The sequence below is a fragment of the Chitinophaga sp. ARDCPP14 genome, assembly GCF_051362515.1.
In the GTDB taxonomy this organism is placed as follows: Bacteria; Bacteroidota; Bacteroidia; order Chitinophagales; family Chitinophagaceae; genus Chitinophaga.
In genome coordinates, this window is sequence record NZ_JBKIXB010000019.1 from 1 (window position 1) to 56322 (window position 56322).

The 56322-nt window shown below is 45.9% G+C and carries 43 protein-coding genes and 3 tRNA genes; 25 read left to right on the forward strand and 21 right to left on the reverse strand.

What is annotated here, in order from left to right:
• Nucleotides 1-200: 200 nt before the first annotated feature.
• The 5 genes from ACLHR0_RS30865 to ACLHR0_RS30885 all read right to left on the reverse strand — a co-directional run bounded on the left by ACLHR0_RS30865 (nucleotide 201) and on the right by ACLHR0_RS30885 (nucleotide 5006).
• The gene (locus ACLHR0_RS30865; RefSeq protein ID WP_370911140.1) at nucleotides 201-1166 is read right to left on the reverse strand and encodes a transketolase family protein; all 966 of its coding nucleotides are present in this window, start codon (nucleotides 1164-1166) and stop codon (nucleotides 201-203) included.
• A gap of 52 nt (nucleotides 1167-1218) precedes the next feature.
• Nucleotides 1219-2247 carry a UDP-glucose 4-epimerase GalE gene (galE, locus tag ACLHR0_RS30870; RefSeq protein ID WP_370911139.1) on the reverse strand — a complete coding sequence of 343 codons (1029 nt, stop codon included), beginning with the start codon at nucleotides 2245-2247 and terminating at the stop codon, nucleotides 1219-1221.
• 30 nt (nucleotides 2248-2277) lie between these two features.
• Nucleotides 2278-3150: a glucose-1-phosphate thymidylyltransferase RfbA gene (gene rfbA / locus ACLHR0_RS30875; protein ID WP_436491618.1), complete on the reverse strand. Its 873-nt coding sequence runs from the start codon at nucleotides 3148-3150 to the stop codon at nucleotides 2278-2280.
• Nucleotides 3151-3308: 158 nt separating this feature from the next.
• On the reverse strand, nucleotides 3309-4313 hold the full coding sequence (locus ACLHR0_RS30880; RefSeq protein ID WP_370911137.1) for an inorganic phosphate transporter: 1005 nt from the start codon (nucleotides 4311-4313) through the stop codon (nucleotides 3309-3311).
• Between the two features lie 42 nt (nucleotides 4314-4355).
• Complete coding sequence (locus tag ACLHR0_RS30885) at nucleotides 4356-5006, reverse strand: DUF47 domain-containing protein (RefSeq protein WP_079469694.1); 651 nt, start codon at nucleotides 5004-5006, stop codon at nucleotides 4356-4358.
• A 182-nt stretch (nucleotides 5007-5188) separates the two neighbouring features.
• On the opposite strand from ACLHR0_RS30885, the gene ACLHR0_RS30890 reads away from it, so the two are divergent.
• The 4 genes from ACLHR0_RS30890 (at nucleotide 5189) to ACLHR0_RS30905 (ending at nucleotide 11077) form a co-directional block, all read left to right on the forward strand.
• A complete protein-coding gene (locus tag ACLHR0_RS30890) occupies nucleotides 5189-6019 on the forward strand; it encodes a UDP-2,3-diacylglucosamine diphosphatase (RefSeq protein ID WP_429044131.1) in 831 nt (276 codons plus the stop codon).
• A 177-nt stretch (nucleotides 6020-6196) separates the two neighbouring features.
• On the forward strand, nucleotides 6197-6598 hold the full coding sequence (locus ACLHR0_RS30895) for a hypothetical protein (protein WP_370911135.1): 402 nt from the start codon (nucleotides 6197-6199) through the stop codon (nucleotides 6596-6598).
• Between the two features lie 198 nt (nucleotides 6599-6796).
• Nucleotides 6797-9589, forward strand: a complete 2793-nt coding sequence (locus ACLHR0_RS30900; protein WP_436491619.1) for a TonB-dependent receptor domain-containing protein — start codon at nucleotides 6797-6799, stop codon at nucleotides 9587-9589.
• 66 nt (nucleotides 9590-9655) lie between these two features.
• Nucleotides 9656-11077, forward strand: a complete 1422-nt coding sequence (locus tag ACLHR0_RS30905; protein ID WP_429044137.1) for a hypothetical protein — start codon at nucleotides 9656-9658, stop codon at nucleotides 11075-11077.
• A gap of 65 nt (nucleotides 11078-11142) precedes the next feature.
• Here ACLHR0_RS30905 and ACLHR0_RS30910 read toward each other — a convergent pair whose 3' ends face one another.
• Both ACLHR0_RS30910 and ACLHR0_RS30915 read right to left on the reverse strand, forming a co-directional pair.
• A complete protein-coding gene (locus ACLHR0_RS30910) occupies nucleotides 11143-11415 on the reverse strand; it encodes a YHS domain-containing protein (protein ID WP_429061919.1) in 273 nt (90 codons plus the stop codon).
• 116 nt (nucleotides 11416-11531) lie between these two features.
• Nucleotides 11532-13592 (reverse strand): M13 family metallopeptidase, encoded by a 2061-nt coding sequence (locus tag ACLHR0_RS30915; protein ID WP_436491620.1) that lies wholly within the window; start codon nucleotides 13590-13592, stop codon nucleotides 11532-11534.
• 158 nt (nucleotides 13593-13750) lie between these two features.
• Here ACLHR0_RS30915 and ACLHR0_RS30920 point away from each other — a divergent pair, with 158 nt between their 5' ends.
• The 3 genes from ACLHR0_RS30920 to ACLHR0_RS30930 are packed head-to-tail and all read left to right on the forward strand — an operon-like array spanning nucleotide 13751 to nucleotide 15972.
• Nucleotides 13751-14257, forward strand: a complete 507-nt coding sequence (locus ACLHR0_RS30920; RefSeq protein ID WP_429044143.1) for a hypothetical protein — start codon at nucleotides 13751-13753, stop codon at nucleotides 14255-14257.
• 11 nt (nucleotides 14258-14268) lie between these two features.
• On the forward strand, nucleotides 14269-14700 hold the full coding sequence (locus tag ACLHR0_RS30925; RefSeq protein ID WP_429044146.1) for a group III truncated hemoglobin: 432 nt from the start codon (nucleotides 14269-14271) through the stop codon (nucleotides 14698-14700).
• Nucleotides 14701-14715: 15 nt separating this feature from the next.
• Entirely contained in the window at nucleotides 14716-15972 is a 1257-nt protein-coding gene (locus tag ACLHR0_RS30930) for a replication-associated recombination protein A (protein WP_370911128.1), read from the forward strand.
• 322 nt (nucleotides 15973-16294) lie between these two features.
• Here the strand turns inward: ACLHR0_RS30930 and ACLHR0_RS30935 are convergent, their stop codons facing one another.
• Nucleotides 16295-17422: a FecR family protein gene (locus ACLHR0_RS30935; protein WP_436491621.1), complete on the reverse strand. Its 1128-nt coding sequence runs from the start codon at nucleotides 17420-17422 to the stop codon at nucleotides 16295-16297.
• A gap of 11 nt (nucleotides 17423-17433) precedes the next feature.
• Nucleotides 17434-17949, reverse strand: coding sequence for an RNA polymerase sigma factor (locus ACLHR0_RS30940; RefSeq protein WP_436491622.1), 516 nt, complete (start codon nucleotides 17947-17949; stop codon nucleotides 17434-17436).
• 150 nt (nucleotides 17950-18099) lie between these two features.
• On the opposite strand from ACLHR0_RS30940, the gene ACLHR0_RS30945 reads away from it, so the two are divergent.
• From ACLHR0_RS30945 to ACLHR0_RS30970, 6 genes are read left to right on the forward strand one after another with little or no spacing between them, the layout of a single operon-like run.
• Entirely contained in the window at nucleotides 18100-21573 is a 3474-nt protein-coding gene (locus ACLHR0_RS30945; RefSeq protein ID WP_436491623.1) for a TonB-dependent receptor, read from the forward strand.
• A 5-nt stretch (nucleotides 21574-21578) separates the two neighbouring features.
• Nucleotides 21579-23282: a RagB/SusD family nutrient uptake outer membrane protein gene (locus tag ACLHR0_RS30950; RefSeq protein WP_436491624.1), complete on the forward strand. Its 1704-nt coding sequence runs from the start codon at nucleotides 21579-21581 to the stop codon at nucleotides 23280-23282.
• 1 nt (nucleotide 23283) lies between these two features.
• Nucleotides 23284-24894 carry an FAD-dependent oxidoreductase gene (locus ACLHR0_RS30955; protein WP_436491625.1) on the forward strand — a complete coding sequence of 537 codons (1611 nt, stop codon included), beginning with the start codon at nucleotides 23284-23286 and terminating at the stop codon, nucleotides 24892-24894.
• Between the two features lie 2 nt (nucleotides 24895-24896).
• The gene (locus tag ACLHR0_RS30960; RefSeq protein ID WP_436491626.1) at nucleotides 24897-26591 is read left to right on the forward strand and encodes a hypothetical protein; all 1695 of its coding nucleotides are present in this window, start codon (nucleotides 24897-24899) and stop codon (nucleotides 26589-26591) included.
• Between the two features lie 13 nt (nucleotides 26592-26604).
• Nucleotides 26605-27828, forward strand: a complete 1224-nt coding sequence (locus tag ACLHR0_RS30965; protein WP_436491627.1) for an MFS transporter — start codon at nucleotides 26605-26607, stop codon at nucleotides 27826-27828.
• Between the two features lie 26 nt (nucleotides 27829-27854).
• Nucleotides 27855-29861, forward strand: coding sequence for an FAD-dependent oxidoreductase (locus ACLHR0_RS30970; protein WP_436491628.1), 2007 nt, complete (start codon nucleotides 27855-27857; stop codon nucleotides 29859-29861).
• Nucleotides 29862-29871: 10 nt separating this feature from the next.
• Here the strand turns inward: ACLHR0_RS30970 and pbpC are convergent, their stop codons facing one another.
• Nucleotides 29872-32268, reverse strand: a complete 2397-nt coding sequence (gene pbpC / locus ACLHR0_RS30975; protein ID WP_436491629.1) for a penicillin-binding protein 1C — start codon at nucleotides 32266-32268, stop codon at nucleotides 29872-29874.
• A gap of 97 nt (nucleotides 32269-32365) precedes the next feature.
• Entirely contained in the window at nucleotides 32366-33418 is a 1053-nt protein-coding gene (locus ACLHR0_RS30980; RefSeq protein ID WP_436491630.1) for a ligand-binding sensor domain-containing protein, read from the reverse strand.
• Nucleotides 33419-33609: 191 nt separating this feature from the next.
• Here ACLHR0_RS30980 and ACLHR0_RS30985 point away from each other — a divergent pair, with 191 nt between their 5' ends.
• Nucleotides 33610-34521, forward strand: a complete 912-nt coding sequence (locus tag ACLHR0_RS30985) for a winged helix-turn-helix domain-containing protein (protein WP_436491631.1) — start codon at nucleotides 33610-33612, stop codon at nucleotides 34519-34521.
• Between the two features lie 84 nt (nucleotides 34522-34605).
• Here ACLHR0_RS30985 and ACLHR0_RS30990 read toward each other — a convergent pair.
• Both ACLHR0_RS30990 and ACLHR0_RS30995 read right to left on the reverse strand, forming a co-directional pair.
• Nucleotides 34606-34679, reverse strand: a tRNA-Pro gene (locus ACLHR0_RS30990).
• Between the two features lie 87 nt (nucleotides 34680-34766).
• Nucleotides 34767-35645, reverse strand: coding sequence for an MBL fold metallo-hydrolase (locus ACLHR0_RS30995; RefSeq protein ID WP_436491632.1), 879 nt, complete (start codon nucleotides 35643-35645; stop codon nucleotides 34767-34769).
• Between the two features lie 153 nt (nucleotides 35646-35798).
• Between ACLHR0_RS30995 and ACLHR0_RS31000 the strand changes: the two genes are divergently transcribed.
• Nucleotides 35799-36308, forward strand: a complete 510-nt coding sequence (locus tag ACLHR0_RS31000) for a GNAT family N-acetyltransferase (RefSeq protein WP_436491633.1) — start codon at nucleotides 35799-35801, stop codon at nucleotides 36306-36308.
• A 67-nt stretch (nucleotides 36309-36375) separates the two neighbouring features.
• Here ACLHR0_RS31000 and ACLHR0_RS31005 read toward each other — a convergent pair.
• Nucleotides 36376-36449, reverse strand: a tRNA-Pro gene (locus ACLHR0_RS31005).
• A 241-nt stretch (nucleotides 36450-36690) separates the two neighbouring features.
• Nucleotides 36691-39087, reverse strand: a complete 2397-nt coding sequence (locus tag ACLHR0_RS31010) for an ABC transporter permease (protein WP_436491634.1) — start codon at nucleotides 39085-39087, stop codon at nucleotides 36691-36693.
• A 274-nt stretch (nucleotides 39088-39361) separates the two neighbouring features.
• Between ACLHR0_RS31010 and ACLHR0_RS31015 the strand changes: the two genes are divergently transcribed.
• From ACLHR0_RS31015 to chrA, 3 genes are all read left to right on the forward strand, one after another.
• Nucleotides 39362-39493: a hypothetical protein gene (locus ACLHR0_RS31015; RefSeq protein ID WP_436491635.1), complete on the forward strand. Its 132-nt coding sequence runs from the start codon at nucleotides 39362-39364 to the stop codon at nucleotides 39491-39493.
• Between the two features lie 298 nt (nucleotides 39494-39791).
• Complete coding sequence (locus ACLHR0_RS31020) at nucleotides 39792-40619, forward strand: RNA polymerase sigma factor (RefSeq protein WP_436491636.1); 828 nt, start codon at nucleotides 39792-39794, stop codon at nucleotides 40617-40619.
• 221 nt (nucleotides 40620-40840) lie between these two features.
• Nucleotides 40841-42169, forward strand: coding sequence for a chromate efflux transporter (chrA, locus tag ACLHR0_RS31025; RefSeq protein ID WP_436491637.1), 1329 nt, complete (start codon nucleotides 40841-40843; stop codon nucleotides 42167-42169).
• A 22-nt stretch (nucleotides 42170-42191) separates the two neighbouring features.
• Here the strand turns inward: chrA and ACLHR0_RS31030 are convergent, their stop codons facing one another.
• Complete coding sequence (locus tag ACLHR0_RS31030; RefSeq protein WP_436491638.1) at nucleotides 42192-43286, reverse strand: serine hydrolase domain-containing protein; 1095 nt, start codon at nucleotides 43284-43286, stop codon at nucleotides 42192-42194.
• Nucleotides 43287-43598: 312 nt separating this feature from the next.
• Between ACLHR0_RS31030 and ACLHR0_RS31035 the strand changes: the two genes are divergently transcribed.
• The gene (locus tag ACLHR0_RS31035; RefSeq protein ID WP_436491639.1) at nucleotides 43599-44069 is read left to right on the forward strand and encodes a hypothetical protein; all 471 of its coding nucleotides are present in this window, start codon (nucleotides 43599-43601) and stop codon (nucleotides 44067-44069) included.
• Nucleotides 44070-44256: 187 nt separating this feature from the next.
• Here the strand turns inward: ACLHR0_RS31035 and ACLHR0_RS31040 are convergent, their stop codons facing one another.
• Nucleotides 44257-45393 carry an alkene reductase gene (locus tag ACLHR0_RS31040; RefSeq protein WP_436491640.1) on the reverse strand — a complete coding sequence of 379 codons (1137 nt, stop codon included), beginning with the start codon at nucleotides 45391-45393 and terminating at the stop codon, nucleotides 44257-44259.
• Between the two features lie 104 nt (nucleotides 45394-45497).
• Here ACLHR0_RS31040 and ACLHR0_RS31045 point away from each other — a divergent pair, with 104 nt between their 5' ends.
• Complete coding sequence (locus ACLHR0_RS31045) at nucleotides 45498-45920, forward strand: winged helix-turn-helix transcriptional regulator (RefSeq protein ID WP_429044200.1); 423 nt, start codon at nucleotides 45498-45500, stop codon at nucleotides 45918-45920.
• Nucleotides 45921-46009: 89 nt separating this feature from the next.
• Here ACLHR0_RS31045 and ACLHR0_RS31050 read toward each other — a convergent pair.
• Together ACLHR0_RS31050 and dnaA are read right to left on the reverse strand one after the other, a co-directional pair.
• Nucleotides 46010-46098: transfer RNA gene (locus ACLHR0_RS31050), tRNA-Ser, on the reverse strand.
• A gap of 193 nt (nucleotides 46099-46291) precedes the next feature.
• Nucleotides 46292-47725 carry a chromosomal replication initiator protein DnaA gene (gene dnaA, locus ACLHR0_RS31055; protein WP_079469646.1) on the reverse strand — a complete coding sequence of 478 codons (1434 nt, stop codon included), beginning with the start codon at nucleotides 47723-47725 and terminating at the stop codon, nucleotides 46292-46294.
• Nucleotides 47726-48277: 552 nt separating this feature from the next.
• Here dnaA and ACLHR0_RS31060 point away from each other — a divergent pair.
• The 4 genes from ACLHR0_RS31060 to ACLHR0_RS31075 all read left to right on the forward strand — a co-directional run bounded on the left by ACLHR0_RS31060 (nucleotide 48278) and on the right by ACLHR0_RS31075 (nucleotide 52666).
• Nucleotides 48278-48664: a DUF3127 domain-containing protein gene (locus ACLHR0_RS31060; RefSeq protein WP_436491641.1), complete on the forward strand. Its 387-nt coding sequence runs from the start codon at nucleotides 48278-48280 to the stop codon at nucleotides 48662-48664.
• A 141-nt stretch (nucleotides 48665-48805) separates the two neighbouring features.
• Nucleotides 48806-50365, forward strand: coding sequence for an NAD(P)/FAD-dependent oxidoreductase (locus tag ACLHR0_RS31065; protein ID WP_436491642.1), 1560 nt, complete (start codon nucleotides 48806-48808; stop codon nucleotides 50363-50365).
• Between the two features lie 46 nt (nucleotides 50366-50411).
• Nucleotides 50412-51356, forward strand: coding sequence for an ABC transporter ATP-binding protein (locus tag ACLHR0_RS31070; RefSeq protein ID WP_429044206.1), 945 nt, complete (start codon nucleotides 50412-50414; stop codon nucleotides 51354-51356).
• Nucleotides 51357-51370: 14 nt separating this feature from the next.
• Nucleotides 51371-52666: an ABC transporter permease gene (locus ACLHR0_RS31075; RefSeq protein WP_370911099.1), complete on the forward strand. Its 1296-nt coding sequence runs from the start codon at nucleotides 51371-51373 to the stop codon at nucleotides 52664-52666.
• Nucleotides 52667-52710: 44 nt separating this feature from the next.
• Here the strand turns inward: ACLHR0_RS31075 and ACLHR0_RS31080 are convergent, their stop codons facing one another.
• The gene (locus ACLHR0_RS31080; RefSeq protein ID WP_436491643.1) at nucleotides 52711-53658 is read right to left on the reverse strand and encodes an NAD(P)H-dependent flavin oxidoreductase; all 948 of its coding nucleotides are present in this window, start codon (nucleotides 53656-53658) and stop codon (nucleotides 52711-52713) included.
• Between the two features lie 33 nt (nucleotides 53659-53691).
• On the reverse strand, nucleotides 53692-54684 hold the full coding sequence (locus ACLHR0_RS31085) for a sugar phosphate nucleotidyltransferase (protein ID WP_436491644.1): 993 nt from the start codon (nucleotides 54682-54684) through the stop codon (nucleotides 53692-53694).
• Nucleotides 54685-54822: 138 nt separating this feature from the next.
• Here ACLHR0_RS31085 and glyA point away from each other — a divergent pair, with 138 nt between their 5' ends.
• Nucleotides 54823-56100: a serine hydroxymethyltransferase gene (gene glyA / locus ACLHR0_RS31090; RefSeq protein ID WP_429044216.1), complete on the forward strand. Its 1278-nt coding sequence runs from the start codon at nucleotides 54823-54825 to the stop codon at nucleotides 56098-56100.
• Nucleotides 56101-56322: the final 222 nt, after the last annotated feature.

The following is a 56322-nucleotide window of genomic DNA, read 5'->3' on the forward strand; positions in this document are numbered from 1 at the left end:
GGCTAATTTTTGCTCAAAACTGTATTTTCTGCGTTTATCCATAAAAATGCCCCCTAAAAGTGTCTAACTTTTAGGGGGCAGTACATATATCCGCTTCTATCTCCCTTAATCCTTTATAAAATCAAAAAGTAAAAATCCAGCTAATCAGTATAATCAGCGTAATCCTGCTCCAAGACAATTTAAAATCGCCGAAGGCGATGCTACGCCTGTTTCTTGCGCTGGATGGCTTTTTCTGCTGCTGCAACGATGTGATCTGAATCGAGGCCATATTTTTTCAGCAGGTCCAGTGGTTTACCGCTTTCGCCGAAGGTATCGTTGGTGCCCACGTATTCGATGGGAACGGGTGTATGGCGGGCGGCTACCTGTGCGATGCTGTCGCCAAGGCCACCGAGTACATTGTGTTCTTCGGCAGTAACGGCGCAACCGGTTTTTTTCAGGGAAGCGATTACTGCTGCTTCGTCCAGTGGTTTAATGGTGTGGATGTTGATGATTTCCACGCTGTAGCCTTTTTCTTCCAGAACTTTACCGGCTTCGATGGCAATCCAAACCAGGTGACCGCAGGCGAATAAGGTGATATCTGTTCCTTCGTGGAGGATCTGTGCTTTACCCACTTCAAATTTCTGGTCTTCCGCGGTAAAATTGGGCCATTTCGGGCGACCGAAACGGAGGTATACCGGTCCTTCGTAGTCGGCGATGGCGATGGTAGCGGCTTTGGTTTGATTGAAATCGCAAGGTACGATGACAGTCATTCCGGGCAGCATTTTCATCATGCCGATATCTTCCAGGATCTGGTGGGTGGCGCCATCTTCACCCAGGGTAAGTCCTGCGTGGGAAGCACATATTTTTACGTTCTTGTTGGAATAGGCAACAGACTGACGGATCTGGTCGTATACCCTTCCGGTAGAGAAGTTAGCGAAAGTAGTGGTGTATGGTATTTTACCGCCGATGGTTAAGCCTGCAGCGATGCCAATCATGTTGGCTTCTGCGATACCTACCTGTACAAAGCGATCGGGGAATTCTTTAATAAAAGCGTTCAGTTTCATAGAACCGAGCAAATCTGCTGTCAGTGCAACTACATTGGGGTTTTTACGACCTACTTCGAGTATGCCCTCACCAAACCCGCCACGGGTTTCTTTTTCATTTAGTGGTTGAATATCTTTTACCATTGTGGTCTTTTTAAAAATGAAGCGTAAATGTAAACATTAAAAAATGAGGATCCTAGTTACTCAGTACTTTATTACGCAGGCTCACTTCCCATTGCCAGGCGGTGCGCATACTGTCTTCGATACCAATTTTTGGCTCCCAGTTCAGCTTTTCCTTCGCCTTACTGTTATTGGCGTAAATAGAGATCACATCTCCTTCCCTGCGTGGGCCGGTGGTGTAGTTTAATTTGATGCCGGAAATTTTTTCAAATGCTTTGATAGCTTCCAGCACGGTTACGCCGTTGCCGGTACCGAGGTTAAACACTTCACAGTTGCTGGTATTGTGGTGTTCTATAAGGTATTGGAGCGCTTTCGTGTGAGCGGCGGCGATATCCATTACGTGGATATAGTCGCGTACGCAGGAGCCGTCGCGGGTATCGTAATCGGTGCCGAATACCGTCATTTTTGGAATTTTACCGATGGCGGTTTGGGTGATTACGGGAACCAGGTTGTCTGGTTTTCCCAGCGGCAGTTCGCCGATAAGTGCAGATGGGTGTGCGCCTACCGGGTTAAAATAGCGGAGCAGGATGGAGTTGGTTTCATTTACCCGGCTATAGTCTTCGATGATTTGTTCACCCATTTGTTTGGTACGGGCGTATGGAGACTGGGCTTCGCCGAGCGGTGTTTCTTCCACTACCGGGAGGGCTTTGGTATTGCCGTAAACCGAGCAGGAAGAGGAGAATACGAGGTTGGGTACATTGTATTCTTTCACGCATTTCAACACATTGACCAGCGAGGTGATATTGTTCTGAAAGTACATCAGGGGCTCGTTTACAGATTCTCCCACTGCTTTCAGGGCAGCAAAATGGATGACGCCAACGATATCCCGGTTTTCATGAAATACCGCATTGGTGTCTTCCAGGTTACAAAGATCTACTTTGTAGTTGCGTACCTTTTTTCCGGTAATTTTTTCGATACCATCTAATAATTGGGTGCTGCTCCTGATATTACTGTCTACAGATACTACATCAAATCCATTATTGATCAGATCTACAATAGTATGCGCGCCTATATAGCCACAACCACCCGTAACAAGAACCTTCATGATATTTCAGATTTACGTTTATTTGATATTTCAGAAAACTTTTTGATTGAGCACCGTTTCGAGGTAAGCTCCGTAGCCGCTTTTCAGTAAAGGTTTTGCCAGATCCTTTAGTTGGCCGGCGTCAATAAATCCTTTACGGTAGGCGATTTCTTCGATACAGGCTACTTTAATTCCTTGTCTTTGTTCTATTACCTGTACAAATTGGGATGCCTGCATCAGCGAGTCAAATGTGCCGGTATCCAGCCATGCTGTTCCGCGTGGTAAGATAGAAACTTTTAATTTTCCCCGCTGCAAATATTCTTTATTTACATCTGTAATTTCATATTCGCCGCGTGGACTGGGTTGCAGATTTTTAGCGATTTCCACTACTTCATTATCGTAGAAGTAGAGTCCGGGTACAGCGAAGTGGGATTTCGGTTGTGTGGGTTTTTCCTCGATGGACAGTACTTTCATGTCCTGACCAAATTCCACAACTCCATACCTTTCCGGGTCGGATACCTGGTAGGCATATACGATGCCGCCGTCGGGGTTAGTGTTATGAGCCAGTTGTGTACCGAGTCCTGCCCCGTAAAAGATATTATCACCCAATACCAGTGCTACTGTGTCCTGGCCGATAAATTCCTCGCCGATTACAAAAGCCTGGGCCAGCCCATTGGGGTTGGGTTGTTCCGTATAAGTCAAATTCAGTCCCAGTTGTTGACCATTACCGAAGAGCCGTTGAAAAGCCGGCAGATCGTGTGGGGTGGAAATGATCAGGATATCCTTGATGCCCGCCAGCATCAGGGTAGACAGCGGGTAATAGATCATTGGTTTATCGTAGACCGGCATGATCTGTTTGCTGATAGCATACGTAATGGGGTGCAGCCGGGTGCCGGAGCCGCCGGCCAGGATTATTCCTTTCATTTGCAAGATCAATTTTTGATGGTCACTAACTTAACTCTTCCGATCAGAAGAAAACCGCACAAAAATAGCGGCTCTCTTTCAATTGGCGTCTTTTTTTTATAAAAAAAGCTCTCCGGAGGTTACGGAGAGCTTTTAAAAGTATCTGTTGGTTCACTTTTTTAAATGAACAGGTTTACGATGAAATAGGTGACTGCGGCCAGTAATCCACTGATGGGAATGGTTAAAACCCAGGCCCACAGCAGTGATACGGTAACCCCCCAACGAACGGCAGATAACCTTTTGGTAGCCCCTACGCCCATGATAGCACCCGTAATAACGTGGGTGGTACTGGCGGGAATACCCAGGTGTTCCGTGAGGAAGAGGGTAATGGCGCCGGAGGTTTCAGCAGCCACGCCTTCCAGCGGGGTTACTTTAGTGATACGGGTTCCCATTGTTTTCACAATTTTCCAGCCACCGCTCATGGTGCCGAGTGCGATACAGGTAAAGCACGCCAGCGGTACCCAGTCCGGCATTTCCTTGAGGCTGCCGATATAGCCGGCAGATACCATTGCAGCAGAGATGATCCCCATTACTTTCTGGGCATCGTTACTACCGTGACCAAGGCTTAATGCCGCGGAGGAGGCCAGCTGCAGGCGTTTGAACCAGCTTTCTGCCCGGTATGGATTTGCCTTACGGCAGATATTTACAATGATGAGTGTTATTATAAAGGCCACCACCATACCTATGAGAGGCGCCAGTACAATGAAATACACTGTGGGCAAAACTTTGTGGAAATTGATTACGTCAATATTGCCACCGGAGGCGGTTACAGCTGCACCAATGAAACCACCTATCAGGGTATGCGAGGAGCTGGAGGGAATTCCCAGCCACCAGGTGAAGAGGTTCCAGGTAATAGCTGCCACCAGGCCGCAAAGGATTACTTTCAGCGTGATAAACTGCTCAAATACCGAGTTGGCTACGGAATTGGCTACTTTAAACTCACCGATGTAGTATTTGGCAACAAAAAAGGCCACAAAGTTGAATACTGCGGCCCAGAGTACTGCCTGGAAAGGCGTAAGCACTTTGGTCGACACAATAGTGGCGATAGAGTTGGCGGCATCATGGAAACCATTGATATAGTCGAAAATGAATGCCAGTATGATAATAATTACTAGTAAAGTCATGACATCAGGAGAATTATGCGTTCAGAACTGTATTCCCCTTTATCAGGAGTACTTGATAATAATGGTTTCTATTACGTTGGCGCAGTCCTCGCACTTATCGGTAGCGATTTCCAGGGCCTGGTAGATTTCACGCATTTTAATCAGTTCTGCGGCGTTCTGCTCTGTATCAAAAAGGTCGGCGATAGCCATATCGTAGATATCATCAGCATGGTTTTCCAGGCTGTTGATCTTTACGCAGGCATCGGTAATGATGCGCATATTCTGCATATTGCGCAGTTCGGGGATTGCTTTGGCAAGTTCCAGTACACCCAGGTGGATCAGTTCCGCCAGTTTGCGGATGCTGTCGTTGATGTAATGTACTTTATAGAGATCCATTCTTTTGGCAGAACCATGGATGTAATCTGCCACATCGTCCAGTGTTGCCGCCAGGTAGTGAATGTCTTCACGGTCAAACGGAGTGATAAAGTTTTGTCCGAGCTCTACAAATATGCGGTGTGTGTAATCGTCGTTTTTGTGTTCCAGGCGTTCTATCAGGTGTACCTTATCCTTTCTCACAGCCAGATCTGTGGTGGCTACCAGCTCATTGAGCACAGTCGCCATTTCTACCAGATTGGAAGCTACGTCTTCAAACAAAGAATAAAATACCCGGTCTTTCGGCATGAATAGTTTAACAAAAGAATTGAAGCCTCCCATACGTTTGAGTTTATAAAATTTGCCGCAAAAATAGCTTTCAGAATCTATCCCAGCCAGTAAAAAACGTGAATTAATAATTCCTTAACACTGGATTAATATAAAAGTAATATAGCGATTTTTCCTTTGCATAGAAAATTATACTCATAAACAGGCTGCCTACAACCTGTACATACAAACCTATAATGTCGGATAAACGCCCATTAGATATAGCCGTAATTTCAGATGTTCATCTGGGAATTTACGGCTGCCACGCCAAAGAGCTGATTCAGTACCTGGATAGTATCGACCCGCGGATATTGGTGCTGAATGGGGATATTATCGATATCTGGCAATTCAGCAAACGCTATTTTCCAAAGGCGCATACCAAAGTGATCCGCAAAATCCTGAAGATGATCGGCAAAGGCACCGAGGTGTATTACCTGACAGGTAACCACGACGAGGCCCTCCGTAAATACGCAGGGTTTGAGCTGGGTAACTTTACGATCGATAATAAGCTGGTGCTGGACGTAGATGGCAAAAGACACTGGTTCTTTCATGGAGATGTGTACGATGTAACCATGAAAAACTCCAAGTGGCTGGCCAAGCTGGGCGGAAAAGGGTATGATCTGCTGATTATCCTCAACCGGCTGGTCAATCATGTGCTGGAAAGCATGGGGAGGGAAAAGATGTCTTTCTCCAAAAAAGTAAAACAGGGGGTGAAGTCGGCCGTAAAATTCATTTCCGATTTTGAACAAACCGTTGCCGAAATAGCCGCCGATAAAGAGTTTGATGTAGTGTGCTGTGGTCATATCCACCAGCCCCTGATCAAAGAAATGCAGGTGGGCGATAAAACAATCACCTATCTGAATTCGGGCGATTGGGTGGAAAGTCTTACTTCCCTTGAATATACCAACCAGCAATGGGCCCTGTACCAACACCCCGTTACCCGGAAGGGCACCGTACTTGCAGAGGACGACGATGATGGACTCACCGACTGGGATGCTACCCGTATTATTACCTTCCCCGGCTCCTGATTTTTTCTTTCTTATTATTACATTTAAATATTTTAAATATATTTATATTTAAATACTATTTTCACAAAATCATAACAAGCGCTTAATATTAAATTAAAAGTAGACTACTAAGTTTGCCAGAGAAATAATTAAGTGTGACGATAGTGGCACATTTAGATAAGCAAGAAAAACAGCTAGATGAAAGTATTGAAGTTACATCCTTTAATGACGATCTCCCTATTGCAAATGCAGATCCAGCGTTTGCTTTATTGTAATGTGGCCGTGTATGTGCGTAATTCGCTTGCCAATACATTTGATACATTAAAAGACGCAGGTTTTGAAGAAGATGTTCTGATTGAATATCCTATCGATGAAACACTGAGTTTGCGGGAGTTTGAGGAAGAAGTGGAAGAAAGGTTCAATTTTTCACTGGAGTTGTGCAACAAAGACAACAAACCCTTCATGAATAAAAGCCAGCACTTATTCCAGATTGCCTGCCCGGTAGCCGACAGAAACACAGACCGTAATTACCAGCTGGATATTTCCCTTGACATGCTGACGAATAATAACCGTCAGTCGCCCCAGCAAAATATGTGGTAATTATTTGTTCGCCCTCTTTTATATCCTCTCAGCTGACCCGGCTTATCTTCTCTTTAAAATTAACTACGCGAAAAACCTTTTATCAATTAACATTCTCGTAATGCCCCGTTAACACTGCGGTAATGTAGTGCCAATACTTTTGCCATCAAATATTAAAACGGCCTTAAAACCGTATTAAAATCTGATTAAAAAATTATTGTGAAACGAATCTCTTCTATACTTATCTGGACACTGTTAGCGTGTTGCTCCTTCGCCAATGCTTCCTTTGCAGCTGATCCCGCCAAAATCACCGGTAAGGTTACCGACAAGAAAACAGGTGAAGCCATCATCGGGTTAACTGTAGTAGTAGCTGGTACCGGCAAAGGCGCAGTAACAGATGTGGAAGGAAGGTACCAGATTTCAGTTGAACCCGGCACTTATACCCTGGAGTTTAAATTCATGGGGTACCAGACGAAATCAGTTTCGGAAGTAATCGTAAGTGCAGGTAAACCTACGTACCTGGACATTGTAATGGAAGAAAGAAGTTCCAAAAGCCTGAAGGAAGTGGTAATCACCGGAACGGCCAAACAGGAAACCATCAATTCCCTGCTTACGCTGCAAAAGAATACCAACACAGTAGCACAGGTAGTATCTGCAGAAGCCATCCGTAAATCGCCGGACAGAAATACCGGAGAAGTATTGAAACGAGTATCCGGCGCCTCTTTGCAGGAAGGTAAATACCTCATTGTACGCGGACTCGCCGACCGTTATAATCAGGCCACGGTTAACGGCGCCCTGTTGTCCAGTACAGAACCAGACCGGAAAACATTTTCCTTTGACCTGTTTCCATCCAATATTGTTGAAAACATCGTCATCAATAAAGCAGCTGTACCTGAATTACCGGCAGAATTTGCGGGTGGCCTTGTACAGGTAAATACAAAAGATATCCCTTCCGAAAATTTCCTGACAGTATTGGCCGGTACGGGTTTTAATACCATGTCGGCCGGAAAGGACTTTAACACTTATAAAGGCGGCAACAAAGACTGGCTTGGGGTAGACGATGATACCAGAAAGCTCCCGTCTTCCTTTCCATCTACCAAAGCCGGTTATGATCAACTGTCAACAGCAGATAAAATTGCTGTATCCAAATCATTCCCGGATATATGGTCGGTAAATACAAAAACAACACCGCTTAACTCTAATTTCCAGATTGCCGGCGGTATCAATAAAGGAAAAGAAGGTAACCGTTTTGGTGCGGTACTGTCGCTAAGCTACAACCGTAACAACCGTAATTTCGATACTTACCGTACCGACTTTGATAATGACGGATCCCGGATCTACAACTATTACGATAAAAAATCTACTCAGAATGTATTGTGGGGCGGACTTGCTAATTTATCCTACCAGTTTGGCAAGAATAAGATCAGCTTCAAAAACCTGTACAGTGTTAATTCTACCGTGGCTACCACAGTAAGAACTGGTAACGATATTCCATCCGAAACAGATGTACGCGCTTATGAATTGGGATTCAACAGCAACCGCATCTATACTTCGCAATTATCCGGTGAGCATTTCTGGGAGAAAGCAAAGGTGAAGATCAAATGGAACGGCAGCTACACCAACATGAAACAGGATGTGCCGGATCTTCGCCGGTTGGGTTATAACAGCATTGCCGGTAAGAATGATTTTTATGCCAATATATCTTCCGGTGGTTCCGCTACCCTTACTGGTTCCGGCCGTTTCTATTCCAAACTGAATGATAATATTTACGGTGGTATCCTAGACCTGAGCCGGTTTGTGAAAATCGGTGGCCGGCAACAACAGGTAAAGATGGGTTACCTGGTTCAGAGTAAGGAACGTGGTTTCACGCCACGTGCGCTTGGCTACACCCTTTTTGATGCCGGCGATCCTTATGCACATGACCTGGTGCGCTTAACTCCCGATAAATTATTTGCACCGGAAAACTTTACCGACCGCTTATTGCGGATGGATGAAATTACCAATACGCCGGATGCTTATGGCGCCAATGCGCTGCTCAACGCAGGTTACCTGCAGTTTGATAACAATATTTATGAGAAATGGCGACTGGTATGGGGGGTGAGAGTGGAGAACTTTGACCAGTCGATTAAATATAACCAGAACGGACCACAGAATAATAAAACTACGGTAACGGATATATTACCTTCCGTGAACCTGACCTACCTGCTGAATGCAAAAACAAATATCCGTTTCAGCGCATCTCAAACCGTTATCCGGCCTGAGTTCCGTGAGCAGGCGCCGTTTGCCTTCTACAACTTTGATCTCATGGCTACCGAATCCGGTAACTCTAACCTGAAGAGAAGTAAGGTGACCAATGTAGATCTGCGCTATGAGCTGTATCCCCGCTCCGGAGAAGTATTAACCATTGCTGGTTTCTACAAGCACTTTGAATCTCCTATTGAAAGATTTTACAATAGTGGTGCGGGTTCTGTTGGTTTAACCTACCTGAATGCTCCTAAGGCGAATAGCGCCGGCGCCGAAGTAGAATTTAGAAAGAATCTCGATTTTCTGAATCCTGATAATGCAGGATTCTGGCATTCTTTCACGGTGTTTTCTAATGTGGCCTATATCTATAATAAAGTTTCTTTCGAAAAAGATAAAGTGCTGAAAGCACGGCCTATGCAGGGTCAATCTCCTTATGTGATCAATGTAGGTTTACAGTTTGAAAAAGAATCTACCGGTACTGTGGCGAATGTATTATTTAACCGAATTGGCAGAAGGATTTTCATTGTAGGTAACGACACGGAGCCTGATGTATATGAAGCGCCGAGATCTTTACTGGACTTCATGGTAGCGCAGAAGGTTTTCCGTAAAGGAGAAATCAAGCTGACCGTAAGTGATATCCTGAATCAGCCGGCTAATTTTTACCAGGATAATGACGACAACGGCAAGTACGACAAAACATCAGACTTCCTGAGAATAAGTACCAAAGGCGGTACCAATGTGAATCTTTCTTTCTCTTATAAATTCTGATAAAGAGAAGCGTAATAATAGGAATAGTAGATTTTAAAAATTGCATTTAATTTCAATCCATCTGACATGAAAAAAATTCTGTTTCCTGTAATGTTTTTGGCGGTGATTATCTCATCCTGCGGCAAAGACGATGATCCTACAACTCCGCCACCGGCTCAGCCAGTAGACATGACTAAGGCTACTATTGAAAGAACCAGCGATAACAGTGAATTTAAGGAATCTCCTGAAACACTGCCAAAGCAGATCACTTCCAATACTGTTTTGAAAACAGGTAAAACTTACCTGCTGACTGATTTTACTTTTGTATTGAACGGTGCAACTATTAAAATAGAACCAGGTGTTACCATTAAAGGATCCAAGTCTCCGAATAAAGGTGCGCTGATCATTACCAGGAATGGTAAGATTGATGCACAGGGTACTGCTGCCGCTCCGATTGTATTTACATCCAGCCAGGCTACTCCTAACAGTGGCGACTGGGGTGGTATTATCCTGTTGGGTAATGCGCCTAACAATGGTGCAAAAGACGGTATTGCCGGCTTACAGGCCATTGAAGGCGGTGTAAATGAAACGGCTACTGGTTACGGTTTACATGGTGGTACCAAAGCTGATGATAACTCCGGCATACTGAAATATGTCAGAGTAGAATATCCAGGTATTGCCTTTGCCGTAAACGATGAAATCAACGGTGTTACTTTTGGTAGCGTTGGTTCCGGAACTACCATTGATTATGTACAGGTAAGCTATTCCGGCGATGATTCGTTCGAATGGTTTGGTGGTACAGTAAATTGTAAGCACCTGATCGCTTATCGCGGCACAGATGACGATTTCGATACTGATAACGGTTTCTCCGGAAAGATCCAGTTTGGCCTGGTACTGCGTGATGCTGCTATCGCTGATTTCGGTCCGAGCGGTGCTTCCAACGGTTTTGAATCTGACAACGATGCGGACGGTACTACCAAAACGCCGCAAACTGCTGCTACTTTCAGCAACATGACTATTGTAGGACCTTACGCTAACGCCGCTCCGGCTGCTACTGCTGCTCCTTACAAAAGAGGTGCGCATATCAGAAGGAACAGTAAAATTTCAATATTCAACTCTGTATTTGTTGGCTGGCCTGTTGGCTTGTTTGTGGATGGTGCGCTGACAGAAGCAAATGCTACTTCCAATGCACTGGAGTACAAGAATAACACCATTGCCGGTAGCCCACTGGTGGTAGCTGCTGGTACCGCAACATTTAATTCCCTGGCCTGGTTCAGCACTGCAGCATTTGCCAATAAAACACTGGCTGCTGTTACTGATGTGAAACTGACCAATACTGGGTATACTACTTTTGATCCAAGCCCCGCAGCTGGTTCTCCGCTGTTGGCTGGTGCGGATTTCACCAACGCGAAATTAGGTGGTGGCGCTTTTACTACCACTACCTATGTGGGTGCAGCAGCAGCAGGTGACACCTGGTTTAAAGGCTGGACCAAATTTGCAGATAAATAGTATTTATTTAAATTTCATAAACTGTAATCTTAGGCCGCCCGGGTTTTTACCCAGGCGGCTATTTTTTATTTGCCCAGTTTAGCCATATACTTCTCCGGTGCTTTTTCAAACACATTTTTGCAGGTAGCCGAGCAAAAATGCAGGGTATCTGTTTTATATACTGCCCATTCTTTATAACTGGTATCGTAGGGCATTTCACAAACGGGGTCCGGAAGTTTATTGACTGCAATAGCTGCTGGTGTTTCGGCAGCGGGAGCAGTAGTATTTTCAGCGGGCGCCTGCTTTTGTGCGCAGGCAAACAGGAATAAGGCGCTACACGTAATGAATATATATTTCATAGAATTTTTTAACGAAGGTATAGATAAAAAAGAATTACGGATTTGCGGGAGATAGTGAACTGATTACACTTCTTCCAACAAATCCGTAATACTATATAGTAATTGCAGCAGTTATTTTACCAGATCACTACCCGTTCTGCTTCCGGCAGCACCATTTTATTGCCCGGAGCGCAGCCCCATGCAGCCTGGAATTCAGCCAGGTGAGGCAGTGGTCCGTTGATGCGGAATTTTGCCGGTGAGTGCGGATCTGTCTGGATCTGGTTGCGCAGGGCAGCATCTGTGATGTTGCCATGCCATACCTGTGCCCAGCCCAGGAAGAAACGTTGCTGCCAGGTAAATCCATCAATAGGTTTGGGTTCCCCTTTACCTTCAAACGATTTTACGAGGGCGTGATAAGCAAGCGTTAAACCACCCAGGTCGGCTACGTTTTCACCGATGGTTAAGGCGCCATTGATTTTGAAACCAGGCAGCGCTTCAAGGCCGCCGAAGTAGTCGATATAACGCTTGGTCAGTTTATCGAAGTTCTTGCGGTCGGCTTCTGTCCACCAGTTTTTCAGGTTACCTTCTGCATCGAACTGTGAGCCCTGGTCGTCAAAGCCATGGGTAAATTCGTGGCCGATAACGGCGATGATACCGCCATAGTTGATGGCATCATCTGCATTAGGATTGTAGAAAGGAGGCTGGAGGATACCTGCAGGGAATACTACTTCGTTGTTTAACGGGTTGTAATATGCGTTTACAGTTTGAGGCGTCATACCCCATTCGCTTTTATCTACCGGTTTGCCTATTTTATCAACATTTTCTTTGTGTACGTATAAGCTTGCGGCGATTACATTTTCCACCAGTTTACCTTTTTCTATATTGATGGAAGAGTAATCTTTCCATTTGTCGGGGTAACCGATTTTATAGGTAAAGGAAGCGAGTTTTTTGTGTGCCATTTGTTTGGTAGAATCGCCCATCCAGGTGAGTTTATCGATTCTTTCTCCATATACTTTACGCACGTTTTCGATCATTTCAGATACTTTCTGTTTGCTGCTTTCCGGGAAGTACTTTTTGGCAAACAGTTTACCCAGCGGCATGCCCATTTTTCCATCGGTGGAGCGGATAGCGCGTTCTGCGCGGGTTTTCTGCGACTTTTTACCTGTCATTACCGTACCGTAGAAATGGAAATTTTCATTATCGAAAGTAGCAGGTAAATAACCGGCAAACTGGCCGAGCAGCTGCCATTTGGAATATGTTTTCAGTGTTTCGAGTGGCGTAGCTTTCAGCAAAGCGTTGGCTTTGGTGAGATAGGTCTTGTTCTGGAGCACGAGGGTATCGGTTTTGATATCCTGTTTAGCGGCGAAGTTTTCCCAGTCGAAGTCGGGCGCCAGTGTTTTCAGTTCTGAGAAGGCGGCCCTGTTGTACGTTTTAACCGGATCGCGCAGTTCTACATTGCTCAGCTGGATAGCGGCGAGTTTGGTTTCAAAATCCAGGATGGTTTGTCCGGCGCTTGCTTCAGGGAAACCTGCCAGTTTAAACATTTTATCAACGTGACTAACAAATTCGCTGCGCACATTTTTGGTAGCGGAATCCTGTCTTTCGTAGTAGCTTTTTTCACCAAGGCTCAGGCCATCCTGTGCCTGGTAAAGCACATTCATTTTACTGTTTTTGGCGTCTGCGTCTGCACCAAAACCGGTAAAGGAAGATACCCCGATTTTCTGGAGTTCACCGGTTACGCTGGCCCAGTCGGCGAGTGTTTTAATGGCGGCAATCTTATCGAGGTAGGGTTGCAGCGGAGTGATGCCGCGTTGTTCGATAGTAGCGGTATCCAGGAAAGATGAGTAATAGTCGGCGATCTGTTGTTCTTCTGTGCCTTTTTTCAGGTCTGTTTTGCTGGTAATTTCAGCAATGATTCCTTTGAGGCGAACTTCCTTGTTTTCTTTATCGAGAACGTTAAACGCTCCCCAGCGGCTCTCTGTAGAAGGGATGGGGTTGTTTTTTTTCCAGTTACCATTCACGTAGTTGTCAAAATCATCACAGGCTTTGTAGGAAGAATCGATATCAGCCAAGTTAAAAGCGGGCACCTTGGTGGTGTCGGCCGTTTCCGCCTGCTGCGAGGAACTGTTGGAATTGCAGGCTGCAAATGTAACCATGGCAGCCAGCAACGGTAGTTTTACCGCATTGGTTTTGTTCATATTTAAAACAGGTTTAGTATCCTAAGTTATGGAAAACGGGTCAGGTTGCATGAAAGGTTTTTTATGAACGGCAATCGCCGCCATGATGGCTGTTGCCGATCAAATCCCGGAATCTCTAAATAATTAGGTAGGTTTGTGTTACGTAAATTAACATATAAATGGATTTCAGGTTTAAATTGTACAGGGTTACCACGGCTATAGTATTGATGATATCCGGTATTTTCACATTCATGCTCTTGTCCAGCATACTTTTTCTGGGTACCAACTTCGGGTCAATTGTATTCCTGCTTTCTATGGGGGCCTGTTTTATTCATAGCGTTTTATCATTATATCTTCAGCGGAGCCTGCTATTACCGGAAATTCCGCTGAAAGAGAGTACGCCGGGTGGCATGAGATTTATGGGTACAATAGGGCTGATATTTGCTGTTCTGCTCATTTTGTCGGGGTTAACCATATTGCTGGTTACGCCGGAGCAGATGAAGGCGGAGATCGACAATCTGCCGCCGGATCAGCAGGCGGCGGTTAAACAAACCCTGATAGCGCCGATAGGCGTTTTCCTGCTGGTGGTGGGAAGTTTGATCGCATTGAATATAGGGTTGTCGTTCCGGTATCTCCGTCAGTGGCTGCAATTGCAGGGCGGGAGGAGCGAAGAACATGAAGAATAAAAAACGGAGTTATGGAAAAGCGGGAGATAGCCAACAGGGATGATATCATATTACTGGTAAACAGTTTTTACGATAAAGTAAAAGCGGATGATCTGATCGGCTTTATTTTTAATGATGTAGCAAAGGTAGACTGGCCGCATCACCTGCCCATTATGTATAATTTTTGGGAAGGGATTCTGCTGGACGGCGGTAATTACAAGGGAAATGTGATGGATCCTCATTTTAAACTGAATAAACTGATCCCATTGGAGCCTGCCTATTTTGACCGCTGGCTGCAACTGTTTGAAGCCACCGTCGCCGAAAATTTTACGGGAGAAAAAGCCGCACTGGCAGTTACCCGCGCCCGGTCTGTAAAAGGGATCATGTCGTTTAAAATGAACCAGATCAATCATCCTGGTACCGGCAATCAAATTCCGCTCGTTAACCCGGGCAATAAACAATAAACCAATAAGTGTAGTATGCAACCATTAGCGGAGCGGTTAAGACCGGTAACGTTGGATGAACTGGTGGGGCAGGAGCATCTTACCGGCAAGGACAGTATTTTAAGAAAAGCGATAGAGCAGGGAATGATTCCTTCCATGATTTTGTGGGGTCCTCCCGGTGTTGGAAAAACAACTATTGCCAATATCATTGCACATACATTACAGGTGCCTTTTTACACACTCAGTGCTATATCGGCCGGGGTGAAGGAAGTGAGGGAAGTGATAGAAATGGCCAGGCGGCAACAGCATGCGGTGTTATTCATTGATGAGATCCACCGGTTTAATAAATCACAGCAGGATGCCCTGCTGGGCGCTGTAGAGAAAGGGATCATTACGCTTATCGGCGCCACTACCGAGAACCCCTCTTTTGAGGTAAATGCGGCGGTATTATCCCGCAGCCAGGTGTATGTATTGAAACCTCTCGGCAACGATCAGCTGATGCAGTTGCTGCAACAGGCCATGGAACGGGATGAGTGGCTGCGCAGTAAAAATATCGAGATAAAGGAAACCAGCGCCCTGTTTAATATTTCCGGCGGAGACGCACGTAAACTGCTCAATCTTTTTGAGCTGGTGGTGACTACTTTACGGGAAGATCCGCTTGTGATTACCGATAAAAAAGTAATGGACATCGCCCAGCAACGGGTAGCTATCTACGATAAAAAGGGAGAACAGCACTACGACATTATTTCCGCGTTTATCAAGTCCATCCGGGGCAGCGATCCCAATGCGGCATTGTACTATCTCGCCCGGATGATCGACGGCGGAGAAGATGTGAAATTCATTGCCCGCAGGCTGGTGATCCTGGCGTCGGAAGATATCGGCAACGCCAATCCCAATGCACAGTTGCTGGCCACCAGCTGCTTCCAGGCCGTAAACCTGATCGGCTTTCCTGAATCAAGGATTATCCTGTCGCAATGCGTTACCTATCTCGCTGCTTCTGCCAAAAGCAATGCAGCGGTTGCTGCTATCAGCGCGGCGCAGTCGGTAGTCGCTAAAACCGGCGACCTGCCCGTGCCTTTGCATATCAGGAACGCCCCTACGAAATTGATGAAAGAGATGGACTATGGCAAAGGGTATGCATACGCACATAGTTATGAAAACAATTTTGTGATACAGGAATTTCTGCCGGATGCTATCAAGGGAACGAAATTTTATGATCCGGGAAATAACCCGCGTGAAAATGAATTGAGGAATTACCTGAAGAGTTTGTGGAAGGAAAAATATAATTATTAAAGATAAAGTATTAAAGACAAAGCGGCCTGTTCAGTTTGCTGAACAGGCCGCTTTGTCTTTATGCAGGCGTTACTTCCCGGATACTTCTCCAATACTTCTCGGATACTTCTCAGATACTTAGGAGTAGCGTATGTGTCGTACTCCCTATACAGTCCCCATACAGTCCCTATACAGTCCCCATACAGTCCCCATACAGTCCCCATACAGTCCCCATACAGTCCCCATACAGTCCCCATACAGTCCCCATACAGTCCCTATACACTTCCGATACACTCCCCATACACTCATGATACACTCCTCATACACTCCCTATACACTTCCCCTATTTGAAATGCAAAACACCTTCCTGGAAATAGTAACTCACTTCAGCAGTTGAAATGAGGTTGTCGAGGAAGTCCTGGAGTTTCTTTTGTTTGTTAATAATCCCTGTAAAGCACTTCTTCCCTACTGCGGGGTTATCTATCACTACCTGTACATCGTACCAGCGCTGAAGGGTCAGTGCAATTTCCTGTACGGGCGTATTGTAAAATATATATTGTCCTTTCATCCACGACAGCACCTGCCGCTCATCAAAAGCAGCTACTTGTACAGGCGCACCGGCAGTAACCCGTGCCTGGTAACCGGGCTTCAATCCTACGGTTTGCGTGGACGTGCGCATGTTTACACTTCCTTCCACCAGTGCAACTTTTACTGCTGCGGGGTCATAGGAGTTGATATTGAAAGCGGTGCCCAGTACTTCAATGGCTGCGCCGCCGGGCAAATGCACGATAAAAGGCCGCGAAGCGTCTTTGGCCACCTGCAGGTAAGCTTCTCCCCTGATCTCTATTTCACGGGTGTTGCCGGTGAAATTCACCGGGAAATGCGCGGTGGTAGCTGCATTCAGCCAAAGTATGGAGCTGTCGGATAACTTTACCTGGTAATCCATTCCGGTTGGAACGCTGATCGTACTCCATTGATTGCTGGCGCCTCCCTGCAGGGTTAATACCTTCCCGTTGTTATGAAAGCGGGCATCTCCGGCTACAATAGCCTGGCTGCCGCTACCAGTAAGATCAATTTCCTTGCCGTCGTCAATTTTCAGCAGAATGGCTTTGGCCGGCGCCGTAGCGGCGATGGATTTTTGGTGAGTAGCCCCGGGCAATTTCAGGTACAGCAAAACGGCTGTTGCAGCGGCAGCAATGCCGGCTGCCATGCCGATATACCGGGTGATTTTTTTTCTCCGTGCTTTTTTCAACTCATTGTGCAGGTTGGCCCATTCCTCGCGCGTATCCAGTTTCTCCATCATTACCTTGCCTTTGCCAACAGAGAAGAGCTGCTGCATTTCCTCCCACATCACCTGTACATCTTCCTGTTCCGAAATCAGGCGCTGTAGCAACAGCTCATCTTCCGGATCAATATGATTGTCCAGTTTATCTATCATCAGGCTTTTTATTTCTTCTGCAGTATGGTCCATATATTTTGAGCTCAAAGCATTTTCTTTCGTAAAAATTGCAGGGCGCGGGATAGTACTGTTTTAACAGTATTAATGCTCACCCCTAACTCTGCCGCTACATCATTACGGCTTTTCTTTTCTATGTAATACAACTGGAAGATCCGCGCGGTTTTTGGCGGCAATTCCCTCATTACCTGTAATAAATGATCGGCCCTCTGCTGATATTGCAAGGCCTGATCTTCGTCTCCGTGTACTTTTATTACAGCGGTATCTGACTGTACCGCATATTGATATCCTAATTCTTTCTGCTCGCGCGACTTCTCTGATTTTTTTAAATTAAGACACCTGTTGCGGACGCTTTGGGTCAGGTATGCTTTTATGGATAGAATATCTTCCAGGTTTTGTTTATGCCACAGATCAATAAATATTTCCTGTACCACATCTTTAGCCTGCTGCTCATCCCTCAGCAGGTAAAATGCCTCCATTACCATTCTTCTGTAATGAACAGAGAATATTTCACCGAATGCTTTCTGGTTTTGTTCTGACATCTTATAGCAGCAATCTAACGAGGAACAGGTTGGAATTTCTCTTACAAACCTAAACAAAAAAAATATTCAAAACAGTATAAAAAATTTGTCACCCGTTACGGACAAAAGTTGTCTATAGAACAAATTTCACGTACTTGAAAAACTGAACGTATGCCACATTATGTACGAGGTGCTTTTATTTTTCTATTGTCATGTTTTTACTTTATCCCGGCCAGTGGCCAATTACCGTCAGACAAAATTTCATTGAATGTCAGGAATGTATCGTTAAAGGAAATTTTTAATCAGATTACCGCAAAAACGGGCTACGACTTATTTTACAGCAATCAGCAGATCAACGACCAGCAAAAGGTGTCGCTGAACCTGAAGGAGGCGGCTCTCCAGGAAGTACTGAAAGCCGTATTGGGAAACGGTTTTACCTGGCAGTACCGCGACAAGGTCATTTACATTAAAAAAAAGGAAGGTCTGCCCCCGGATTCCACGCGCAATGCGCCTGCATTAACGGATACTGTTATGCGTATTTCGGGGAAGATCACAGACCAGAAAGGCGTACTGCTGCCCGGCGCCTCCGTGAAACTGAAAGGCACCGACAAGGGTGGCGTTACCAATGAAAAAGGGGAATTTGACATCCCCGATGTTACGCACGGCGCGGGGATACTGGTGGTATCTTATATCGGGTTTCAAAGCCGGGAAGTAGCCGTCAAAAACCGCTCGCAGATCAATGTAAGCCTGATGGGCGAAGGATCTACCCTGAACGACGTACTGGTAATAGGTTATGGTACGGTGAAGAAGAAAGATGTGACCGCATCTGTATCCTCTATCTCAAAGGAAGCCATGTCGGAGAGAACATTGTTTTCCCTGGCAGATGCCATGAAAGGCAAAGCAGCGGGTGTGCAGATCACCCAGAACGATGGCACGCCTGGTTCTGAAAGCACCATCCGCATCCGCGGGGCCAGCTCCATCAGTGGCGGAAGCACACCCTTGTATGTAATAGATGGGGTGATGCAGGAAAATGCCAATGATATTAACCCGGGAGATATTGAATCCATTGAGATTTTGAAAGATGCTTCCGGCACTGCTATTTACGGGGCCCGGGGCGCCAACGGCGTTATCATGATCACTACCAAAACCGGCAAGGCAGGAAAAACAGTGGTGGAACTGTACGCCAACACCGGTTTTCAGACACCCGGCCACCTGGTAGGCGTAATGGACGCTTCGGAGTACGCGCATGCCCGCTTCCTGGCTTCGGCCTATACCTATACGCCCGCAGATGCCACAGATCCCAATAAGCCGGGCACAGAACTCACCGGCTACACCTATTACCGGGATGCCCCACTGGGCAGTCCCGCCGGTTTCTGGGGAGTAGCCACCGATGAAACGTATCACGACTGGTACAACTATAATAACCCCGATTCAACAAATACCGACTGGCAAAAGGCCATGTTTCAGAACAGCGCCATACAGGAATACCGTATTATCGCTTCCGGAGGCTCAAAAGACACGAAGTTTTCTTTTATGGGCGGTTACCTCAACCAGGGAGGACTGATCGTTTACAGCGGCTATGAGCGCTTTAACGGGCGGTTTAATTTTCAACAGAAACTATCACCCGCGGTAACCCTGACCAGCAATATTTCCGGCAGCCGGACTACTATCAACGGTTTTATCTCCGGTTCACAGAACGGCGGCATCACCTCCAATAGTGTTATCACCAGTATGTTCAGCCAGCAGCCGGTAAAGCCGCTCACCTTTTCCGATATTGAAGATAATGAAGGGGTGGAAGGTTACATCAGCACCAATCCCTATTCGCTGGCAAAGAATGTTACCAATAAAAGATCCAATGCCGAATGGGTAACACGCCTGGCGCTGGACTGGAACATTAACAGGCATTTCACCTTTCGCACAACCGCCAATTATTCTGCTGTAAATACCAATACAGATGCCTATTATCCCAAGAATACATCTTCCGGCGCCAAGTATGGCGGGCGCGCAGTGCTGGCGAGAGGCGCCACTGATAAACTGATGAATGAAAACCTGCTGTACTATAAAGGCAATATAGGCAGGGACCACAGTATTAATATCATGGGCGGCGCTATCTTTGAACAGAACAAAGCAAGCCTTGTTACCGCCGAAAACCAGCATTACGATATAGAGTTGCTGGGACCATACGGCCTGGGAAACGGTACCGTGCCGGTAATACCTACCTATAACATTACCAAATGGACGATGGCCTCTTTCCTGGGAAGGGCGGAGTACAGTTACCGCCAAAAATATATGGCTACACTTACCATGAGGGCCGACGGGTCTTCCCGCTTCAGTAAAGATAACAAGTGGGGCTACTTCCCTTCTGCCGCAGTAGCCTGGAGAGCCAGCGATGAAAAGTTCCTGAAACCTGTACACGCAATCAGTAACCTGAAATTCCGCGCAAGCCTGGGGCAAAGCGGCAATACGGCGATCCCGTCTTACCTGACACTATCTACGATTACTACCTACTTTTCCCCGATGGATGGTAACACTCCCGATTTTGGGGTAGTGGTGGAAAGACCTGAAAACGCTTCCCTCAAATGGGAAACCACCACACAGGTGGATGCCGGCATGGACCTCGGATTATGGAATGATAAAGTAAATATTACGGCCGACTGGTACCTGAAGCGGACTAAAGACCTGCTGATACAACAAATCACGCCTGGTTACAGCGGCTACAGGAGTTCATGGAATAACCTCGGTTCCATCCAGAACAGCGGGTTCGAATTTAATATCAGCTCCCCGCTGATTACCCGGGCGCAATTTGGCTGGAACCTGGATGCTAACATTGGCGTTAACCGCTCAAAGGCGGTGGAAATAGGACCGGATCTGGGTCTCGATCCTGCCGTGGTAGCGGGAATTGGTACCACCGCTATTATCAGGAACGGTCAGCCGATAGGGCAATGGTTCGGATACCAAACCAATGGCATTTTCCAGTCGCAGGCGGAAATAGATGCATCGGGGCTTACCGTTATCAACGGACAGGCCATCAGTAAAATACGGCCTGGAACCAGGAAGTTTATTGACCAGAACGGCGACGGTATCATCAATGCAGCCGACCGTGTGGTGCTGGGACAGGGACAACCATCCTTTACCGGCGGCCTCACTAATTCACTCCGGTATAAAGCATTTAATCTGAATGTGGTGGTGCAGTACAGTTATGGCAATAAACTGTACAATGCCAACAGGGTGGCAATGGAAGCCGGAAGGAGCACAAATAATATGTCGAAAGGATCCGTTAACGCCTGGCGTCCGTCTTTATATGATATGACATCAGGGGAACTGGTTGAAAAAGGGAATCCGAATAACAGCTACCGCATGCCCGGTAGCCCGGAAGAATTGCTGATGTTATCCGACTGGATAGAAGATGGCAGTTTTATCCGCCTGAGCGATGTAACCTTGTCCTATCATTTTACTGCGCGGAATGTAGGGAATATCACGCTTTTTGTAAGCGGTAAAAATCTCTGGATCAGCACAAAATACTCCGGGTATGATCCGGAGGTAAACACCCGCCAGGGAGGTTTCGGGGACCTGATGCCATCATTGGACTACGCCTCTTATCCACGCTCCAGGGTATACTCATTCGGTTTAAAAGCTCAATTCTAAATGTTATGAAATCAGCTATTATACTTGCATGTACGATCGTACTTTTTTCTTCCTGTAAAAAATTTCTGGAAGAAAAACCGCAAACTCAATATACCACCGACAATTTTTTTGTTGATAAGTCCACACTGGAAGCAGGAATTGTAGGAATGTATTCTTCTGCAAAAGACCTGTTCGGCGTATACACCAATACCCCGTTGTTCATGACAGAAATAGGTACAGATGAAGCCATGTTCAAAGGAACTTCCGGCGTACGTTTTAATTTCGACCGTTATACTTTTTCTGTAAGCGAAGGATCGATCTATGAATACTGGATCAGGCACTATGAAATTGCGGCAAGGGCTAATATTGTTATTGATGCTGCCGCTAAAGTTGCCACCATCTCTGATGCCGACAGGAAAGTGATTACAGGAGAAGCCCGTTTTATCCGCGCCTTTGTGTACTTCCGGCTGGTACAGGCTTTTGGGGATATTCCCATCATAGAGAAGCCAATCAGCGGAAAATTTGATTACGGTCTTCCGAGACGCCCCCTCAAAGAAGTGTACGACTTCATTCTCAGCGATCTCACCTTTGCGTCGCAGGATGGTGTGCTGACAACCCAAAAAACAAACGACGGACATGCCAATCAATGGGCCGCCAAAACGTTGCTGGGCAAAGTATATCTCACCATGGCCTCTGCAAAGGAAACCGCGCTCACCAAACAAACGGGCAAAGTAGATGGCTACAAGGATATAGCAATGGATGTAAAAGCGTTGTATACAAAAGCCTGGGAAGCGCTGAAGGACGTGAAAGATAACAGTGGTGCGGATCTGCTGCCGGTGTACGGAGATGTGTTCAAAATTGAGAATAAAAATGTGAACAGGGAATCGTTGTTTGAATTGCAGTTCAGTCCGGTCGTTCCTTATGGCACACAGTGGACCAAGGAATATGGTATGGCTTATACAGGCGGCCTGGTGAATGGTAACCCGCTCTACTATACCAATTCTATGGCCGGCGTGAATAACCTCGTGTATGTGCCGAAGTTTTACACCTACTACAAGAAAACGCCGAAAGACGTGGATTATGATAAAAGAAGGGTATGGAACCTTTCCGATTCCATGATCAATGTGGCGAATAATGCACCGTCTAAATTAACGTATATCTGGACTTCGCCCTACTCGCCGGATGCTTACAACCAAACTATCCTGGGACGCTGCGGCGTTACCAAATACCGTTGGGGGGCTTCATGGCAAACCACTTCGCAATACCTGTATTCCAATTGTCCCAACAATGTGATTGTGCTGCGCTTTGCAGATGTGTTGCTGATGTTTGCGGAAGCGGATTATAAAATGAACGGAACCATTTCAGCAGAAGGGCTGGCTGCGATCAACAAAGTGAGGCAACGCGCCCGCGGACTGGATGCCAGCGGTGTTCCTGTTACCGCCGCACAAACGCCGGGCTTTAATGACTATACCGCTGCAGATATTACTACCGATGAAATACTGATGGAACGAGCCCGGGAGCTTTGCTTTGAATTTCAACGCTGGTTCGATCTCGCGCGTACAGGCAGGTTTGAGGCATTCCTGAAAAAGAACCGGGATGCCGGCAATACGAAAATTGTAAATACAGCCACCAGTTTTGATCCGGCAAAGCATTACCTGTTTCCTATTCCACAATCTGAAATAGACTTGTCTACCAACAAAGAAAACTTTAAACAAAACCCGAATTACTAAAATGAAAGTAAGAAGCGTATTAATCAAATGGATCATTGGAATGATCTTGCCATTTTCTGTTAGCGCGAATAGTATGGCGCCGGCTGAATATGATGTGGTAGTATACGGCGGCACCGCGTCGGGCGTAATGGCGGCGGTTACAGCGGCGCGTGAAGGGCTTAAAGTAGCCATACTGGAACCAAAGAAGCATCTCGGCGGCATGGTCACCGGCGGCCTTTCTGCGACTGATCTCGGGCGTAAAGACGTGATCGGCGGATATGCGAAAGAAGTATACCAGCGCTGCGGTAAATATTACGGTCTCACTGATACGGTTGCCTGGTTTCCTGAACCGCATGTAGCCGAAAAAATATTAAACGATATGGTGAAAGAAGCCAACGTGACCGTATTTTTTAATCACCGCCTGAAAGAAAAGAACGGCGTTAAAAAGAAAGAGGGAAAAATAACCGCGATTACCATGGAGAACGGCGCTTCTTTTTCTGCCAAAGTATTTATTGATGCCACCTATGAAGGCGACCTGATGGCGTTTTCAGGCGTATCGTATATCGTGGGCCGGGAAGCACAGAGTTTGTACGATGAGTATTCTGCCGGTATCAGGGAAGGCTCCGGTACCAGGAGCGCTTTTGAAAACGGGAAATTATTGCCTGGCATCCAGCCAACACCTCCGGGGCCAATAGGCGCCGGCGATAAGAAAACCCAGTCTTATAACTTCAGACTTTCCCTTACCAACAATAAAGCGAACCAGGTACCTTATCCTAAACCGGCCAAATATGATCCTGCCAGGTACATTGAACTTTATTATTCAACTATGGATGCCATTGAAAAACTGGGCGCTGCGGAAGCCGCTGCAAAGCTGTTCCCTGGCATGGGAAAAATCCCCAACAGTAAAGTAGATCTTAACATGGCGGATTATGTTGGTGGCAACTGGGATTATCCTGATGGTTCGTATAAGCGCAGGGCAGCAATATGGCAGGACCATATTGATTATGTAGCGGGGTATGTTTATTTCCTGGCAAATGATCCACGTTTGCCTGCCGAATTCAGGAATGTGTTTAATCAATGGGGATTATCGAAAGATGAATTTGCAGATAATAATAACTGGCCTTATGAGTTATATGTGCGTGAGGCCCGTCGCATGACTGGTGATTGGGTGATGACACAGAAAGATGTGATTTCAGAAATGCAGAAACCCGATCCAGTTGGCCTGGGCTCCTATGGCCTGGATGTGCATCGTGTGCAAGGGTACGCCGACAGTAAAGGCCGTCTCAAATATGAGGGCGGGTTACAACGTACCGAACCTGAACGGATGAAGCATATTCCTTACCAGATACCTTACCGCGTGCTGTTGCCAAAGAAAAAAGAAGCCGGCAATTTACTGGTAACCGTGTGTATATCGGTAAGTCATGTGGTATATGCCACCATCCGGATGGAGCCGCAGTATATGATCATGGGGCAGGCAGCAGGCGCAGCGGCGGCATTGGCTGTCAAGGAAAATAAAGCCGTGCAGGATGTGGATACGAAAGTATTGGGTAATAAATTAATAGCACAGGGAGCTAAGCTGGAGTCAAAAATAAAGCAACTCAGCGACTTGCCTGCACCAGCGTCAATAGACTAAAAATGCGAGTATTTATCTTTTTATTGCTGTTCTGGCTGCCGGCCCATGCTGGCTGGTGGCCAGGGCAAAAAGCGCCACGGTCAATTGTAATTGCTGCCATAAAACATCCTTCGGATATCCGTGAAATGAACCTGGCGCAATCTGTTGCCGGGCTGGCTGCACAGGCGCTGAATGAAGGCGCCGGCGATGAAGGTGTGTGGATTGAAACATCCAATCCCGACTACAGCGTTTATTTTCATTCACTGGTAGCAAGATTAAAGGCTAACGTGCCGGGTACGTTTACTCCCTGGCAACTGGTAGAAAGATACAAGGCCAGGGGAATTATCAAAGGTTACATCCTGTATGATTTCAACAGGAATGATAACTCCGTTAACCTTGCTACCATTTACGCTGCCCTTAAAAAAGGAGTGCTGATAGATATTACACAGGAAGCCATGGTCAGCAGTAAGGGGCTGAAAAAATTATATGATGCCACCAAAGCAGATTTTAAGGAAGCCACTCTTCATGCCTTACTGCCGGAGCTGAATCCCCATGCGCTGGTGATTGCCAACCCGGCTTATTCCAATAACAGGGATTACGCGATTGCGCAGAAAACTATGGTTTATTATGGCGTGGATACTATTTTCCAATCCATTATCAGGTGGGTGAAGCCGCTTTCTCCGGTAATAGGATGGAATAAGGGAGAAGAATTTAAACACGTAGAACCTTGCACCAGATGGGGTTTGATCAATACTGCTTCGGATTGGTGCATGAACCTGGCATTGTTATCGATACCGCCGGTAAATAAATTGCCGCAGATCCGGTCTCTTGATCCCCGGAAAATTAACTGGGAGGAGCAGCTAAACTATCATGCCTTTGTAATGAGCGACGGTGATAACATGCAGTGGACATTCGGCAATTTTATACACAATAAAGACTATTGGAGTAACCCCTATAATGAAGATATCCCGATGTCGTTTACCACTTGCGTGCTTAACCTTGCCCAGGCGGGCAGCGATGTATATACCTGCCTGGCGAAGTCCCAGCCCAAACACAACTCCATAGTGGAGTATGGCGCCGGCTATTATTACCCGGATCTCTTTGCCAGGTCAAGACCGGAACCAGCTAAGCTGCTCCGGGAATATGCCGGTATGATCAACACAGAGATGAAAAGAACCGGCGCAAAAGTTTTCGGATTTATCTGTAAAGATGTTTCGGGTGAGCAGGCGTTGGAAGCCTACAGGATCTATGGGGAAGAGATAGAAGACCTCACCGGTATGATAGCCGTACAGTATTCGCCTTATAATGGCGGTTATGGAAAAGTTTTCTGGGTGAAAAATAAAAAAGGAACAGAGATACCGGTAGTTACCTGTAAATACCAGCTATGGGCCAACCTGAGCAAGCAAGGCTCCGGTGATCCGGTGCCGCTGGCAGACTGGATAAACAACGACAACGCATCATCTTCTTCAGGAAGCAAACAACTGAACTGGACCATTGTACATGCCTGGTCGCATTTCAGCGACAGTGCCACACATCATTCCATTGTTACTAAAGATAAAAGCATTACTACCGCCCAACGCGGCGTAACACCGGTTAAATGGACAAAGGATCTCCTTGATAAAGGAACAAAGGTTGTTTCCATTGAAGAACTTTTATGGCGGATCAGGATGCAGCATAATCCTGCAGAAACCCGTAAAGTGGCCGGTATTCACCAATAATCAACTAAACATTATGCAAAAGAGTACAAAGGCAGGCCAGCTGCTTTCCATCCCGGTGATTGTAGCGGCGTTGGGTTATTTTGTTGACATCTACGATCTGCTGCTGTTCAGCATTGTGCGCATGCCGAGCTTAAGGGCCCTGCACGTGGCAGAAAATGAATTGATGGAAAAGGGTATTTACCTGATCAATATGCAGATGGCGGGGATGTTGCTCGGCGGCATTTTTTGGGGAGTATTGGGAGATAAGAAAGGACGACTGTCTGTATTGTTTGGCTCTATTCTTTTATACTCGGTGGCCAATATCCTGAATGGTTTTGTGACTACAGTAGATCAATATGCCCTGTTGCGTTTTATAGCGGGGATAGGGCTTGCGGGGGAACTGGGCGCCGGCATTACTTTGGTGGCGGAAATACTGCCAAAGGAAATACGCGGTTATGGTACCGCCATTGTAGCGTCAGTAGGTGTGCTGGGAGCAGTGCTGGCCTATTTTATAGCAGATCTTTTCGACTGGAAGATCGCTTATTTTATTGGCGGCGGACTGGGGTTGGCATTGCTTGTACTGCGGTTTAATGTATTTGAATCGGGTATTTTTAAAGAAGTAAAAAAAGCACAAAGATCACGCGGTAATTTCTTCTCCTTATTTTCTTCCGGTAAAATATTTTTTAAATACCTGAGATGTATTATGATCGGGTTACCTATCTGGTTCGTGATCGGGATCCTGATTACTTTTTCGCCGGAGTTCGGAAAGGCTATCGGTCTTACTACAGCTGTGGAAGCAGGAAAAGCGGTGATGTTCTGTTATATCGGGCTTTCGCTGGGAGATATGAGCAGTGGCTTGTTAAGCCAGTATTTAAAAAGCAGGAGAAAAACGGTGCTTATTTTTGTGATGCTCACCTGTGCGGCGATAGTTGTTTACTTAAGTCAGCGGTCGCAGAGTATTGTTGTCTTTTACTCACTGTGCGGTTTTCTGGGGTATGCCATTGGTTACTGGGCGTTGTTTGTAACGATTGCCGCAGAACAATTTGGTACCAATATGCGGGCAACGGTGGCCACTACGGTTCCCAATTTTGTACGTGGCAGCGTGAATATTTTTACGCCTGCATTCCTTTTGCTGAAAAATCATTCAGGCGTTACCGTTGCTGCGGGTATGGTGGGCATTATTACCATTATACTTGCGCTGCTGGCAGTATGGAAGATGGAAGAAACTTTCTCCAAAGATCTTAACTACACGGAATAAATTATTATCTCTTCAAAACATATATAATGAGGAAGAAAAACTTTCTTTTACTGGCGGGTCTTATTTTTTCGATAGCTGCAAAGTCGCAGGAAACGTATGATATATGCGTGTATGGCGGCACCTCCGGGGGTGTAATAGCGGCTTATACGGCGAAGAAAATGGGAAAGTCGGTATTGCTGATTGAGCCGGGGAAGCACCTTGGCGGCATGTCATCCGGCGGACTGGGATACACTGATATCGGCAACAAATATGCGGTTACCGGTTTGGGTATTGATTTTTACCGCAGGGTGGGTAAACATTACGGGCAGTTTGAGTCCTGGATATTTGAGCCGCATGTGGCAGAGGATGTATTTATGCAGTATATCAGGGAAGCCAATGTGCCGGTGCTTTACCAGTCGAAGATGGTGGCGGCGGTAAAGGAAAATGGTTTTATTAAGGAGATCTCAGTGGAGAGCACAGCGGCTCCATCGAAGCAACAAAAACATATCCGTGCAACCGTGTTTATTGACTGTTCCTATGAAGGTGACCTGATGGCAAGGGCCGGTGTATCTTATACGGTAGGAAGGGAATCTTCCGCTGTTTACAACGAATCGTACAATGGCGTGCAGGTGCAGCCTCCTGCTACACCGCAGCATGGTAACCAGGTACCCGACGGCGTAGACCCGTATAAGATACCCGGCAATCCATCCAGTGGCTTGCTGTGGGGCATCAGCAACGCCAGGCTGGCGCCAATAGGAAGCGGCGATAACCATGTGCAGGCTTATAATTTCCGGATCTGTTTAACCGACGATCCTGCTAATCTTATACCTATTACCCGCCCGGAAGATTATGATTCCAGCCGGTATGAAATATTGCCCCGCTATATAGCAAAGCTCACTACACCTAATGATATCCGGGAGATCCTGAAATTTGACCTGATGCCTAATCATAAAACAGACATCAACAATGGTGGCGGCTTTTCTACCGACATGATAGGCAGGAATTGGGAATATCCGGATGGAAATTACGCTACCAGGGAAAAAATCCAAAAGGAACATGAACTGTACAACAAGGGGCTGCTGTATTTTATCGGGCATGATCCCCGTATACCGGACAGTGTGCGCCGGTTTATGCTGAACTGGGGATACCCTAAAGATGAATACGCTGATAACAATCACTGGAGCCCGCAAATGTACATCAGGGAAGCCCGCAGAATGCGCGGCGTATATGTAATGACGCAGGCTAATTGTGAGCGGAAGGAAGTGGTAACGGATGGTATAGGGATGGCCGCATATGGCATGGATTCTCACAATACCCAGCGTCTTGTTATTAACGGGATGGTAAAGAATGAGGGAGATGTGGAAAAAGGCGGCGCCGGTCCGTATCCTATTGCTTACCGGTCACTGACGCCGAAAGAGAACGAATGTAAAAACCTGCTGGTGCCTGTTTGTTTGTCTGCCAGTCATATTGGTTATGGCTCCATAAGAATGGAACCGGTATTCATGGTACTGGGGCAGTCGGCCGCGGTGGCTGCTGCGTTTGCGGTTGACGGGCACACCACGGTGCAGCAGGTAGATGTAAAAAAGATACAGACATTGCTGGCTGCAAATCCATTGATGGATGGCAGCACGCCAGAGATCCTGGTGGATAATGATGATGCTGCCCATGTGGAAATCACCGGTAAGTGGTCGCTTAAAAAAGGAGGCACTTACGGTCCTTCTGCTCTTTATTCTTCTGAAAATGACGAGCCTAAATCCGTAAAATTTATACCGGAAGTGAAGAAAGGTGGAAACTATGACATCTATACCTATGTGTTGCCGCGGATAAATAATGTATCTCCCGCTACCAAAGTAATGGTATTTGATGGCAGTCAATCCAGGGAGATAACTATTGTTAAAGAGAAGGTGATTGTAAACGGTCAGACCAGCGGTGAATGGGTACATTTAGGGAAATTTAATCTGCCGGCAGGCAAAAAAGCCGGCATCACTATCTCCAATAAAGAAGCGGGTGGCGTGATTGTGGCGGATGCCGTATTACTGGTTCCCGGAAGATAGTATGCTTATACTACTCTCTTTCTTTATCTAAAATTTCAAATGATTGTTCTATCCTTTCGCCGTTTTCATCTACCAGTGTAATAATATGTTTCCCGGCTGCGGGGTGTAGCGCCATCTGGTGAAACTCTGTGGTAGCGCCTATGAAGTTGTTATCGAGGTGCCAGAATATTTTAGTGGCATTGTTCCGGTGAGTGGCGGTAAAGATGGTTTGACCAGGCTTTCCGTCGATTTCAACGGGCACGAATATACGCGCCCCTGGCCGGGGATAGATCAGTTCCATAGGCGCCTTATCCTGTCCCAGTGAGGCGAGGCAATCCGGCTTATACGGCGGCAGCTGCTGATAATAGTTTTTGCTGCGGTAGTAATACTCCTGTGAGGGAGGCAATACAAACCAGGATTTATGCTGCATGAGCGAGGGTGATTCGCAGGCTTCCGTTACGCGCCACTGGCCGGTTCTGTCGAGATGCACCAACTGGTGGTACGGACACACACCTGCCCTGATCCCGGCGGCCGGTACATAAATGGAATCTTTTTCATCGCATAGTTCGCCTGCACGGAAGCCGCTTTTGCGGCATACCTCAATTTTTTTCAGTTGCTGATAAGGCGTGTTAGACCAGCCGCTGGTATGCAATAAACGGAACACATCAAAGAGAATGGGCGCGGCGGTGGATACCCCTATCAGGCCGGGGCGGCCTTCTCCGTCGGCGTTTCCTACCCATACCCCTACTACATATTGCGGCGTTACGCCAATCGCCCATCCGTCCCGGAAGCCGAAGCTGGTGCCAGTTTTCCAGGCGATACGTTGGGAAGAGGAGAACTGCTGCCACAACAATTCTTCGCCCGGCCGCATCACTTCAGTCATTGCCTGAAAGGCGTACCAGATGGAGCCCGCATCCAGCAGGCCGTCTTTACTCAATCCGTATTTCGACGGGCGTTGGATATTAAGCCGGTAATTGGGAGGATGAATATCATCCATATCGTACTTACCTTTATATTGATCCATGTGTAGCAGTGTACGGGCCATGCTGGCATACATACCGCACATTTCCCACAGGGTGGTTTCGCCGCCGCCGAGGATCAGTGATAAGCCATAGTGGTCGGCTGGTTTGTTGAGGGTGGTGATGCCCATTTTTTGCAGCAGGGAATGAAACCGTTCGTAGCGGTATTGCTGCAACATACGTACGGCGGGGATATTGAGGGATCTGGCCAGCGCGCGGGAAGCCGGTACCGCGCCATCGTAACCGAGATCAAAGTTTTGCGGCGAATAGCCGGCTATCTGCGTAGGAATATCGGGGATCAGTGTATTGGGCAATATGAGGCCGTCGTTGAGCATGGCGGCATAGAGCACGGGCTTTAATGTACTGCCCGGACTTCTTCTCGCCTGCACAATATCTACATGACTTTCCAGCTCGGGATCTGAAGGGTGATAGATGTTGCCTACATACGCCAGGGTGTTACCGGTTTCTACGTCCAGTACCAATACAGCTGCATTATTGATGCCGTTCGCCTTATAAGCATTGTGATAACGTTCGGCGATGGCGGTGGCGTTATGTTGCAGGTCGGCCTGCAGGGTTGTTTTGATGCGGGTAGGTTCGTCCGTTTGCTGTTGCAGGTAATCACGGCGGAACAGGTCCAGCAGGTGCGGCGCTTCCTGTGGCAATGGTAAGGGCTGATCCGGCAGGGGTTCTAATTTCGCCAGCTGGCAGGTAATGCTGTCGATGGTGCGCTGGCGATATAATTTATTCAGCAGTTGATTTCGTTTATTCAGCAACGTTACCCTGTTGCGGCCGGGATGTACCAGCGCGGGACTGTTAGGTAATACCGCCAGTGCGGCCATTTCGCCCCACGACAATAAATCGGCCTTACGGCCATAATACCGCCAGGCGGCGGCTTCCAGTCCAACTACATTGCCCCCGAAAGGTGCATTAGCAGCATATAACGCGATAATCTTCTTTTTAGAGGCCGCAAATTCCAGCCGCGTGGCCAACACCGCTTCCATCATCTTTTGCCAGATATTGCGGGGCTGATTGCGCGACAAGCGAATAACCTGCATCGTGAGGGTGCTGCCACCGCTTACAACTTTTCTGTCACGGGCGTTTTGATTAATAGCCCGGCCTATGGCGATAGGATCTATGCCCCAGTGATAATAGAAACGTTTGTCTTCATATGCGACGATACACTTTTCAAATTTATCCGGCACATGTGCATTGTACGGAAACCGCCATTGGCCATCCGGTGCAATGCTGGCGTTCAGCAGATCGCCGTTGCTGTCTTCCAGCACATAGGAGGTTGGGCTGGTAAAGAGTTGTTTGGGTAAACAAAAATAGTAGGCAATGAGCACAACAGCGGCCGCTGCGAGCCACCACTTTTTTTTGATGCACCATTGTTTAAGGATATCAGGCTTCATTATTTTTTTATGCGCGTTCAAAGATAAGTTAACTTATTGTTTTGAACGGCTCGTATATCTGGTAGTCAGGGTGTAATCACAGGTTGCTCTCTACACATTACTTCTGCCCCTCTTCACCTTTAAAATCCCTGATGGTCTTTCCATCATAACGATACACTCCGTTTACAGATCCAAACCAAATACTTCCATCGTTAGCTTCCAGAATCCCAAAGAACATTGGGTTATACGTTATTTCGGTTACCGTTGGCCTCTGATCAGGCAAAGACCTTTGGTCATACCGGGAAAGTGCCCAGGCTTGATTGCGCAGGAACTTTCCGTCGTACCGGGGAACTGCCAAAGCCTGGCTATGATCCCTCTCTGAACTAGTCCAGATATTACCTTTTTTATCCTCAACTATATAACCAACAAACTTCTGTGTGAAATTTGTAAATGTACTGCCATCATAGCGCCAAAGACCATCAGATCCGCCAAGCCAGATATTACCTTTTTTATCTTCGATTATGGAACGAACATTCTTAAAAGGTTTGTCCTCATGGGTAAAAACGGAGAATGTTTTTCCATCATACACGAAAGTATTGCCTCTTGTAGCAAACCAAAACTTACCTGTTTTGTCTTCAATAATAGCAGTAACTTCATAAGGGGGCCTCTCCGGAAAAGTTTTCCCCGTCCGGTCCTCATTCATTACATCTCCATTGATGATATAATTCCGGAAGGATTTCCCATCGTAACGGCTTGCTCCTCCAAAAACACCGAACCAGATGTTGCCTTTTTTATCTTCATAAATACTACCAACATCATTATTGAGAAGTCTATCCCTGGTGGTGAAATTTTGAAAGGATTTCCCATCATAATAATAAACACCTGAACCAATAGAGCCGAACCACAAGTTGCCTTTACTATCTTCTAAAACAGAAAAAAAACGGGCCGTACTCACTTTACTGGTAATATTGGTAAAAGATTTTCCATCGTATCGAAAAACTCCCTCCCACGAGGCAATCCAGATGTTGCCCTTTCTATCTTGCATGATATTTCGGGTGATGGATGTAGGTCCGGTTTTAGGTTGTCCGTAGGAAACCTTAAAGATGCCTGCGACAATAAAGACGCCAAGGAAGATTGTCTGAATAATTGTTTTGTTAGATTTATACATCATTATGTCAATTTGTTATTGATAATGTATTTATATTGTATCAACCAGGTTGTCTTTCTGGTGGGCAACCAGCTCCACGATTTCGCCTTTGCGGGGCTCAAAGTTGATCCGGCGAAATTACTTTGATATCTTTCAGTACAGGGAGCTTGGATTGTAAATAAAATTGTAAACTTTGTAAATAATAACTTGACACTATGCACCTTGGTCAAAATCTCCTCCTGGGGAAACGCAAATACCTGTTGGGATTGATCCTATTCTTGTTTGTCTCCGTCATCTGCGTGGCTTTCATGATGGGTGGAAGTGACGATTTTGATATTTCCAGAAGGGAGGTTTTACTTCGCCGGATCGGACATGAACTACTTTTACAGTCGGGCGACAGTACCTCAAGGGTGCTCCCGGTAAAAAAGATCGCTGAAAATGAATACCGGATCACGTTTGAGAATGATCTTACTTTTCAACCGGACTCCCTGGTGAATACCACTCGGCGTTTGCTGGCCAAAGACCCGCTCGCACGTGATTATGTTGTTAATGTGCTGAACTGTAGCAACTCCAGTGTAGCCTATGGATACGCTATCTCCAAAAATACAAAAGATGATATTGTAACCTGTATGGGAAGAAAGCAGCCCAAAGGATGTTACATGATCAATGTTAAATTCAAACCGGTGGGTATAAATACTGCAAAGAATGGATATCTCCTGGGCAGCCTGCCGTTTTTAGCATTTGTTGGTTTTCTTTTTTTGAGATCTGTTAAGCCGCGGAGACCTTTACCTGAGAAAAGCGCTTTACCTGGGGATGATCAGGATACGGGCATCATTACTTTAGGTTCGGTTTTGTTTGATGCGAAGAATCGTAAGCTCATAATTGATGGAAAGACGATAGACTTAACCGGAACTGAAACCCGTGTTCTACAAATTTTCGCGTTGTCTCCTAACGAGACTATAGAGAGAAGCCGGCTGCAGAAAGAGATATGGGAAGATGAAGGTGTTATTGTAGGGCGTAGCCTGGATATGTTCATATCAAAGCTTAGAAAAAAACTGGAATTTGATCCGAATATCAAAATTGTGGTTATACGAGGAAAAGGATATAAGCTTGAAGTTAACTCTTAATAAAAATTCTCTCACCAATTTTCTCTTACCCGGGAATTGCTAAAACAAAAAAGCCCTGCATAACTGCAAGGCTTCTTTTCTAAGTCGGGGCGGCAGGATTCGAACCTGCGACCTCCTGCTCCCAAAGCAGGCGCGATACCGGGCTACGCTACGCCCCGTCTCCGACGCTATGTAGCGGGATGCAAATGTAGGAAATAAATATCCACAAAAACAAATCCTCCTGAAAAAAACTTCAGTGATGATATTCATTTATTGACAGGCGCACCGGAAAGTATATCCCTCACCGTTAGGCCGGGTAACAAACGGAATACGGGAATACTGATGCCGTATTTATTGCACAGTTCTTTAATGCTCCGGTCAATGAGTTCCGCGCTGTACCTGGAGGAGAAATGTCCGAGGATCAGCTGTTTTACGCGGATATGGCTTACCATATCCATCACTTCTTCCAGTTTGCTGTGCTTATTCTTATGCGCTACTATTTTCACATCCCCTTCACTGGCTAGAAACGTAGCTTCATGGATCAGGATATCGGTGCCATCCCAGCGTTCCATATCCTGCACAGGCGTATCGCCCGAATAGCCAACCAGGTTGGTTCTTACTTCCATTGTGGTGCTTTCTTTTCCTCGCTCCATAATGATTTGCCGGATCGTTTCGGGGGGAAGCGCTGCCAGCTCCGGCTTCACTTTTTGTTTCACCTGCATTACCTTATAGCTCAGGCTCCGGATGATGTGCGCATCGGTAGTTACATGTTCGTTACGCACAGGAATAACCACTACATCGTCTTTTACCCATATTTCATCGCCCGGCGCTACCGCCCTCCATTGTGTACTGGCAATATGAGGATCAAAATTTTTGGAGAATGCTTCCATCGCCGGAAAAGAACTGCTGTCCCTTGGATAACAGATTACCGGCAGTCCATCCCGTGCATTCAGCTGGTTTAGCTGCAGCAGGCCCGTTAAATGATCCCTGTCCGCATGAGAAATAAATACATAGTTGATCTTCCTGCTTTTTTGCAAAAGTGCAGCCGTTAATCCATCTCCCGCATCCATTAAAATACCCAGTTCTTCCAGGAAGTACCAGGTGGAAAATAAGGCGGTAGAGTAGCCTGATATCGTTAGCTTCATCAGTGGTTCTTAGTTATGTTATAAAGATAGACATATTTCACAGACTCTCCACCAGTAGGTATAACGACAAATCTGATATGGTTAAAATAAACAAAACTGAATCTGTTTTATTTGCCTTTTATAGCTGAATTTTACGGTCTCAATATTTGTTCTATGATGCAGATAATTAACAGTACACAGGAAGATATCGATGTAATCTTTAGTCTTTATGAAGCCGGCACACAACTTCAAAAGAAAATTGCACAGAAGCACTGGGAGGGATTTGACCAGGCGCTGGTGGAAACAGATATCCGTGAAAAGAGGTTATGGAAGATAATGGAGGACGACCGGATTGCCTGCATCTTTTCTCTTACATTCCAGGATCCCTTTATCTGGAAAGAGAAAGATCAAGATCCGGCCATTTACATTCACCGTATCGCCACTCATCCGGACTTCAGGGGCAATGGTTATGTAAAGCATATTGTACGGTGGGCCAGGGAATATGCGGTAAGTATCGGGAAAAACTATATCAGGATGGATACCGGCAGCGGCAATGATAAGCTGAATAACTATTATGTAAGCTGTGGCTTTAATTATCTTGGCGTGGTGGCGCCGGTGGCGAGCGATGAGTTACCTGCGCATTATAAGGGGGGGACTTCCAGCTTGTTTGAAATAGTGCTGTAAGGCGGTTATGAGAGTATACATAATTAAAAAAGGCTTTCCGTAAACGGAAAGCCTTTTAAATGCTAAGTCGGGGCGGCAGGATTCGAACCTGCGACCTCCTGCTCCCAAAGCAGGCGCGATACCGGGCTACGCTACGCCCCGAAATCCCTTCTTAGTCCGCATCTTCTGCATTAACAGCTGCCCTTGCGGCAATACCTTTGCTTCAATTGCGGAGTGCAAATGTAGGAAAATGTTTAACATAAAAACAAATTTTTTTAACAAAAAGACGCAAAATATAATAGAATGCCCTGCTACGCTGGATTACACGAGGTGACAATTTTCTCAAGAAAGTAACAAACCTGTGAAATAAGATCGCTCAAAGCGCATCCCTTTCCGGAAAAATTTATTCGGTACGCAAGCTTTTTACCGGATTGGACCTGGCCGCTTTGATCGATTGGTAGCTGACGGTTATAAAGGAGATGACAATGGCAATAACACCAGCCAACGCGAAAAACCACCAGCGGATGCTGATATGATAGGCAAAATTCTGCAGCCATTTATTCATTACCCACCACGCCACGGGGAAGGCGATCAGCAAAGCAAATACCACCAGCTTTAAAAAATCTTTCGACAACATCCCTACAATACCCGCTACGCTGGCGCCCAGCACTTTCCTGACCCCGATTTCCTTAATACGTTTTTGTGTGGCAAAAGTAGCGAGGCCGAAAAGTCCCAGGCAAGACACCATTACAGATAACACAGAGAAAATATTGAAAAGCTTTCCCATGCGCTGCTCGGCGAGGTATAAGCGCGACAGGTCTTCATTTACAAAACCGAAAGAAAATGGGAAATCGATATATACCTGCTGAAATACTTTTTTCATCGTCGCCAGGCTTTGCTGCATATTGGCAGCCGTAGTCCGCTGTACAATATACCCTGTGTTCCCGTTAAAATTGCCGGAACTGCCGTTCCTGATAATCAGCGGTTGTATGGGCTGTTGCACTGGCTTGAAGTTAAAATCTTTTACTATTCCTATGACAATGCCTGTACGGCTATCCATGGTTATTCTCGTTCCCAGCGCAGTTTCCACGTTTAGCTTCATTGCTTTTATGGCCGTTTCATTGAGCACATAGTTATTTTCATCTCCTTTAAAATCTTTGGAAAAAAACCTGCCGGCCTTTAACTGCATCCTGAAAGTATGCACAAAATGATCATCCACCCACATTTGCGGAAATACCAGGTTTGCCTGTGGGTCCTTTCCTTCCCATTCAACCGAACGGGTACCGGTGGGCAGATCTGTAGGCAGGTGACTGATAAAAGTATAATCATCTATCTCCGGATACTGGCTCATTACAGCTTTCAGCGCCACCTGGTTCCGCTGCAGGTCGCCCAGGCGGGGAATCGGTACATACAGGAGGTTTTCCTTGTTGTAACCGATATCCATGGTCCGGATAAAGTGTAGTTGTTTATACACTACAATAGTGCTCACTATCAGGATCACTGCAATGGAGAATTGCACGATGATCAGGCTGTTCCTGAAAAACGTTTTCCTGCCATGCAGCATCTTTACACCTTTCAGCACTTTCACCGGGTTAAAAGAAGAAAGGAACAGCGCGGGGTAACTTCCGGAAAGCAAACCTACACCTATTGCTATTCCTAAAAGACCCGCCATGAATTTTATATTCAACAGGTTAATGGAGATGGATTTCGCTGCCAGCTGGTTGAACAATGGTATCAATGCCCATGCTATCACCAGCCCGATAATCAGGGAGATAAAAGATAATAATAACGCCTCACTTAAAAACTGCATTACAAGTTGCGACCGCAAAGCGCCCACTGTTTTACGCATCCCTACTTCTTTGGCCCGTTGCCCGGACAAAGCAGTGGACAGGTTCATAAAATTGATGCCGGCAATCAGTAAAATAAAAACCGCGATCAGGGAAAAGATCTTTACTTGTTGATAGTTACCCTGGCCGGCTACATCGAGCATCAGGCGGGAGCGCAGATGCACATCCTTTAGCGGCTGAACGTACAGGAATCCATTTGTTTTCGTTATATCCAGGCGGCGGTAAAGCGCCTGGATCTGCTGCTGTAACGATGCCAGGGCTGCTGGTGTGCCACTGAAATGATCATCCATCAGCAGGTAAGTATATACATCAAAATTACCCCATCCCTGTTCCAGGTTGATGGTTCTTTCATAGAGCTGAATGGGAAGCAACATATCAAACTGCAGGTGCGAATTACGGGGAATATCTTTCAGTACACCCGTTACCAGCAGGTTATTGCCATTGTAATCATTGTCAATGTGCAGGGTTTTGCCCATGGCATTTTCCGGGCTGCCAAAGTACTTCTTTGCACTGCTGGCGGTGAGTACCACGCCATCGGGCCTGGAGAGCAGGCTGGACGCGTCTCCCAGCAAAAGGGGATAATCGAAGATGCGGAGAAAATTACTGTCGGCGTAGTAAATGTTTTTCTCCTCATACTTTTGATTATTTACTGTTACCATGCTTTGCAGGGCGGCCAGCCGGGTGGCGTTCTTTACGCCCGGAACAGCTTCCCTGATGGCCATTGCAGCCGGTACCGGCACCACTGCTGCTGCTATATCCCCTACACGGGCCGTTAGGCGGTAAATATGCCCGGCATTGGTGTTAAAGCGGTCGTAGCCCAGTTCATCCTGCACCCACAGGAAAATAAGAATGCTGCAGGCCATGCCTGTAGCTAATCCAAAAATATTGAGGCCGGAAAATAATTTATTCCTGAAAAGGTTTCTGAAGGCTGTTTTCAGATAACTTTTGAACATACGGGTGTAAGATTGATCTGTTTTGTGAAAAGCCAACAAGGTGCCAGATATGAAATATCTTTATGCTAGATAATTATACTTTAAAGTATTTATAATGTGTCCGGTTTTAAACCATAAAATGTTCATTTTTAAAGCTGTTTTGTCAGCAGATTGCCGGCATAATCCGCTGCAAAAATCTGCCTCTTAATTTCCGCAAAAAATATTTGTCCAATAGTCCGGATGTCATTCGTCATAAGGTCGTAAACAACATCATTCAACGTTAAAATTCAGAAAAATGAAAGAATTCATGATGATCTTCCGACATGCACCGGACCCCAACCGGGTGATAAGCCCCGGGCAAATGCAGGCCATCCTCCGGCAGCGGCAGGACTGGATCGGCGGTATCGCCGCACAGGGGAAGTTTTAAGCACTGGTCAACTGGGGCAGGAGGCAAAAACGCTCCGGGCCGATAACGTGATCACCGACGGCCCTTATGCAGAAGTAAAGAAAATAGTAGGCGGTACCTGATTGTAAAGGCCACTTCACTGGAAGAAGCGATGCAGCTGGTTGATGGCTGTCCTATTCTTCTTGCAGGCGGCCATGTGGAAGTAAGGGACATTATAAAAATGAATTAACACAATCATCAGGTCCGGTGTATAACGATCTTCTTCCTCAACTATTCAAAACAGAGTACAGCAAAATTATTGCTGTACTCTGTAAACTATTTGGCCTTCCGCACATGGAAACGGCCTAAAAACAAAACAAAAGATTACCTCAGAAGAAATAAAATTTTCAGCGAAAAGATAGCTGCCGATCTGAAACTGCACCGGCCACCACCGGAGGAAATTGATATTGATCTCTCCGCCGCCAATATTCAGGACAGCCAGTTGAAAATGATGTTTGCCATCTGTCACCCGGCTATCCCTGCGGAAGCCCGGATAGGGCTTTCTCTCCGTATCCTGTGCGGCTTTGGTATCGAGGAAATAGCGGCCACTTTTTTAACCGGCAAGGAAACGATCAACAAAAGATTGTTCAGGGCAAAGGAAAAGCTGAGAACAGAAAAAATAAACATCGAATTGCCGGAAGAAGCGGATATCGCCCAACGGCTGGATAATGTGCTGACCACTATCTACCTGTTGTTTAATGAAGGCTATTATTCCACTACGCAACACCAGGTGCTGCGCAAAGAGTTGTGCCTGGAAGCTATGCGGCTGAATTATTTTCTGTTGGAAAATACGCCTACCAATACGCCAGCCGTAAATGCATTGATGTCGCTGATGTGTTTCCACGCCTCTCGGTTTGAAGCCAGGACCAGTGATTCCGGCGCGTATATTTTATATGAAGAACAAGACCGCAGTCTGCCGGCATCGATGATGGAAAGGCGCTGCAATATTTTGCCAGCGCTTTGCAACTGGCAAAAACGGCTGCCGATAAAAATATTATTTCGCAATACATGCATAAAATCAGGAGCAATTCCACGGGTAAATAGTCTCTTTATTTTTGGACTTACGGTTATCCTGCTATGTCAAATAAATCAGTCTTTTACCGGCTAAAATCCTTGCATTACCGGGAGCATTTTCGTATCTTCGTTGCTGCTTACCGGAAGCCATCAGACAGTCTTTTTTAATCGTAAAACAGCTACTTTTTTTGCCACTCAGCCGGTGGTTATTGCCCGGTTGTTTTCAACTGCTTTTATTGCATGTAAAAACGGTATCTCCGGATACAGGAGGGGATTATTTGCTTTTAAAGTAGCAGTGGCAGGAAGAATAATCATATGGAAGAACAAATTATTACAGAGAAGCCGGCGTTTAGAGAAGCGCTTAAATTCTGGTTTAAATTAGGATGGATAAGTTTTGGAGGTACCGCCGGCCACATTGCCATTATGCATGATTATTTAGTGGACCGGAAAAAGTGGATCAGCAACAGTAAGTTTCTGCATGCCCTGAATCATTGTATGATCCTGCCCGGACCGGAAGCACAGCAATTATCCATTTATATCGGGTGGTTGCTGCATGGCAGAAAAGGGGGGCTTGCCGCCGGTATCTTGTTTGTATTGCCATCGATGTTCATTTTACTTGGGCTAAGCATTATTTACGTGCTCTTTGGCAATATCCCGTGGGTAACCGCTATGTTCGCCGGATTAAAGCCTGCTGTGATTGCCCTCATCCTTATCGCCATGTTCAGGATCGGGCAGAAAGCGTTACACGGACCACTGCATTACGGCGTGGCGGCGCTGGCATTTGTATGTATTTTCTTCTTCAATATTTCCTTACTGGCCATCATTGGCGGCGTAGTTGTTATTGGTATCGTCACGCGCATGATATGGCCCACCGCATTACAACACCAGGAAAAAAATACAGCAACAACCGGAGATGAAGAACATATGTATGTGCTGAATAAAAACACCGTATCGCCCGGAGAAGGCTTCCAGGCACGGCGGCTCCTGAAATTACTGGGTATTGCCTTTATCGCCTGGCTGCTTCCGTTTGGACTGTTTTTGTTGTTTTTCAGCGACTTTACTTTCTGGAAAAATATGGGGTTGTTCTTCACACAAACCGCGTTTGTGACTGTAGGCGGCTCGTATACGGTGCTGCCTTATGTGGCGCAATACAGTGTTACAAAACTGCACTGGCTCAGTAAGCTACAGATGATCGATGGTTTTGCACTGGCGGAAACAACACCCGGTCCGCTCATCATTGTATTATCATTCGTGGGTTTTATGGCCGGTTATAACCATTTTGGCGGCTCTTTGTGGATGGGTACAGCCGGACTGCTCGCTACTACCTACTTTACCTTTTTGCCCTGTTTCCTTATGATTTTCGCCGGGGCTCCCCTGATTGAGAAAACGCACGGTATTGACATCATCGAAGGCATTCTTGGATTAATTACCGCCGCTGTAGTGGGTGTGATACTAAATCTTACTTTATATCTCGGGAAAGATGTGATTTTTCCGGGTGGCATTTTATTCAGCAAGCCGGATATCCTGGCGCTGGTATGGATGATCGTATCATTGGTGCTGATGCTGAGGTTTAAAATGAATATTTTATACCTGATTGGGTTGAGTGTATTGTATGGAGTGTTTCATTATTTGTTATACCCTTAAGGGTATAACAAATTTTCATTCGTCACTTCTGCTTTCTTAACTCATCCAGCGCCAATGCCGTCAGGTCTTCTGTTATTTTCGTCGGTGAATTACAATCACAGTTACTCATTCCAATTACGTAAATATCTTCACCGGGAATATAAACGCCCATTGTTTTGAACCCGAATATACTGCCGCCATGTTCCCTGGCCGGCATCCCTTTTATTTCCCTGATGTGCCAGCCATACCCATAGGCAAACTCTTCTCCAGTGTTCAATTTATACTTCGTAAAAGCCTTTTGGGTTGTTGCTGCATTGAGTAACAGATGCTGATTCAAAGCATTCTGCCATTTCAGCATATCGCCGGTGGTGGACATGAGCGAACCAGATGAAAAAGGAACACTGAAACTGATCATCGTTTTATTCACGTATCCATATTCCTTTTTGTGATACCCGTATGCTCTTTTTTTGATGATTTGTCTGTCGCTGCAGTAGTAAGATTGACTCATCCCAACTTTATCGAAAATATGTTTCCCGATAAAATCCTTATATGTCTCTCCGGAAACCAATTCTATGATATATCCCAGCAGCACATACCCCGAATTATTATACGCAAACCTTTCTCCCGGTGCAAAATCAGCTGGTTCGCTTTTGAAAAAATTGACCATCATTTCAGGACTCATATCTTTCTGCGCAATCGTCGAAAGAGATTTCATGCTGGTGAAGTCCTTAATGCCTGAAGTATGGGTCAATAAATGATGGATCGTTATTTTATTTCCCGAAGGATAATCGGCTATGTATTTGGAGACAGGATCCTTTACACTTAATTTACCTTGTTCCTCTAACATGAGAATCGCTACAGCCGTAAATTGTTTGGTCATGGAACCCAACTGGAACACGTTCTCCGGCGTTAAATTCACGTCTGATTCCAGGTTAGCCTTGCCGAACGCTTTCTGATAAATGGGCTTCCCATTTTGAGCAACCATAAATACAGCACCGGGGCCATCTTTGTCATTGAATAATGTTAGAATCAAACTATCCATCCTGCTTTCAAGGCTTTGTGCTGAAGCAATATTGAGCGAAGTGCAAATTATCAGCGATAGTAACAATAGGGTATGGATCAACTTTACTCTAGTCATTGAGATTTGTTAAATGTGTCCTGAATCAATGCGCCTGGCATTGATTTTAAAAATACACGAATGAGTCCAATGATCTATGAAAATGTTACGTAAGTGGAAATATTTGGGATGAAAAGGATCAAAACCATGCAGCAGACATTATCTAAAGGCTTTTAACTATGTGCTAAATCTTTCGATTTATTTAACGGGCTATGAGGGGCAAAGTTCGAACCTGTTTAATGAAAATTTACGAGAGATTATTTGCTATTTAATGAATAGTCGATAATATTACTAATTGAACTTATTTATCAAGTAACTAACACAATCCGACTTATGAAATATTTATTTAGTTTTCTCTTCTTGCTCTACGCAATCACTACTCTAGGACAAGCATCCTTTCCTAAGGGGTTTAAATTAATAAAAGGTGACAATACTACCGGAGAAGACGATAGGTACTCTAATGGGAAAGATGTTTTTCAAATGCATTTCTTTTTCAGAGCATATGACAGCGATTACAACTGGAACGATGATAACTATAAAAAATTCATGGCAGAAGCCTTTGGCTACCCAATGTATCGAACTACAGACAGTCTCTTGTGGGGCACAGGAAAAATTGGCGAGTATTATTCCTACGTAGTCGTAGACTGGCACGGTGAAATATTTGAGCTTGTTTCCGATTACAATGATGCAGACTTTTCCTTCTATTCAAAATGGCTTCTTTCTTCTATAAGAGCGTATCGTAAAAAAGGAAAAGTATTTATGTTCCCGACGAGGTACCATTTGTATTACAAGCCCAGGGTTTAACTATAAGCCTAAACAGATTAAGTTATTTTGTCAGGGTACTATGTTTGGAATTAAAAAGCCTCTAAATCTTTCGCTTCTTTCATGAAATGATAGTCTTTTTACAAAGACTAGTTGTCTTCATGTAACAACATTGAAGTAAATACTTCTTGCATTGATATAAGAAGTATTTACTTCAATGTCCGGAATATTAAAACACCGCTTCAGGATAATCGGTATATCCATTTTCACCCCCACTATACAACGTATCGCGGTTGATTTCTGACAATGGCAAATTATATTTAAAGCGGATTGCCAAATCGGGGTTGGCAATGAATGGTGCACCAAAAGATACCAGGTCGGCTATGCCTTCTTTCAGGATGGCATTCCCGCTTTCCTGCGTAAAGCCCAGGTTAGCCATCAACCTGCCGCTGTAGTGATAGCGGAAATGGCTGAAATAATTATCCTGCAATACTTCTACCGGGGTACCTGTTAAAGTTTCTGCAGGCCCAACAATGTGCAGGAAAGCGAGATTGTAGTCATTCAGTTTTTTAAGGATGTACTGGAACATGGGGATAGTTTCTTCATCCGGCGTCACAATGCCTACATGGCTATATGCGACCGGTGTAAACTTGATCGCTACCCTTGTGCTTTCCCATACTTCCAGGATGACATCCAGTATTTCAAATATAATACGTGCACGATTTTCAATACTGCCGCCATACTCATCGGTGCGATGATTAGTGGCCAGGCTTAGAAATTGAGGAATTAACATGCCAGCCTGTGCATGTACTTCAACGCCATCAAATCCTGCTTCTTTCGCATTCTTAGCCGCCTGCCTGTAATCCTGTATAGTTTGTTTAATTTCAGCAACGGTGAACTCGCGGGGCGTTTGTGTATCTTTAAAGCCCTGGGGTGTATAAGAATGATTTTGCGGATTAATGGCGGAAGGGCCTGCCGGCAATTCACCATCAAAAAAATCCGGATGAGATGCAGCACCAATATGCCCTAATTGAGAGAAGATTAGTCCTCCTTTGTTGTGTACTGCCTGGGTCACCAGTTTCCATCCTTCAATCTGCTCCTGCGTATAAATGCCTGGCACATTAATAAAACCAATAGACTTCGGATTCACCCAGGTACCTTCACTCAGAATTAAGCCTGCTGAAGCGCGTTGTGCATAATACCTGGCCATCAATGGTGTAGGAACCAGGCCTTTATTGGTGGCACGTCCACGCGTAAGTGACGCCATTACCACCCGGTTTTTCAATTTCAAATCACCTATCTGATATTCCTCTAACAGAGGTTGTGCTGTATTTCCCATTGTTTTTTTAAGGCAAACTTCGGGCATATGCCCCAGCGTTACAATATGGGAAAAACTAATACCATAGGGATAAATTTATCCCATTAAGGAATTAAAATACAATGCCTATTTTTGAATAAAGTGAACAGCATATGTATGAAAGAAAGACTCCCCTCACAATAGATTGCGGACTGCACCTGACTAAAGAAGTGCTGAATGGCAAATGGAAGCCAGCCATCCTCCGTGCTATTTCGATGGATGTAAAGCGTCCCAGCGAGATACTACGCTTATTTCCTGGCGCCACCCGCAGGGTGCTGAATGTACAACTCAAAGAATTGGAAGGACATGGCATGATAGAGAAGAAAACCTACCCGCAACTACCGCCTAAAGTGGAGTATTCGCTTACGGAGATCGGCTGTTCACTGATGCCTATTATTGATGCCATGAACCAATGGGGTGATGCTAATCGCAGCTTTTTGGAGAATGTTATTAAGCAAGCACCTAAGATTAGCGAAACATCAAAATCGACATGCCAGATTTATAGACATATGATGGTAGCGCGTAAGATCGGATAAGGTTTGGTAGTGGGATTGCTGCCCATCCAGTCTCAATCCCTCAAATCAAAAAAGCCTTTAAATCTTTCGATTTGAAGGCTTTTTCCTTGCGGAGAGAGAGGGATTCGAACCCTCGATACAGTTTAACCCGTATGACGGTTTAGCAAACCGTTCCTTTCGGCCACTCAGGCATCTCTCCATTATTTCCCTGAAGGGGTTGCAAAAATAGGAAAAGTTTTATATTCTCCAAAAGCAAATTCGGTTTTTTACAAAAAAACTTGCCCTAAGTATATAAAAATCCGCTGAAAGGCGGTCCCCATGCGGGTGAACATGAAAAAGCCGTGCAGTTGTGCACGGCTTTTTAAAATAGGTTCTCAGGGCTAAGGCCGGCTTTACATGGCCGCCAGTTGTACTTTCTGTTGCAATTCAATTACACTGTCACGGAAGTTATTGTCAGTATCCATCAGGTCCTTTACGGTTTGACAGCTGTGGATAACGGTGGTATGATCGCGTCCACCAAAATGTTCACCGATTGTTTTCAGGGAATTTTTAGTAAATGATTTAGCGAGATACATGGTGATTTGCCTGGCCTGCACAATTTCACGTTTACGTGTTTTTTGCAACAGCTTATCATAAGGCACATCAAAATATTCGCAGACCATTTTCTGGATACTCTCGATTGTAATTTCTTTGGAAGATGTTTTTACAAAAGATTTCAATACGCGCTTCGCCAGTTCCAGGTCAATTTCCTTACGGTTCAGCGATGATTGTGCCAGCAGGGAAATCAGTGCGCCTTCCAGTTCACGTACGTTTGTCTGGATGTTATAGGCTACATACTTCACTACTTCTTTCGGCATTTCCAGTCCATCGTTCCGCATCTTCATTTCCAGGATTTCCATCCGGGTTTCAAAATCGGGGATCTGGATATCAGCGCTCAGTCCCCAGCGGAAACGGCTCAGTAATCTTTCCTGTACGCCATCCAGATCTTTAGGCGCCTTATCAGACGTTAGGATCAGCTGCTTGCCGGATTGGTGCAGGTGGTTAAAGATAGCGAAGAAGGCGTCCTGTGTTTTCTCTGCGCGGGCAAAGAACTGGATATCATCTACGATCAACACATCTATCAACTGGTAAAAGTGGATAAAGTCATTGATGATATTATTCTTGGAGTGATCTATAAACTGGTTAATGAATTTCTCTGCACTTACATATAACACCGCTTTGTTCGGATGTATACGTTTTACATCATTGCCTACTGCCTGTGCAAGATGCGTTTTTCCCAAACCTACTCCACCATATATTACCAGCGGATTAAAAGAGGTGCCACCGGGCTTTTCGGCCACTGTTTTACCTGCACGTCTTGCCACACGGTTACTGTCTCCTTCTACATACGCATCAAACGTATAATTGGGATTGAGCTGCGAGTCAATCTGTACCCTTTTAATGCCCGGAATAACAAAGGGATTCTTAACCGGGTTGTGAATCGTTAAAGGAAAATCTACTTCATTGTCTTTCTGAGGTTTGGTAAACTGCGTGGGCATGTTTACTGTTCTGGGATGCTGATGTGGCGTACCGTTCTCTACTACAATGCGATACTCCAACCGGGCTTCTTTACCTAATTCTCTCTTGATGGTTTTTCCTAACAATCCCACATAATGCTCCTCAAGGTATTCATAAAAGAATTGGCTGGGGACCTGGATGGTTAAAACATTGTTTTCAAGTTTAATGGGTTTAATAGGTTCAAACCATGTCTTAAACGGCTGCCATTCTACTATATCCCTAATTATATTAAGACACTTTTCCCAAACTTGTTCGCAAGTTTTATTCATTGAGATAAAAAAAATTAGTTGTTTCTTAATTAAGGATGCTTAGTTCTCGAATTCGAAATTCCCCAACGCAGGAAGTTGAAAAATTTTCAGACAGGACGACGAATATCTGTAGAAAATGTTGAAAAAAAAAATTTATCTACCCTTGTTTATATTCTCCTGATTACAGAGTACCAAAACCCCTTTTTCCACTACTGCTGTGGCTTTACAGCCCAGACGTGACAAGGTTTTCATTACTATAAACCCCATTGATTAACAGCACCTTTATCTTTTCCATTCTCCTTTTTATCATAAATATGGATATATAATTGATAAAATAATATTGTATCCTTTCTCTCAAAAAAAACCGTTCACTGATAAGTCATGAGATATTCACACTTTTTCGGGAGAGGGTGCAAAACTATGTTAGTATCTCCATTTAAAAAAATGTATTAGGGGATAGTAATTGTGAAAGTATTTATTTATATCCACGCGCACCGGATTAATAAAAAATATTTGTCCGCACTAAGCCGAATACCTTATCTTTGACCCTTCTGAATTTAAAATAATTTTTCTATGAGTTTTGAAATTACCGGAAAGCTGATTGTGAAGTACAACACGGTACAACGTAGCGAAACTTTTAAGACAAGAGAGTTCGTTATTGAGAAGTCCGACGACATCAATGGCCGTGTTATCAACAACTATATAAAGTTTCAGTCGGTGCAAGACCGCACTGGTATTGTAGACCGGTTCAATGAAGGTGAAAACGTTAAAGTTTATTTCAATATCAAAGGCACCAGATGGGAGAAAGATGGTAAAGTGAATTACATCACCAACCTGGACGCATGGCGTATGGAATCTGTAATGGCAGCACCTGCTCCGGGCGCAGATCCTCAGCCTAACTACAATACTCCACAGATGCCTGCAGGCGGCGGAGATGGCGGCGACGACCTGCCTTTCTAAGCTGAAAGCATCACACAAAAGCTATTGAAGCGAAGATATAAGCGGATTACATCCCCTTATGTCTTCGCTTTACTCATTTTATACATTACCCCGCATTTGCTATCTTTGCCGCAGTTTTAGGATAAACACCTAACCGCTAATATGATACAACAAATATCTCTCAAATTACTGCCGGCCGATGCCGCCTCTCATACAAATATCATACAGCACGCTGCTGCCGCACTAAGTGTAAAGCCTGCCGAGATTACAGGATTCAATCTGCTGAAACGCTCTATAGACGCACGTTCCAAGCAGGTATTCTTTGTCCTTACCATACAGGTATTCATTAACGAACCTTTTGGAGAAAGGCAACACACCCATCCGGTATATCCATCCCTGCCAGCCAATGCACCACGGGTGCTGATTGCAGGCGCCGGACCCGCGGGCCTCTTCGCCGCATTGCGGCTCATAGAAGCAGGCGTAAAACCAGTTATACTGGAACGCGGTAAAGATGTACGCGCACGACGCCGTGATCTCGCCGCCCTCAATAAAACAGGTATCGTAAACCCCGACTCCAACTACTGCTTCGGCGAAGGCGGCGCCGGTACCTACTCCGATGGTAAACTATACACCCGCTCCAATAAACGCGGCGATATTAACCGCATCCTCAACATATTCGTACACTTCGGTGCAGAAGATAAGATTATGATCGATGCACACCCGCACATCGGCACCAACAAACTCCCGCATATCATCACCGCTATGCGCGAACAAATCATCAACAGCGGCGGAGAAGTACACTTCGAACAAAAAGTAAACGCCATACAAATCAGCAACGGCGCAGTTACAGGCGTGCAAACCGCCACCGGGCAAATATTTGAAGGCAAACAACTCATTCTCGCCACAGGCCACTCCGCCCGCGATATATTTATCATGCTCCACCAGCAAAACATTTTGCTGGAAGCCAAACCCTTTGCCCTCGGTGTGCGCGTGGAGCACCCGCAGGAACTCATCGACAATGCACAGTATCATTGCCAGGTGCGTGGCGAATATCTCCCGCCAGCCAGTTACAGCCTGGTAGAACAGGTGGAAGGCCGCGGCGTATTCTCTTTCTGTATGTGCCCCGGTGGCATAATCGCCCCCGCAGCTACCGATCCCGGCGAACTGGTAGTGAATGGCTGGTCGCCTTCCAAACGAAACAACCCCTTCGCTAATTCAGGCATGGTGGTTACCGTTGATGAATCCGACTTTGCACCATTCGTACATCACGGCCCGCTCGCAGCGATGTACTTTCAACAGGCGGTTGAAAAACAGGCGTATCATGCCGGTGGCGGCAATTTCGTAGCGCCCGCACAACGTATGACCGACTTTGTCAATAAAAAAGTTTCAGCCTCGTTGCCTGAATGCTCGTATGTACCTGGCCTCAACAGCGTGGACCTGCGCAGCGTATTACCCAAAGTAGTACACCAGCGCCTCGCCGGCGCCTTTAAAGCCTTTGGCCGCAAAATGAAAGGATACTACACCGAAAATGCTGTACTGGTGGCCACAGAGTCACGCACATCTTCACCGGTACGCATTCCCCGCAACAATGATACGCTGGAACACCCGCAGGTGGCAGGTCTTTATCCCTGCGCGGAAGGCGCCGGATATGCCGGAGGGATCGTATCCGCTGCAATGGATGGCGAACGCGTGGCCGCCATCATTGCCGCAAAGTTGTCGTAACGATATTCCGACTTATTTATTGGGGATTAATCACTAATTTTTCACCATGAACCTACTCGAAGTCAAACACCTGAAAAAACATTATGACACCCACAAAGCGGTGGATGATGTTAGCTTTGATATACAGCAGGGCAGCATCTTTGGATTACTGGGGCCTAACGGCGCCGGTAAAACAACCCTGCTCCGCATGATTACCGGTATCTTCTACCCCGATGAAGGCCAGATCATTTTCAACGGGCAAAAATTCAACCCGGAAAACGATGTGCAGTACATCGGGTATATGCCGGAAGAAAGAGGTCTCTATAAAAAAATGAAGGTAGGCGAACAAACACTCTATCTCGCCCAGCTCAAAGGACTCTCCCGGAAAGAAGCGGTACAGAAGATCCAATACTGGTTTGATAAATTCGATATCAACTCCTGGTACAACAAACGGGTCGATGAACTCAGTAAAGGCATGCAGCAGAAAGTGCAGTTCATCTCCACTGTTCTGCATCAGCCCAGGCTGCTGATCCTCGATGAACCCTTCTCCGGCCTGGACCCTATCAACTCCAATCTCATTAAACAGGAAATTTTCAACCTCAGTCAGCAAGGTACCACCATCATTTTTTCTACCCACCGCATGGAACAGGTAGAAGAAATCTGCGACCATATCATGCTGATCAACAAAGGCCATAAAATACTGGACGGCAGCGTAAAACAAATCCAGCAGGATTTTAAACAGGGCCTTTTTAAAGTAGGCCTGGGCACGATGCCTAATCCTGCACAAATGGCTACTTATCACTTTAACATTGTGCAAACACATGATAAGGCGTTTACCGTAAAAATGAATGAAGACAGCAGCACCAACGATATCCTGCTGCATTTCATCCGCCAGGACATTCCTGTTACATATTTTGAAGAAATCCTTCCTTCTATCAACGAGGTATTTATCACCCAGGTACAGCAAACCGAAAACAGCAACGCCCCCGTAGCTGCTTTGCCGCTGGCCTGATTAACCTGCTACTTATGGAGAAAATCTGGCTCATTATAAAAAGGGAATTCTTTACCCGCGTGCGTAAAAAATCATTCCTCATCACCACTATACTGGTCCCCCTGGCCTTTGCTGCCATGATCATTGTGCCCATCCTTTTATCTACTTCTTCCAGCGAACATAAGCTCATTGCGGTGGTAGACAAAAGCGGGTTGTTTGAAAACAAGTTCCCCGATTCCAAAGGCGTATATTTCAAATACGTGCAAAACCAGCCCATCGATAGCCTCAAACTGCATTACAGTGATCTCGGCTATGAAGGAGTGCTGTATATCCCCGAGTTTGATATCAACAGGCCCTCCGGCTTTGAATTTTACAGCAGCGGCCAGGCAAGCATCACCATAGAAAACAGTATCAACAAGGATATCAACAGCATCATTGAAAAGAAGCGCATGCAGCTGCAGGGGATTGAACCCTCTAAAATGGATGAAATCAGGTCGGATGTGGAAGTAACCTTTAAAAATGGTAAGGACGAAAAGAAAGGCAGCTCCTGGGTGTCTTATGGAGTAGGCTACGCCAGCGGGTTCATTATCTACTTTGTGCTGTTACTGTTTGGTACCTCCGTTATGCGGGGTGTGATGGAAGAAAAAGTGAGCCGCATTGCAGAAGTAATGATCTCCAGCGTGAAGCCTTTTCAGCTGATGATGGGAAAAATTGTAGGCATAGCCGCCGTGGGCCTGCTGCAGTTTTTTATATGGGGTATCTTCATTACAGCCATATACTCCCTGATACCGCTGTTCTTTTCACCTGAAAGTATGCAGGCAGCTGCCGCCCAGGGCAACCCGGCGCAAACGGCTGAAATGGTGCACAGAATGCGGGAAGTGATAGGCAGTATCAACTGGAGCTTACTGGTACCTTGCTTTGTGTTGTACTTCCTGGGAGGTTATCTCTTTTACTCTGCCTTGTATGCCGCCATTGGCAGTTTGGTCAACGAAGATGCCTCCGACGTGCAGCAGCTCACCATTCCCGTAACAGTGCCTATCATCATTGGTATCATGATTATGATGAAGGCAGTACAGGACCCTGGTAGTCCGCTCGCGGTATGGGGCAGTATTATTCCATTCACATCGCCTATGGTGATGATGGCGCGGCTGCCTTATGGCGTTCCCGGCACAGTACCTTACTGGCAGCTGATATTGTCGTTTGTTTGTCTTATTGGTGGCTTTTTGGGTACTACCTGGTTAGCCGGCAGAATATACCGTACAGGGATCCTGATGTATGGAAAGAAAATTACGCTGAAAGAAGCGATGAAGTGGGTAGTAAGAAAACCATAAAAATTTTGTGAGATGGTTACCGGGGCGGTTGCTCCGGTAACCAATCAAATATCGAAGCTATTTAAATGGCGGATGGTTTCCCTGAACTCCGTCCATATTTCCGCCAATACAGCTGCCGCAGGCTTTATATCATGTATCAGTGCACTTACCTGGCCTATTTCCAGTTCCCCTTCTTCGAGGTTACCTTCAAACATGCCTGATTTGGCGCGGGCGCGTCCCAGCAAGGTTTTCAGGGCATCTATATCTGCGCCGTTATCCTCCGCCTGCCGCACCGCCTGGTAAAAATTATTTTTGATAAGGCGCACGGGCGCCAGCTTCTTTAAACTTAACATGGTATCGCCTTCTTTGGCATTTACCACCGCCTGTTTAAAATTTATATGGGAAGATGCTTCGGGGGTTGCTACAAAACGGCTGCCTACCTGCACACCGGATGCGCCTAAGGCAAATGCTGCTGCCATTGCTTTCCCGGAGCCTATGCCCCCGGCTGCAATAACCGGTATTTTTACCTGTTCGCATACTGCCGGGATCAATACCATGGTGGTGGTTTCTTCGCGGCCGTTATGCCCGCCGGCCTCAAATCCTTCGGCCACTACTGCATCTACGCCTGCGGCCTCGCTTTTTAATGCAAAGGCTGCGCTGGATACCACGTGCACTACCTTGATACCTGCGGCTTTCAATACCGGTGTCCATGTTTTTGGATTCCCGGCAGAAGTGAACACAATTTGTACCCCTTCTTCCAGGATAATATTTATCAGCTGGTCAATATCCGGGTATAATAACGGCACATTCACTCCGAAAGGCTTATCAGTTGCCTGTTTACACTTTTGAATGTGCTCCCGCAATACGGCAGGATACATACTTCCCGCGCCGATGAGGCCCAGGCCGCCGGCATTACTAACTGCGCTGGCTAAACGCCATCCGCTCGCCCAGATCATGCCAGCCTGGATAACAGGATATTGAATATTGAATAAGGAAGTGATACGGTTGTTCATAAGCGAATATACTATAGCTTGATGCTGCCGGTATTATCCCAGGTCTATTTCGGTATTATCGCCTATGTTCAGGCTCTGGCTCAATCCGCGGATATTGGCGTCGCTGCCTATCAGGGAAGATTTCAATACTACTTCATACAGGTTGCTGAAAGAGCCGATAATAGAATCCTTTACAATAGAGTAGTTGATCACAGTATTATCACCAATGGCCACATTAGGGCCAATAATGGCGTTTTTAATGTTACAGCCTTCCCCTATGCTTACCGGCGGGATGATGATCGTATTTTCATATGGTAATACGGGATTGCTGGCCAGTTTATATTTCTTCAGGAGAATAGCGTTTGTTTCCAGCAGCGTATCTTTCCGGCCGCAATCGAACCAGTTGGATACTTTGAAGCCGTTGAACTGCACACCGTGCTCAATCATACATTCCAGGGCATCCGTGAGCTGGAACTCATCGTGCGACTTTATCCTGTTGTCGATATTGCTTTGGAGGCAGTCGTACAGCTGCTCCGTTTCCTTGATCTTGTAAAGTCCCACCAGTGCGAGGTTCGACTTAGGGATCTGTGGCTTTTCCACTACGCGGGTAATCTTTCCCTGTTCATCCAGTTCGGCAACACCGAAGTTACGCGGGTCGTCTACTTTCTTCAGGCCCAGCATCGAGTAAGGAGAGGCGATCACTTCTTTAAAGTCGCATTCACAGATGGTATCGCCAAGTACAATCAGTATTTCATCATTACCCACTACATCGCGGGTAAGGGATAAAGCATGACCGGTACCTTCGCGGCTGTTTTGCTGCACAAAGTGGCAGGTAAGCTGCGGATACTTCTTTTCTACGTAATGCTGGATCTTTTCACCAAGATAGCCTACCACAAAAACAAATTCTGTGATACCCGCATCCACCAACTGATCAATAATGATACTGAGAATGGTTCTGCCGGCTAAAGGTATTAATGCTTTAGGCTGTGTATATGTATGTGGACGAAGCTTGGTGCCTGCCCCTGCCACTGGTATTATTGCCTTCATTTAGTGTTGTAGTTAGGATTAGCTATTGCTGCTCGAATGCGGCGAAATTAACATAAAAAGCGGAAAGCATAAAGCAGAAGCCTTTATGCTTGCAATTGATCCGGCTTTAATTTATTTTTGCACCAAATTTAAGGCAACATGCAAAGAGACCAGCAAATATTTGATTTAATCGGCCAGGAGTTGGAGCGTCAGCGCCACGGCATTGAGTTGATCGCATCTGAAAACTTTACCAGCTTACAGGTAATGCAGGCGATGGGACATGTGATGACGAATAAATACGCCGAAGGTTATCCTGGCAGAAGATATTATGCGGGCTGTGAAATTGTGGACCAGAGCGAACAACTGGCAATTGACAGGGCTAAAGAAATATTTGGCGCTGCTTATGTGAACGTACAACCTCACTCAGGGGCACAGGCCAATGCCGCTGTTATGCTGGCTATTCTGCAACCGGGCGATAAAATCCTCGGACTGGATCTGAGCATGGGAGGCCATCTTACCCACGGTTCTTCCGTAAACTACTCCGGAAAGCTCTACCAACCTCATTTCTACGGTGTTAACAAAGAAACAGGCCTGGTAGAATATGATAAAATGGAAGAAATTGCCAACCGCGAAAAGCCCAAACTGATTGTTTGTGGTGCTTCTGCTTACAGCCGCGACTGGGATTACAAACGTATCCGCGAAATAGCTGACCAGGTGGGCGCTTTTGTACTGGCTGATATTGCGCACCCGGCAGGTTTGATTGCCAAAGGCTTACTGAACTCTCCGTTTGCTCATTGCCATTTCGTAACTACCACTACCCATAAAACCCTCCGTGGTCCCCGCGGCGGTATGATCATGATGGGCGCAGATTTCGAAAATCCGTTCGGTCTGAAAACACCAAAAGGCGAAACCCGCCTGATGAGCTCTCTCATTGATACCGCTGTATTCCCTGGTATCCAGGGCGGTCCGCTGGAACATGTAATTGCCGCTAAAGCTGTTTCCTTCTTCGAGATACTGTCTGACGAGTACACTGTATACGCCAATCAGATCCTGAAAAATGCGCAGTCCATGGCTAAAAGCTTTGTAGGCAAAGGATATGAAATCATTTCCGGTGGTACCGACAATCACCTGATGCTGATTGACCTCCGCAATAAAAATATCTCTGGTAAAAAAGCGGAACAAACACTGGTAAAGGCCGATATCACCGTCAATAAAAACATGGTGCCTTTCGACGATAAATCTGCCTTTGTTACTTCCGGCATCCGTATTGGCGTTCCCGCTATCACCACCCGTGGTATGAACGAAAGCCATATGGGGCAGATCGTTGACTGGATCGATGCCTTGCTGCTGGATGCAGACAATGAAGGGCTGATCCTCAAGGTAAGAGGCGAAGTGAATACGTTTATGCAGCAGTTCCCGCTGTATCCCGAGTTGTAGGCGGATTTTGTCTTGGCTCAGGATTACGCTGATTATACTGATTAGCTGGATTTTTACTTTTGGATTTTATAAAGGATTAAGGGAGATAGAAGCGGATATGTACTGCCCCCTAAAAGTTAGACACTTTTAGGGGGCATTTTTATGGATAAACGCAGAAAATACAGTTTTGAGCAAAAATTAGCCATTGTGATGGCAGTTGAGAATGATTATCAATCCGTTAGT

Coding starts and splice junctions, on each gene's coding strand:
- ACLHR0_RS30865 (WP_370911140.1), bottom strand. CDS start 1,166: ATGGTAAAAGATATTCAACCACTAAATGAAAAAGAAACCCGTGGCGGG.
- galE (WP_370911139.1), bottom strand. CDS start 2,247: ATGAAGGTTCTTGTTACGGGTGGTTGTGGCTATATAGGCGCGCATACT.
- rfbA (WP_436491618.1), bottom strand. CDS start 3,150: ATGAAAGGAATAATCCTGGCCGGCGGCTCCGGCACCCGGCTGCACCCC.
- ACLHR0_RS30880 (WP_370911137.1), bottom strand. CDS start 4,313: ATGACTTTACTAGTAATTATTATCATACTGGCATTCATTTTCGACTAT.
- ACLHR0_RS30885 (WP_079469694.1), bottom strand. CDS start 5,006: ATGGGAGGCTTCAATTCTTTTGTTAAACTATTCATGCCGAAAGACCGG.
- ACLHR0_RS30890 (WP_429044131.1), top strand. CDS start 5,189: ATGTCGGATAAACGCCCATTAGATATAGCCGTAATTTCAGATGTTCAT.
- ACLHR0_RS30895 (WP_370911135.1), top strand. CDS start 6,197: ATGAAAGTATTGAAGTTACATCCTTTAATGACGATCTCCCTATTGCAA.
- ACLHR0_RS30905 (WP_429044137.1), top strand. CDS start 9,656: ATGAAAAAAATTCTGTTTCCTGTAATGTTTTTGGCGGTGATTATCTCA.
- ACLHR0_RS30910 (WP_429061919.1), bottom strand. CDS start 11,415: ATGAAATATATATTCATTACGTGTAGCGCCTTATTCCTGTTTGCCTGC.
- ACLHR0_RS30915 (WP_436491620.1), bottom strand. CDS start 13,592: ATGAACAAAACCAATGCGGTAAAACTACCGTTGCTGGCTGCCATGGTT.
- ACLHR0_RS30920 (WP_429044143.1), top strand. CDS start 13,751: ATGGATTTCAGGTTTAAATTGTACAGGGTTACCACGGCTATAGTATTG.
- ACLHR0_RS30925 (WP_429044146.1), top strand. CDS start 14,269: ATGGAAAAGCGGGAGATAGCCAACAGGGATGATATCATATTACTGGTA.
- ACLHR0_RS30930 (WP_370911128.1), top strand. CDS start 14,716: ATGCAACCATTAGCGGAGCGGTTAAGACCGGTAACGTTGGATGAACTG.
- ACLHR0_RS30935 (WP_436491621.1), bottom strand. CDS start 17,422: ATGGACCATACTGCAGAAGAAATAAAAAGCCTGATGATAGATAAACTG.
- ACLHR0_RS30940 (WP_436491622.1), bottom strand. CDS start 17,949: ATGTCAGAACAAAACCAGAAAGCATTCGGTGAAATATTCTCTGTTCAT.
- ACLHR0_RS30945 (WP_436491623.1), top strand. CDS start 18,100: ATGCCACATTATGTACGAGGTGCTTTTATTTTTCTATTGTCATGTTTT.
- ACLHR0_RS30950 (WP_436491624.1), top strand. CDS start 21,579: ATGAAATCAGCTATTATACTTGCATGTACGATCGTACTTTTTTCTTCC.
- ACLHR0_RS30955 (WP_436491625.1), top strand. CDS start 23,284: ATGAAAGTAAGAAGCGTATTAATCAAATGGATCATTGGAATGATCTTG.
- ACLHR0_RS30960 (WP_436491626.1), top strand. CDS start 24,897: ATGCGAGTATTTATCTTTTTATTGCTGTTCTGGCTGCCGGCCCATGCT.
- ACLHR0_RS30965 (WP_436491627.1), top strand. CDS start 26,605: ATGCAAAAGAGTACAAAGGCAGGCCAGCTGCTTTCCATCCCGGTGATT.
- ACLHR0_RS30970 (WP_436491628.1), top strand. CDS start 27,855: ATGAGGAAGAAAAACTTTCTTTTACTGGCGGGTCTTATTTTTTCGATA.
- pbpC (WP_436491629.1), bottom strand. CDS start 32,268: ATGAAGCCTGATATCCTTAAACAATGGTGCATCAAAAAAAAGTGGTGG.
- ACLHR0_RS30980 (WP_436491630.1), bottom strand. CDS start 33,418: ATGATGTATAAATCTAACAAAACAATTATTCAGACAATCTTCCTTGGC.
- ACLHR0_RS30985 (WP_436491631.1), top strand. CDS start 33,610: ATGCACCTTGGTCAAAATCTCCTCCTGGGGAAACGCAAATACCTGTTG.
- ACLHR0_RS30995 (WP_436491632.1), bottom strand. CDS start 35,645: ATGAAGCTAACGATATCAGGCTACTCTACCGCCTTATTTTCCACCTGG.
- ACLHR0_RS31000 (WP_436491633.1), top strand. CDS start 35,799: ATGATGCAGATAATTAACAGTACACAGGAAGATATCGATGTAATCTTT.
- ACLHR0_RS31010 (WP_436491634.1), bottom strand. CDS start 39,087: ATGTTCAAAAGTTATCTGAAAACAGCCTTCAGAAACCTTTTCAGGAAT.
- ACLHR0_RS31015 (WP_436491635.1), top strand. CDS start 39,362: ATGAAAGAATTCATGATGATCTTCCGACATGCACCGGACCCCAACCGG.
- chrA (WP_436491637.1), top strand. CDS start 40,841: ATGGAAGAACAAATTATTACAGAGAAGCCGGCGTTTAGAGAAGCGCTT.
- ACLHR0_RS31030 (WP_436491638.1), bottom strand. CDS start 43,286: ATGACTAGAGTAAAGTTGATCCATACCCTATTGTTACTATCGCTGATA.
- ACLHR0_RS31035 (WP_436491639.1), top strand. CDS start 43,599: ATGAAATATTTATTTAGTTTTCTCTTCTTGCTCTACGCAATCACTACT.
- ACLHR0_RS31040 (WP_436491640.1), bottom strand. CDS start 45,393: ATGCCCGAAGTTTGCCTTAAAAAAACAATGGGAAATACAGCACAACCT.
- ACLHR0_RS31045 (WP_429044200.1), top strand. CDS start 45,498: ATGTATGAAAGAAAGACTCCCCTCACAATAGATTGCGGACTGCACCTG.
- dnaA (WP_079469646.1), bottom strand. CDS start 47,725: ATGAATAAAACTTGCGAACAAGTTTGGGAAAAGTGTCTTAATATAATT.
- ACLHR0_RS31060 (WP_436491641.1), top strand. CDS start 48,278: ATGAGTTTTGAAATTACCGGAAAGCTGATTGTGAAGTACAACACGGTA.
- ACLHR0_RS31065 (WP_436491642.1), top strand. CDS start 48,806: ATGATACAACAAATATCTCTCAAATTACTGCCGGCCGATGCCGCCTCT.
- ACLHR0_RS31070 (WP_429044206.1), top strand. CDS start 50,412: ATGAACCTACTCGAAGTCAAACACCTGAAAAAACATTATGACACCCAC.
- ACLHR0_RS31075 (WP_370911099.1), top strand. CDS start 51,371: ATGGAGAAAATCTGGCTCATTATAAAAAGGGAATTCTTTACCCGCGTG.
- ACLHR0_RS31080 (WP_436491643.1), bottom strand. CDS start 53,658: ATGAACAACCGTATCACTTCCTTATTCAATATTCAATATCCTGTTATC.
- ACLHR0_RS31085 (WP_436491644.1), bottom strand. CDS start 54,684: ATGAAGGCAATAATACCAGTGGCAGGGGCAGGCACCAAGCTTCGTCCA.
- glyA (WP_429044216.1), top strand. CDS start 54,823: ATGCAAAGAGACCAGCAAATATTTGATTTAATCGGCCAGGAGTTGGAG.